At 36.4% G+C, this 45,897-nt stretch carries 27 protein-coding genes (1 of these 27 cut by a window edge); 16 read left to right on the top strand and 11 right to left on the bottom strand.

What is annotated here, in order from left to right:
• Nucleotides 1-37 carry the 5' portion of a hypothetical protein gene (locus ACQKIM_RS05155; protein ID WP_054770203.1) on the bottom strand. 191 nt of this gene lie to the left of the window's left edge, so only the first 37 of its 228 coding nucleotides appear in the window; it begins with the start codon at nt 35-37; the stop codon falls past the left edge of the window.
• Nucleotides 38-205: 168 nt separating this feature from the next.
• On the opposite strand from ACQKIM_RS05155, the gene ACQKIM_RS05160 reads away from it, so the two are divergent.
• A complete protein-coding gene (locus tag ACQKIM_RS05160; RefSeq protein WP_427540061.1) occupies nt 206-1,210 on the top strand; it encodes an acyltransferase family protein in 1,005 nt (334 codons plus the stop codon).
• 158 nt (nt 1,211-1,368) lie between these two features.
• On the opposite strand, the gene ACQKIM_RS05165 is transcribed toward ACQKIM_RS05160, so the two are convergent.
• Both ACQKIM_RS05165 and ACQKIM_RS05170 read right to left on the bottom strand, forming a co-directional pair.
• Complete coding sequence (locus tag ACQKIM_RS05165; RefSeq protein ID WP_427540064.1) at nt 1,369-2,550, bottom strand: DHHW family protein; 1,182 nt, start codon at nt 2,548-2,550, stop codon at nt 1,369-1,371.
• 10 nt (nt 2,551-2,560) lie between these two features.
• On the bottom strand, nt 2,561-3,985 hold the full coding sequence (locus tag ACQKIM_RS05170; protein ID WP_427540067.1) for an MBOAT family O-acyltransferase: 1,425 nt from the start codon (nt 3,983-3,985) through the stop codon (nt 2,561-2,563).
• Nucleotides 3,986-4,484: 499 nt separating this feature from the next.
• Between ACQKIM_RS05170 and ACQKIM_RS05175 the strand changes: the two genes are divergently transcribed.
• Together ACQKIM_RS05175 and ACQKIM_RS05180 are read left to right on the top strand one after the other, a co-directional pair.
• Complete coding sequence (locus tag ACQKIM_RS05175; protein ID WP_427540070.1) at nt 4,485-7,619, top strand: S-layer homology domain-containing protein; 3,135 nt, start codon at nt 4,485-4,487, stop codon at nt 7,617-7,619.
• A gap of 178 nt (nt 7,620-7,797) precedes the next feature.
• Nucleotides 7,798-9,291, top strand: a complete 1,494-nt coding sequence (locus tag ACQKIM_RS05180) for an S-layer homology domain-containing protein (protein WP_427540073.1) — start codon at nt 7,798-7,800, stop codon at nt 9,289-9,291.
• A 195-nt stretch (nt 9,292-9,486) separates the two neighbouring features.
• Here the strand turns inward: ACQKIM_RS05180 and ACQKIM_RS05185 are convergent, their stop codons facing one another.
• Together ACQKIM_RS05185 and ACQKIM_RS05190 are read right to left on the bottom strand one after the other, a co-directional pair.
• Nucleotides 9,487-10,746 carry an HlyD family secretion protein gene (locus tag ACQKIM_RS05185; protein ID WP_427540076.1) on the bottom strand — a complete coding sequence of 420 codons (1,260 nt, stop codon included), beginning with the start codon at nt 10,744-10,746 and terminating at the stop codon, nt 9,487-9,489.
• The gene (locus ACQKIM_RS05190; RefSeq protein ID WP_427540079.1) at nt 10,743-11,420 is read right to left on the bottom strand and encodes a hypothetical protein; all 678 of its coding nucleotides are present in this window, start codon (nt 11,418-11,420) and stop codon (nt 10,743-10,745) included. Before ACQKIM_RS05190 ends, ACQKIM_RS05185 begins: the two co-directional genes overlap by 4 nt.
• A gap of 421 nt (nt 11,421-11,841) precedes the next feature.
• Here ACQKIM_RS05190 and ACQKIM_RS05195 point away from each other — a divergent pair, with 421 nt between their 5' ends.
• From ACQKIM_RS05195 to ACQKIM_RS05220, 6 genes are all read left to right on the top strand, one after another.
• On the top strand, nt 11,842-15,807 hold the full coding sequence (locus ACQKIM_RS05195; protein ID WP_427540082.1) for a cell wall-binding protein: 3,966 nt from the start codon (nt 11,842-11,844) through the stop codon (nt 15,805-15,807).
• 293 nt (nt 15,808-16,100) lie between these two features.
• On the top strand, nt 16,101-16,757 hold the full coding sequence (locus tag ACQKIM_RS05200; RefSeq protein ID WP_427540085.1) for an S-layer homology domain-containing protein: 657 nt from the start codon (nt 16,101-16,103) through the stop codon (nt 16,755-16,757).
• Nucleotides 16,758-16,925: 168 nt separating this feature from the next.
• Entirely contained in the window at nt 16,926-18,008 is a 1,083-nt protein-coding gene (locus ACQKIM_RS05205; RefSeq protein WP_427540088.1) for an S-layer homology domain-containing protein, read from the top strand.
• A 351-nt stretch (nt 18,009-18,359) separates the two neighbouring features.
• Complete coding sequence (locus tag ACQKIM_RS05210; RefSeq protein WP_427540091.1) at nt 18,360-19,292, top strand: NlpC/P60 family protein; 933 nt, start codon at nt 18,360-18,362, stop codon at nt 19,290-19,292.
• Between the two features lie 240 nt (nt 19,293-19,532).
• Nucleotides 19,533-21,434, top strand: a complete 1,902-nt coding sequence (locus ACQKIM_RS05215) for an N-acetylmuramoyl-L-alanine amidase (protein ID WP_427540094.1) — start codon at nt 19,533-19,535, stop codon at nt 21,432-21,434.
• 195 nt (nt 21,435-21,629) lie between these two features.
• Entirely contained in the window at nt 21,630-23,579 is a 1,950-nt protein-coding gene (locus tag ACQKIM_RS05220) for an N-acetylmuramoyl-L-alanine amidase (protein ID WP_427540097.1), read from the top strand.
• Between the two features lie 78 nt (nt 23,580-23,657).
• On the opposite strand, the gene ACQKIM_RS05225 is transcribed toward ACQKIM_RS05220, so the two are convergent.
• On the bottom strand, nt 23,658-25,583 hold the full coding sequence (locus ACQKIM_RS05225) for an S-layer homology domain-containing protein (protein WP_427540100.1): 1,926 nt from the start codon (nt 25,581-25,583) through the stop codon (nt 23,658-23,660).
• A 354-nt stretch (nt 25,584-25,937) separates the two neighbouring features.
• Between ACQKIM_RS05225 and ACQKIM_RS05230 the strand changes: the two genes are divergently transcribed.
• On the top strand, nt 25,938-27,218 hold the full coding sequence (locus tag ACQKIM_RS05230) for an oligosaccharide repeat unit polymerase (RefSeq protein ID WP_427540103.1): 1,281 nt from the start codon (nt 25,938-25,940) through the stop codon (nt 27,216-27,218).
• A 388-nt stretch (nt 27,219-27,606) separates the two neighbouring features.
• On the opposite strand, the gene ACQKIM_RS05235 is transcribed toward ACQKIM_RS05230, so the two are convergent.
• Nucleotides 27,607-29,583 carry an S-layer homology domain-containing protein gene (locus ACQKIM_RS05235; RefSeq protein WP_427540106.1) on the bottom strand — a complete coding sequence of 659 codons (1,977 nt, stop codon included), beginning with the start codon at nt 29,581-29,583 and terminating at the stop codon, nt 27,607-27,609.
• A gap of 235 nt (nt 29,584-29,818) precedes the next feature.
• Here ACQKIM_RS05235 and ACQKIM_RS05240 point away from each other — a divergent pair, with 235 nt between their 5' ends.
• The 4 genes from ACQKIM_RS05240 to murJ all read left to right on the top strand — a co-directional run bounded on the left by ACQKIM_RS05240 (nt 29,819) and on the right by murJ (nt 36,429).
• A complete protein-coding gene (locus tag ACQKIM_RS05240; protein WP_427540109.1) occupies nt 29,819-32,086 on the top strand; it encodes an S-layer homology domain-containing protein in 2,268 nt (755 codons plus the stop codon).
• A gap of 562 nt (nt 32,087-32,648) precedes the next feature.
• Nucleotides 32,649-33,794, top strand: a complete 1,146-nt coding sequence (locus tag ACQKIM_RS05245) for a polysaccharide pyruvyl transferase family protein (RefSeq protein ID WP_427540112.1) — start codon at nt 32,649-32,651, stop codon at nt 33,792-33,794.
• Nucleotides 33,791-34,891 carry a glycosyltransferase gene (locus ACQKIM_RS05250; RefSeq protein WP_427540115.1) on the top strand — a complete coding sequence of 367 codons (1,101 nt, stop codon included), beginning with the start codon at nt 33,791-33,793 and terminating at the stop codon, nt 34,889-34,891. Before ACQKIM_RS05245 ends, ACQKIM_RS05250 begins: the two co-directional genes overlap by 4 nt.
• Nucleotides 34,888-36,429, top strand: a complete 1,542-nt coding sequence (murJ, locus tag ACQKIM_RS05255) for a murein biosynthesis integral membrane protein MurJ (RefSeq protein WP_427540117.1) — start codon at nt 34,888-34,890, stop codon at nt 36,427-36,429. The genes ACQKIM_RS05250 and murJ overlap by 4 nt, the downstream gene beginning before the upstream one ends.
• Before the next feature lie 523 nt (nt 36,430-36,952).
• Here the strand turns inward: murJ and ACQKIM_RS05260 are convergent.
• Complete coding sequence (locus ACQKIM_RS05260; RefSeq protein ID WP_427540120.1) at nt 36,953-38,338, bottom strand: S41 family peptidase; 1,386 nt, start codon at nt 38,336-38,338, stop codon at nt 36,953-36,955.
• A gap of 98 nt (nt 38,339-38,436) precedes the next feature.
• A complete protein-coding gene (gene brnQ, locus ACQKIM_RS05265) occupies nt 38,437-39,756 on the bottom strand; it encodes a branched-chain amino acid transport system II carrier protein (protein WP_427540123.1) in 1,320 nt (439 codons plus the stop codon).
• Nucleotides 39,757-40,005: 249 nt separating this feature from the next.
• On the opposite strand from brnQ, the gene ACQKIM_RS05270 reads away from it, so the two are divergent.
• Nucleotides 40,006-40,926, top strand: a complete 921-nt coding sequence (locus tag ACQKIM_RS05270; protein WP_427540126.1) for a LysM peptidoglycan-binding domain-containing protein — start codon at nt 40,006-40,008, stop codon at nt 40,924-40,926.
• A gap of 59 nt (nt 40,927-40,985) precedes the next feature.
• On the opposite strand, the gene ACQKIM_RS05275 is transcribed toward ACQKIM_RS05270, so the two are convergent.
• Together ACQKIM_RS05275 and secA2 are read right to left on the bottom strand one after the other, a co-directional pair.
• Nucleotides 40,986-41,888: an accessory Sec system S-layer assembly protein gene (locus ACQKIM_RS05275; protein ID WP_427540129.1), complete on the bottom strand. Its 903-nt coding sequence runs from the start codon at nt 41,886-41,888 to the stop codon at nt 40,986-40,988.
• Nucleotides 41,888-44,254 (bottom strand): accessory Sec system translocase SecA2, encoded by a 2,367-nt coding sequence (gene secA2, locus ACQKIM_RS05280; RefSeq protein WP_427540132.1) that lies wholly within the window; start codon nt 44,252-44,254, stop codon nt 41,888-41,890. Before secA2 ends, ACQKIM_RS05275 begins: the two co-directional genes overlap by 1 nt.
• 224 nt (nt 44,255-44,478) lie before the next feature.
• Between secA2 and ACQKIM_RS05285 the strand changes: the two genes are divergently transcribed.
• Nucleotides 44,479-45,558 carry a glycosyltransferase family 4 protein gene (locus ACQKIM_RS05285; protein ID WP_427540135.1) on the top strand — a complete coding sequence of 360 codons (1,080 nt, stop codon included), beginning with the start codon at nt 44,479-44,481 and terminating at the stop codon, nt 45,556-45,558.
• Nucleotides 45,559-45,897 lie beyond the last annotated feature (339 nt).

Genomic DNA, 45,897 nt, shown 5'->3' on the forward strand with positions numbered 1-45,897 from the left:
GATTAATTTTTTTTAGTTCGCTTAAAACTTCCTCCATTCCTTTCACCTCTATTCATTTAAATCTATCTATTTTTTTAATCTCTCTCTATAAAAGTAATCTCTCTAATTATAACATAGAAAACAAGCTTACAAGTATCACCATTGCAATCATCGACAAAATATGACATGCTTAAAAGAGAGAGAAAAGAACTAGGAGAATGTTGTAGTGATTAAAGAGTGGGATTACCTACGTGTGGTGGCGTGTCTGTCTATTTTACTATTACACACATCTTCATGGGTGATTATGGAGGTTGGGGCAGAGCCAGAGCAGACGTTTTATCTTTTTTTAAGGATTGTGTTGTGCTATGCGACACCGACGTTTATTGTATTGTCTATTTTAATATTGGCCAATCGTTATCATGAGAAACTACCAAGGAACTTTTGGTCGAGTAGGATTCAATATATTTTTGTTCCCTTTTTAGTATGGGCTTTTATCGATGCAGTAGTTGTTGAGTCCATTTATCAAAAAGGTTTATTATGGGAAAAGTATTTTGATAATATTGTTTATGGAGAGTTTGTTGGCTGGTTTGTTGTTGTAATTATGCAGCTATATGTAATCTTTACGCTGCTAACACGTTTTAAATGGTCGATAGCATGGTTTTTACCATTTAGTGTGTTGGTTACGCTTATTCATCATACTGTGATTTTATTGCCATATCCTATTTTTCAAGAAAATAGTATTTGGCTACGATTTTTCTTTACTGGCTGGCTTGGTTATTTTGCTATTGCCTATGTATTTGGTATCTATTATTCACAAATTGCAGCATTAGCTCGAAAATATCGGTATGCGACAGTTGTATTAGTTGTACTGTCTGCTGTCTTTTTGTATATTCGTTTGCTTTTAGGTTTCGTAGAGGTGCATTCAAGGCGTCTTGATTTAATACCATTTGTGATTAGTATGGTGCTATTTGTGATTGCCTGGGGACAGTCTTTACCGTATACAAAAGCTGTTAAGGTGCTGAGTCAATATGCGTTTATGATTTATCTTATGCATTGGGAAGTTTTGCGTTTATCAACTGGCTGGTTTGTAGAGCATTTCGATAGTACCCTAGTCCGCGTACCGTTGTTGTTGCTATGGACGTTAGCTGTTTGTCTACTGTTGACCAAATTTATTTCATTACTGCCATTTAGTCAATGGATTGTTGGGAAAATTAAAAGACCTACTACATAGTAAAAGCAGTGATTTCTTTCAAAATAGAAATCACTGCCTTTTTTTGTAGTATCGCCAGTAGCTTCAACAAAATCGCTGCTAAAAGTTGTAATATCGCCAGTAACCTCAACAAGATCGCCGGTAGAAGTAAAAATACCGCCACTAGTTTACAAAGAAAATTATTCTGGCATTAATTTTAAGTTTCGATCATTGTATGCTAGCACGACATAATCTGGATGTAGATTTTGTAAATATGGAATAATATCCTTCTCCAAGTATCGTAAATCTAAAATAGTTAGCTTTTTAAAGTGGCTTGCTACATGAAATTGAATAGCATTAAAATAAGAATCTTTGATAACAACAATATGTTTATCACTGTCATAGTCTTCATTAACTATTGTGAGCTCTGCAAAGTCTCGACTATAGGCATCTGCATAGTTTACGACTGTGTCAGGATTCATTTTTTTTGCACGACCATATACAGCCTCGTATGGAGCAGTAACGCCTCCTTCGATTGTACCGTCATAGATGGTAAATTGTGTTGCAAACGAAGGTGGTTCGTTATAGCAAATTTGATCGTGGTTATTGACGGTCATGTATAAGATTTTATTCCAGGAGCCAGCAAACTTATTGGGTAAGCAATAGGCGTTGTCTTCCTTGTATGGAATCGGCTGAATTGCTTCACCAAGTCGCTCGCTCATTGTTTTTATTAGTGCCTCGTAGCCTGTGTATGCACCGCGCATAGTCCAGTGATGATCTGTTTTAAAGAAGTACTGTTCTGTAGAGAAGTCATTCTTCATTTCATCATAGAGTCGGATATTGTCAACGCCAGCAGCAGTAACAAGCTTATGTAAGCGCTCATTATTGGCTATTCCGGCATCTTCAGGCATATAGCTAGGACTTGGTTCCCGTGAGTAAGTAGCCTTCGCTGGCAGTGAATAAAACGTAAACGGTATTCTTTTTTCGGCTAGTTCTTCGCTGAGTTTTTGCAAATCAGTGGCAAAGGAAGTAAGTTCCTTTTCAGATTTTGCTACGGCTGGCTTTGAAATAATCCAGCCACTAGTATCGTCTACTGCGTATTTATCGTTTAAATAGGTTTTGCCAACCGCTCGCTGGAAGTGCACATAATTGCGCATCCATGTATCACGGGCAGGAAACTGATCGGAAATATAGGATTCCACCTGTTTTGACCATGCGCCAGAGAAGATTTCCTGTAAGCTAGGTGATAGATTGGCAGATTCTAATGGACGATTTTCCATTTCTGACTGTTTACGATCCACAGTTTTGACATGTATGACGAGGCCACCGAAAATGATGCAAAAAAAAGTTATTGGTAATAGATACATTTGAATTTTTCGCATGCTGTCCCACCTAGAATCTAAAGTATATAAATGGATTATGTGTTGCGTTGACTAAAAACATTGTGATAAAGAGTAACAGTGCCCCATAGTAAATGGATTGTCCAACACGCAGGCTCCAGTCAAAAGATAGGGAGCTAGTAGCTCTTTGTTCACTCCAAGTTTGATATAGTCGATAGATTGGCATTGCAAAAATAATGGCAATGACAAAGTATACCCCATAATCCTTTGTTAGTAATATCGTTTCATAATTATAAAGTGCTGCATCGGATAGTCCAAACATGGTTTTAATATAGCTGAAAGCATATGTAAAGTCGTTCGCTCTAAAGAAGACCCAGCCGATCATTACTATAATAAGTATATAAATATGGCGTAGGAAACGAGGTATACGTTCTAGCCATTTTAAAAGCACCCATTTTTCAAGGCAAATTAATATTCCGTAATAAAAGCCCCATGCCATAAATGTCCAGCTTGCTCCGTGCCAAAAGCCCGTTAATGTCCAAACTATTAATAAATTTCGATAAAGCTTCCATTCATGGCTAACGCGGCTGCCCCCAAGTGGGAAGTAAACATAATCTCTAAACCAGCTGCTTAGTGAAATATGCCAGCGACGCCAGAAATCTGTAACTGATTGTGCAATATACGGATAGTTAAAGTTCTCCTCAAATTTGAAGCCAAATATTCGTGCTAACCCGATGGCCATATCACTATAGCCAGAGAAGTCAAAATAAATTTGAAGCGAGTACGCTAGAATTCCTATCCAAGCAGTCCCTGTTGTTAAATCTCCGCCTGATAAACTAAAGACATGATCAGCAATCTCGCCCATTGGATTGGCAATCAATACTTTTTTAGCTAAGCCCTGCACAAAACGACGGATACCAATCATCCAATCCTCCGCTGTGGAGAGGCGTTTTTTTATTTGCTCTGCCACTGTTTGATAGCGAACAATCGGTCCTGCCACAAGCTGTGGAAAAAGTGTAATGAAGAGTGATAAGTCCAAAAAGTTGCGTTGAGCCTTAACATCCTTTCGGTAAACATCAATTACATAGCTGAGAGCTTGGAACGTGTAGAATGAAATGCCGATTGGAAGCGGTACAGCCTGCCATTCAATTGCTTGCTCCAGGTAGTTGTTTAGGATGTCCACAAAAAAGCCAGCATATTTGTAATAGCCAAGGATGGCTAAGTTACTGACAATCACTAGCCAAAGTAGGGCTTTTCGTTTAGACTGCGAAATCGTATTTTCAATGATAATGCCCAAAATATAGTTGAGTAAAATCGAAATCATCATTAAAAGTACATATCTCGGCTCGCCCCATGCATAAAAGAAGAGACTGGCCAACAGTAATATCGTGTTGCGTAACATCTTTGGAGAGATGAAGTACACAATGAGCACTAATGGCAAAAAGACATATAAAAATATAAGGCTACTAAAAACCATTCCTTCAAATCCCCATCTCTTATTTATATATTGCATTTATATGGTCATGCATAGATTGCCATATTCAATGCTTATACCGCAATAAACGGTTTGAAACATCCAAGATAACTGATAATCCGCAAAACTGCTAGAAAATTCTAATATAATCAAGGAAATGCATGAATAAATTACCTACCTTATTGTAACGTAAATTCACGAATTGTTCACCAGTGTATTTTTACTAAATAATGGATAAAAGTCGATTTTTGTCGAAATTTAGTTGGTAAAAATGACATGGGCAATATGGTATATTTTTCGCTTGGCAGTAAGGTTTGTATGTTAATTTTAAGGATGGATGACTACTATCTTTTTAAGTAAATTATGGTTATAAACCCTTTAAAAATCTACTGTTACCACATATTTCATTCCAAATCTTGCCCTTTGAAATTTATTATCTTGTAATCTTATAATAGATTTGTAGTCACCAAAAGTGGCTAATTTATCTAGGAGGTTATTGCACATGAAACAAAAATATAGTAAATGGGTTGTCGGCGCAGCATCAGCAGCCCTAGTAGCATCAGCAATCGTACCAGTAGCAAGCGCAGCAAGCTTTTCTGATATTGAATCAAGTGACCACAAGGAGGCTATCTTAGCATTAGCAGATGCTAAAATTGTAGCAGGTTATACAGATGGAACATTTAAGCCAAATGCGGTTGTTACTCGTGGTAACGTAACAAAATTCTTAGGGAAATGGTTAGTATCTGAAAACTATGAGATTCCTACAGATTATGCTACAGAAGCACGTTTCACTGACCTACCAACAACTGCTCCAGACAAAGAGTTATTACAATATGCAGCACTTGTAAAAGATGCTGGCGTATTCAAAGGCTCAAACAACCAATTAATGCACACAAATAACATGAACCGTGAGCAAATGGCAGTTGTATTAGTACGTGCTATCAAAACGGTTTATAACGTAGATTTAGTGGCAGATTATAAAGAATCTGACTTCAAATCAACAATCACTGATTTAGACAAAGCTACAGCTACTGAAAATCGTGAAGCAATCATCGCGTTAGAATATGCTGGACTTACAAACGTGAAAGCGTTCAATCCGAAAAACACATTAACACGCGGTCAATTTGCATCATTCTTACACCGTACAATTTCAAACATCGGTGAAGAAGCACCTTTAACTGTTAAAGAAGCTAAAGTTGTAGATGCAACTACATTAGAAGTTACACTTTCTGATGACAAAAAACATACAGTAACATTACCAACTCCACTTCCAGAAAATAAAGAAACAAATGTAGAGTTTGTGATTGATGGCAAAACTTATTCAGCTGTAGTTACATATGTAACTGAGTTAAAAGTAAAAACTGTTGATGCAGTCAATGCAAAAACGTTAGCAGTAACATTCAACAAACCAGTTGAAACAGAAAAAGCTAAATTTGAGCTTAAAAAAGATGGCTTCAAATCTAACTTCACTTCTATTACATGGAACGAAGACAAAACAGTTGCAACAATTGAATTAACTAGCAAAATTACAAAAGGTGAATTCACAGTTAGCGTATCTGGCGTTGCTGATCAAGCAGTAACTGGCACTGTTAAAACTGAAGATGAAAAAGTTGCTGGTATTGAAATTCTTGGTGAAGTAGCACCATCTACAAGCAACACAACAGCTACAGTTGGCTTCCAAGTAACAAACCAATACGGCGAAGATATTACAAAGCTAAATGCTTCTGCTTTAACATTAACTGCTGCAGGCGCTGATTCAGCTGTTGCTAATGCAGATGGCTCTATCACGATTACAAAAGCTGCAGGACTTAAAGAAGGCGATAAAGTAGTTGTGACTGCTATCCACGGTGCAACTGCAACAACAACTACTAAAACTGTAACAGTTTCTGCTAAAACTGTAGCATCTGATATTACTATTGGTACTCTTTATAATAAAGATGGCAAAACATTCAGTGAAGATGTAAATTTAGCAAAAGATAAATTCTATCTTCCTGTTACTTTAAAAGATCAATATGGTAAAGAAATTACTGATCTTAACCGTTTAAATGGAGCAAATTCTGAGGTTCTTGTAACAAACACAAACCAAGCTGTTGCGACATTCGGTGTGTTTGAAAAACAAACAATCGACGGAAAAGATGTTATCGTATTACCTGTTGCAAACATCGTAGCAGCTGGTGACACAAACGTAATCGTGATTGCTAAAGCAACTGGTAAAAACGGTCAAATTGCAGTGAAAGTAGCTGAAGGTGTACGTGCTGATTCAGTTACATTAGGAGCACCAGCAAAAGTTGTTACTGCTGGAGCGGATATTTTATTCCCATTATCTGTATTAGATAAACAGGGCAATTCAATTAAAGAAGTTACTGCATTAAACGGCACTAAAGGTATTACAATTACTGGCGGTACTTTATTTGAAAAAGATGGTGAGCTTTATGCAAAAGTAGCAGGCGCTGGGGTAGTAGAAAACGCACCAGTAACAGTTGTTGTTACTTCTTCAACTGGTAAAGTGGCTACACAAACAGTTATTCCTAAAGCTGCAACTGCACCAAAAGTAATTACTGGCTTAGATAGCAAAGTAAGCACATCTATCCGTGAACTTACAGGTGCTAAAGTTGATATTTCTGCAAAAGATATCGTAGTAGAAGATCAATTTGGACAAGTAATTTCTACTGACGAGCTTCTTGCAAAACTTGCAACTGCAGACTACACAATTAAAGCATTTACAGATGCTGATGCACCATTTACTGTATCTGGTGAAATTAAAAATGCTGCTAACAACAAAATTACAGTAGAGTACAAAGCAGGCGCTACTAAAACGACTGCAAACGTTACATTTAAACTTGTAAAAGTTGCAGACAACACTGCTAACGAAGCAAGCTCTTACTCAAAACAATTCTCTGTAGTCAAAGATAGCTCATTTACTTCTTATAAAGTAGAAGATATCAAACCTATCTATGTAACTAATGGTGCTATTCCAGCTGGTTACGGAAAAGATATCGTAGTAAAAGCTGTAACAGCTAATGGTGGAGAAGTTACACTTTCAGCTGGCTCTGATTACACTGTAAAATCAGCAGTTCTTACAAGCGTAGCTGATGGTAATATTACGACTACTGATGCTGCAAATGTAGTATTTGATAAAGATGCAAAAACAGCAACTGCAAAAGTAACAATTACAATCAATGCTACAGGTGAAGAAATCGTTAAAGATGTAACTTTCTCTAACGTTGCACCAAAAGTTGAAAAAGTAGCTGTTGTAGAAAACAACAAAGCTGCTAACTTTATTGCTGGCGAATCTGTAAATCTTGTAACAACTTACTCTTACAATGTAGATACAACATTCGGCTTAGATGCATTCTTCGGTTTAGCTGACGTAGTTGTTACTGACCAATATGGCGTAATGGCACAAGTTGATGAGAATGGTGCTAACAAAGGTAAAGCAACATTCAACGGTGTTGCAACTGCTGCTACAACTTTAACTTTATCTAAAGTTTCTGGTGAAGTAGTATTCAGCAATAACGGTACAGATACTGCAGCTGCTACAGGTAAAGCAAACGATGTATTCAATGCTCGTGTGAACATTGATGGTCAAAGTGCAACACCTGTTAAAGTAACAGCTAAACAAGACTTCAATAAATAAGATAGTTTTTTCTAAACAGTGGAGATTCGAGTAAATCGAACGCTCCACTTTTTTTTTCTGGATAGAAAACTAGAAAAGCTGGGCTATGAATGTTGCATTGGTATATTATGAAACTTTTGGTTTCTCTTACTCGTATTATCATAGTAAAATAGATAAAACATGGTGAGGGGTTGAACTGGTGAAGAAGCATACTTTATTTCAGGGCGCATTAATTGCTGCTCTAACAACAAGTGCTATTGTGGTACCGACTGCACAGGCAGCAGAAAAATTTACGGATGTTGATTATACACAGGAATATGGGGCTGCTGTAAAGGATTTAGCGGAGCGAGGTATTATAAAAGGGTATGCGGATGGTACATTTAAACCATTTGCTGATGTTACACGTGGACAGGCTGCAAAAATTTTAGCCAATGTATTACATTTAGATACAAAGAATGTAGAAGACCCTAAATTTACGGATGTTAAGCCAAGCGACGATTATTATGGAGCTATTGCAGCCTTGGAAAATAAAGGGGCGTTACTAGGCTTGGCTGATGGCAGCTTTGGTGTCAATGAAGCCATTACACGTGAACAATTAGCACAAATGCTAACTGCTGCTTACCAGATAGAAAGCAATGAAGTAGATGCTTTACCCTTTACAGATATAGTGAAATATTCCGAAGCTTATTATGCAGTTATTCCATTGTTTGAAAATCAGATAACGAAGGGAATTACGCCAACTAAGTTTGGATTAAAGGAAACTGTCAATCGTTCACAGCTTGCAGTATTTATTCAGCGCATGGAGGCTATGCAGGCTAAACGAGTTACCAAAACGTTTACAGCAAAAGAGCTTGGATCTAATTTTATTGAGGCATATGCTACAGATAATCAGGCGATAGAAGGAGATCATGAATCTTTCCGAATGCATCAAGCTAATAATGAAGTGAAAATTGAAGCATTACGAGAAGGATCAGGCTATTTTATGCTGATGGGCTACAATATCGATAATGAAGAAAATTATGAAATGATAGAAATGGTGAAATATAAAGTAACTGTCAGCAAAGTCGATGGTAAACTCCAGATGAATTGCCAGCAATCGGACGAGGTAACTCCAGGCATAGCGATGTTATTGGAGGAGGATTTAGGCTTTGATCCAAAAAACATTCAGCTAACAACGGCTGGTGGACATGCTGTAAGTGAAAAAGTATACAGCTATCAGCCAGTGAATTTTGATGGCTGGGAAGAGGAAATGATTCCGAAAGGTGGAAGCTATGAGCTAAAGCTATTGCAAGCGGGTGATTATATTGCAACATTATCAGACGGTAAAGGTCAATCAGTTCGAGTAGGAATTCATGCCGAATCGAGCGGCTATGATATATATACAACGTCCGCAGTTGAAATAAACAGTGCATTTATTTCAATGAGTGATATTGGCTTTACAGTGAAGGATATTAAAGTAGAGCAGTATACAGGTGCAAGATATGATCATCAAATCATCAATGCGGAGCTTTCAACAGAAGGTGTTACGATAAAGGGAGTAGCAAAAGAGGATTCGCTCTTCTCTATTCGTCTAACTGGTACAAATGGTGAGAAGCTTTATGTTCATGGCATGATCTATGAAGTAAGCGGGGTCACAACGATGTACTATGAGTTTGCAACAGAGGAACAAATGGAGAATACACCCTTTTATTAAAAGGTATTAATAGCTAACAAGAAACCTCCCTAGCAAAATACAAGGGCACTGAAAAACTAAAAAAATCACTTTTTTATATTAGAAATTTGTCTTTTGTTAGATTTGAAAACTAAAAAAAGTCGATTTGCATCACAATTTTTGTGGCAAATCGACTTTTTCAGTGCCCTCGCAAAATACAGGGAGGTTTTTAATATATTAAAAGACAATATATTTTACATAGTCTTTCCAACCTATTTCTTTAAACTGTTGCCATTCAATCCTTTTTATTGGCATGGAACGGAAGGTACGAGCTAAAATATTGCGATTTTCTTTATCGATCATCGGTATCCCAGCTTCCATATAGCCTGTAAAGATTGTAGTATCTGCCGTTTTGAAGGCAACGTCTATATCCTCCAAACGAATTTTACCGTCTTCACCAATAATATAAACACTCTGTTGGCCCTTCTTTGTAGACTTTACCCATGTAGAATCAATTTTATAGGCATCGAATGCTTCATTCACGATAATGGAAGCCTGACCAACTGTAGAGAATGGAATATTGTCTAGAACATTGTCCTGCTGCAATATGACCTCATAGCTTGAAGGCTGTGGCAGCTTTATTGATTTAGCTAATTCATTTGCCCAATGCGATTCATTATTAGTAGCTATCAGTTGCTTTTGAAGTACAATACCAGATAAATCATCCTTATAATGCTGCAAGTCAAAATTAACGGTTTGACCATCCTTCACCTTTTGCCATTCATCCTCAGATAAGTAGGCGAGCATAGATTTCTCTAATGAATAAATTTCAAATGTTACTGCGCCAGCCTCTTCTATTATGTTTGAAATAACACCGTCAACAGGACTAATAACACCTTGGCGTGCCTGAATTTGGGCTATTTGTGCTTCCATTAATGCTACTTGTCTAGTTGCCTCTGCAATATGGCGGTTTAAAATTGCCATTGCAGAAGAAGGAGAATTTTGCTGACCTAATTCTAATTTAACCGTGACATTTAGCTTATCACTAATTTGATCCGTATTGATAGAGCTTTTAGGGTCACTTTGCCCACCATATTCCGATTCTATTTGTGCTAAAGCGGATTCTAAATCACTTAATTCCGTTTCATAAGCATCACGCTCAGCTTCAAGCTTTGTTAATTCATCGTCAACTTCTTCTGTTTTATAGCTAGCTAATATATCGCTGACACGAACTTCCTGACCACGTTTAACATCGATCGCAGAAAGGCTTTTTGCATCTGCGGAGATGGAATATGTTTGTGCCGGAGCAACTATTGCATCTTTTTTAATTGTTTCTACACGATCACCGGTAGTAGCTCTTTGGAATTCATCTATAAAATAGGAGCGAGCAACCTTACTGTCATCCTTAAATACAAAATAAGCATTCACGCCGATTAGTATCGCTAGTACAATCATACTCAAACTTGTCCAAGGTCTGGATTTAATAAAGCGCATCATCCTAACCCCCTTGTAATCCATTCTTGTAAAGGCAGTACACTAATCATTCCAACAAACACAGCCATTAGCACATGTAGAATAATTATTTTTGCTAGCAAAACTTTACGATCTGATACTTCCTCCCATTTAGAAAGAAAGGTATATTGCACAATGATTGTGAATAGGGTTGCTATAGTTAATTGATTAATAACAAATAATACTACATCTGTTTCCATAACTTGCTGAGCAAGTGGTGCAAGTGATAGGAAGGAGAAGGTAGTTGTATAGCCTACTAAATAGAACACAGCAAATAATATTGTTTTTTCAATTAATAACAATACCATGACATAAAGTTGTACTTTTTGAATCCATTTATATGGTATGTCAGTTAACAGATGCAACAAATATGTAACACCGTAATAATGAAAGGCATAATAAATGATTCCCCAGGCAATAGTGCCTATCATTGAAAGTAAACGAGCTGTATAGTATTCATCCTGATGATTCATTGCAAATAATGTTGTTAAGCTTTCAGTACCCATGCCCCAAAATTCACGAATGATGAATAGTAGCATGAAAAGTATAAAAACAGTGAAGGATCGTTTTTTATAGCCTCTTATTTCTCCTCCTTCGACGGCTTGGGTAAAGTTATTGGGATGCGTTAAGCTATGCCAAAACTTATAGTGATAAAACATATAGAGCTCCCTTTCTAGTAAATTGAATAGTAGAGATGTAGTATACACCTAATTACTGGTAAATAACATAGGATAAATGCTGATTTTTAAAAGGAATTTTCTCGATAAAGAGAAATTTCAATCGAATTTTTCTGAGTGTTTTTAAAATGAATCGTCAAATGCATTTTTTTCTAGTAAATTCACTGGTTTTCCAAAATTTGTGCAGGATCAATGCACATAATTCGATTATATAGTATCCTTGCAATAACTTCCTATAAAAAGCCTATACAATCTAAAAATAGCAATTATCAATACGTTCGTAAAGGGCATAAGAGACTTTGAGAGAATAGCTTGAAATTGAACGAGAAGTACCGATACTAAAGATAGACAATTTGAAGCCATAAATACATATCCATTTTCCTATATAATGTAAAAAGAAAGGGTGGGCATTTTGAAGAAACCAATAAAAGTTGGTGTGTTGACAAGTTTATTACTATCACCGGCAGCGCTTGTCAATGCTCAAGAAGTACAGCCACATCAAAAAACGGAGCAAGTAGCCTATGTGAATGCAGTAGCAGTGGAGACAAAAGAACAACTGCAAACAATGTATAAAAATTTAACAGATAAATCCTCACTCGATGATATAACGATTGCAGAAAGCCGCTTTAGTGGTTTAAATGCAGCAGGATTTACTGCTGATGAAGTTCAATTTATTAAAGCTAAGGTAGCTTACGTACGAGCGCAGAAAAACCTGTTAACGGATATTAAAAATCTTGGCGGAAGTATTAATAAATTAACTTATACAAGTAGTTCTCTTATTAGAGATGCTGAGGAGACAAATGACAAATATAAAGAATTTATGAATGAAGCCAAAGCTGGCTCCTATGCTAATGTGCAAAAGACCTTTAAAGAAGCTGTGAATGCAGCACCGCAAACGGCAATTTCATCAATGCTAGGGCTTGCAGTTCAGTATGGCTATGATGAAGCAACGCAAAAAAATTACTTTAAAACAAATGGTGCTGATCTAGATAAGCTAACTACAATGGTAAATGCTGTTGCTGCTGTACAGCCCGCTATTGAACTATTGGATGATTTAAAATTAGAGCTTTCAAAATCTGCCCCTGACTATTCAATCGTTAAGGATACTGTGTCTGATATTACAGTAGCCTATAACGCTTTATCAGCAGATCATAAAAAAATAGTTATAGCTTATATTCCTAAAGATGAAACAATTGCTCCTTATAAAACCTACACTGATGCAAAGCAAAATATTGATGCTGCTTTAAAAGTGGAGGATAGTATTACTCAATTAATAGGTAAGGATGCAGCAAGCTTTGATAAGGCAACTACTTTTATTAGCGCAGTTTCTGCCATTGAAGCAGCCCACGGTAAATTAACGAAAGAAGCTCAAAATTATATTACTAACTATAATGCTTTTTTACCTTATAAAGCTGCGGCAGATGTTTCAAAGCAAATCAATACGTTAGTAGTTTCTAATAGTGCAGATTATCGTACAATAGTTAATAATCTAACAACTTCCTACAACGGTTTAGATAAAAAAGCATTTGTCAAAAATGCTACAAATCTAACTGCTGCTGAGAAGGAAATCCAAGAAGCTGAAACAATTGAAGCTCTTATTCAAGCTATCGAAAGTGCAAGTGCAGCAGAACAGTTTACAAAAATTAAGGAGGCACGAGAGGCTTACAATACTCCACCTTCTACTGTGAATGCAGCAAATGTCAAAAAAATTGTCAATAACTTGGCATCATTAATAGACTGGGAAAAGAAATATAGTGCTTCGACAGATGTAGATAAATTAATTGCTGCCATTGATCCTAGCCTCTCTACGTTTGAAAGTAAAACACTATTAGCACAGTCGGCTTTTGATAAACTTAGTACTACAGAGCAGGCGATTGTGCAAAATAAGGCTCAACTAGCTATCTATTTTCCATATGCTGATTTAATGAATAAGGTAAATGCATTAAAGACTACATCGCCAGATTATAGCCAGCAAATTATGACATACCAAACGAAGGTAAATGCTTTAGATCCGACTGGTCATGCACAGGAAGCTGCATTAACCACTATTAAGACAAAGCTAAGCGAAAAATTAACTTTGCTTTCTAATGAGGAAGCGGCATTAGCAGATGTTGTAAGTAAAATTACAGCTTTAAATAGCTCACAAAATCTGATTCAAGATATGCAGGATGCACGAAAACAATATGATGCTCTTTCTACAGAAGCAAAAAAACGTGTCACAAATATTAAAATATTAACCGATTTAGAAAAATCACAAAAAGCTGTTTTAAATGTTATTACACTTGTTGAAAAGCTAGACCCTGCTGCAAAGGATTATACAAAAAAAGCGAAAGCTGCCAATACAGCTTATTTAAAGCTAGATGCTACAAACAAGGTCTATGTGAAAAACTATAAAACGTTGAAAGATCAAGTAGAGGCAATTGGCATTATTACGCGAATCCTGGCCTTAAATACCTCACAAAAAACATACAATGAAACAGTTGAGCTGTTACTAAATGATTATGCAGCACTTTCAGATGCAGCAAAACTACTAGTCACGAATTATCAAGATTTACAAACAGCAAAGGGCTATATGACAACTGCTAAAAGCTTTGATGATCGTGTGATTGCATTAGCCAATGAGTCTGATGCTACATTTGTAACAAAAGTGGCAGCATTGACAGCTGAGTATAAAACAATGGATAAAAATGCAAAAAAATTAGTTACACAATATAAAACGTTAACAGCTTATGAGAAAAATAATGCTAGTGTCGTAAAAGTCATTAATCTTATTACAGCATTAAATCCATCAAGTAAGGATTACTCTAAAAAGGTATTAGCAGCACGAAAAGCTTACAATGCGTTAGACCCTGCTTCTCAAAAACGTGTCACAAATTATGACCAGCTAGCAGCAGTGGAAGATGTGGCAACATTAATAGGCTTAATTGAAACATTAAAACCAACTAGTAAAACGTTTTTAAATGATTTAGATACAGCACGTAAAAATTATGATGCATTACCGCCAGAAAAACAAAGTGCTGTACTGAATTACGAAAAACTTGTCACAGCTGAAACTGAGCTGAAATCTGCGCATACAGTGATTGCTTTGATAGATGCGGCTGTACCTGACGATGAGGAGTTTCTAACAAAGCTAATGAATGCTCGTGTTGCTTATGACAAGCTACAATCAGGACAGAAAAAGCTTGTATCCAACGTGAAGGTATTAACGGACCGTGAGAAACAAGTAAAACCTATTTTAAATACCATGGTACAAATCGATGTTTTAGAACCTGAATCAAGTAAATTTGTTAGTCAAGTAAACGCTGCAAGAAAGGCTTATGATAAGCTAACGAAAGAACAAAAGGCATTCGTCAAAAATATTGCCATTTTACAAGGCTATGAGCCAACAGCTAAAGTAATCGAACTAATTGGTAAGTTAAAGGCATCTAGTAAAACATTCCATACAGATACAACACAGGCACGTGCATTGTATGATGGACTAAGCAAGGAGATGCAGCAATATGTTACGAACTACCATCTTTTACAAGCGGCTGAATCAAGTATTTTAGGTGCAGGCAATGTACAGCGCATGATTGAGGAATTACCTTCAATAGAAGCCAGCCAATATGTTAAACGTATTGAAGAAATACGAGCTACTTATAATGCGCTGCCGAAAGATCAGCAAATGGCTGTTGAAAACTATAAAACATTGCAAGAGCAAGAAAAGTTGATTAAGCCTGTTATAAATGTTGTCAATGAGATTGAAAAGTTGATGACATCTAAAAATATGGATAGCCAATATCAAAAGATTTTAAAAGCATATGACAATCTTAATGCAACGCAGCGAAGATATGTATACAATCAACAGCTTCTTCTTTCATTAGACAGTGTTATTAAAGTGTATCAAAGTATTGCAGACTTAAAGCCAAGTGATCCACTGTATTTTGGTAAGGTTGAATCTGTAAGAAAAGATTATGATAGCTTGAACACGATTGATAAACAAAGAGTTTCCAATTATAATATCCTGCTTGAGGCTGAAAAAAATCTGACTGATGTAAAGAAGGTAGTTGAAATAATAGGTGGTCTGCACCCAACTTCTAGCACCTATATAGAGGATGTGGCAAATGCAGTTGCGGCATACAAAGTATTAGATTCAAAAGTTAGAGGGCAAGTTATCAACTACGATACTTTAAAGAAAGCTGAAAAAGATGTAGCAGCGGTATTAAAAGTAGTGAATGCGATTGGCGAAATAGATCCAGACAATAAACAATTTGAAAAGAAAGTACTTGCCGCACAAAAGCTATACAGCTCACTTAGCCTTGAACAACAGGATTTGGTGTATAATTTCCGTATTTTGCAGGATCATTTAAGAACATTAGGATTAGAGTAAGGAGGGAGGGCAAGTGTCCCTCTTTCTTTATCTTGATTCAGCAGAATACTCCCACCTCTATAGGTAGCGAGATGAATGCGATTTTATTCATATTCAGTGGGCATACAAACGCCCGCTGAATCAAGATAAAGCCTCTGGCGGATGTCACGGATTTTGAAGAGGAGCTTTTCGAGCGAGCTCGAAAAAAATCTGGACGCAATTACGCTGGAGCGTAATTGATTTAAGCTGGCAGTTCATGAAAATATGTAAATCCTCTCAAGTCATCTATTCGAGCAGGAAAGGAAGAATTTATTTTGTCAAAAAAATTATTTCAAGCAAGCTGTTTGTCTGCAGCAATAATAGTAGCTCCATTTGCTATGGCAATCCCAACAGAAGCAGCATCTATGCCATTTACTGATATTAAAAATGATGGTAATGAGAGAGAATTATATAAGGCAGTCCAAGAATTATATAGTAAGGGTATTGTATTTGGAACAACAGATACTATGTTTAGCCCCTATCAAAATTTAACGCGTGGGGAAGCAGCTTCTTTTTTAGCAAAAGCTTTAAATTTGGAGACAAAGGAAGTGGGGAATCCTGGCTTTATTGATGTTCCAACCTCTCATCCATACTATGGTCCAATAGCAGCAATAGCCGCAAAGGGCATTATTCAAAAAGGAACAAATTATTACCCAGATCAATTTATTAAACGCAGTCAAATGGCGAAAGTTTTGACACTTGGCTTTGAATTACAAAAATCCACAAAATTATCGGCATCTTTTTCAGATTTTACAAAAGATAATGAAACCAATCAGTATATTCAAACGTTATTAGATTATGGGATTACACAAGGAACTAGCTCGACTACATTTTCACCTTATACAGATGTTCGTAGAGGACAGATGGTACTATTCCTATATCGAGTACTAGAAAAAAATGACAGCTCCTTTTATGTGATTGGTGTTGAATAAACATAAAGACTCACTCTTAGGCAATCCGCCCATAGAGTGTTTTTTTAAAAAATGATTAGGAAAAAATCGGTAATACTGGTATGTTTGTATATGGTTGAAAGGGGTAAAAATGATTAAGTACATAATGGTAACACTGTTTTACATATTTGAATGAAGGAGGCGGTAGCTATGTTCAAAAAAATATCAAGTGTTGTTGGCATTTCTCTTACCTTGTTAGCAACATCATACGCTGTGCCTCTAAATATCACTTCTGAAGAAGTTTTAGCAGCTGCTATTGCAAAGGATGTCTCACAATCACATTGGGCTAGCAGCTCCATAGCACATATGCTTGACAAGCATTATATGACAAATGATCAGAATGGCTATTTTAGACCAGAGCAGCCAATTACAAGGGCAGAGGCGGCTGCGGCAATAGCACGTTCCATGCAATTGAAATTCGACTCTACATTTTCACCTAATTTTACTGATTTATCAACTAACCACCCGTATTACAAAGAAATTTGTGCCTTAGTTGAACGAGGTATTTTACAAAATGGTGATTGTTTCTATCCCGAGACTCCTTTAAAGCGAATGCATATTACTAAGATGTTAACGCTGGCCTATAACATCGAAGTTGATTCCCAAAATGCTAGTAAATTTAAGGATGTTACTGAGGGTCACTGGGCGAAGGATTATATTGAATCACTTGCAGATGTGGGCGTAATTAAAGGTATTAATGCACAGCAATTTAGTCCGAATCAATTAGTAACGCGTGCCCAATTTGCCTCATTAGTAGAGCGTAGCCTCGACTTTTCAACTAAAGTAACAAATTATGAGGTAGCCTATGATTATTTATCAAAGTCATATATGTCGACAAAAAATTATTCATCGTCCATGTCTAATGATGTAATCCAATTAATCAACAATGAACGACAAAAGAAAAAACTACAACCTCTTAGCTTTGATGCAGCATTAACACAGGTAGCAGTTATAAAGGCGCAAGATATGGTAAATCGCCATTATTTTGAGCATGAATCACCCTACTATGGAATGCCGTGGGATTTAGCAACCCTATTCGATTATCCTTATACAAGCTTAGGAGAAAATATAGGAAGAAATATTCCAACACCCGAAGCAGCTGTGAAAGCATGGATGGCTTCACCAGCACATCGTGACAATATTTTACGGGAAAATTACACAAATACAGGAGTTGCTATTGCTATAGACAGCAAAGGAAATTACTATTGGGTGCAATTGTTTTCTAGTCAATAATTCATGTGCAGGAGTTAGCAGCGGGGGGAAGATGTCAGTGGAGGTAAGGTGAATAACTGTATATACCGGTGTGGTAAAAATTTCATGATTAAAATGTGTTTCTACTAGTCTTAATGATTCAATATGGCAATCTATTATGACAAAATGTCGCTAATATTACAGGAATGTTACAAAACTCCGGAATACCCATTATTTAATACCCATATTTTAGCGTTGATAAACCAGCAAACGTTGGTATATCAGCGTTTTTTTTGTATTCAAAAACCGTTACACAATTGAAAAATTAAAAGAGCATCTTTTATGATAGTCTATGTATAGGCAAAAAAGTTCTGAGAGGGGTATACCGAAACTATGAAAAAGAAATGGTTATTACCGATTTTTGCATCTTTCATGTTATTTACAACAACTCAAATAGATAACGCTGAAGCAGCATCTGCAACTGATGTTACTGATACAGCGACAAAATATATAGGCATTCCTTATGCTTATGGAGGTACAACTACTAGTGGGCTAGATTGTTCTGGTTTCACATCCAAGGTCTTTTCAGATTTAGGGATTAAATTAAATCGTACATCAGGCTCTCAATATCAACAAGGGACTGCAGTAGCAAAAAATGATCTTCAAGTAGGAGATTTATTATTCTTCAACACTAGTGGTAGTGGTATCTCCCATGTAGCGATATACATAGGTGACGGAAAAATGATCCACTCTCAAACTGATAAAGGCGTTAGTTATTCAAATGTTAACGATCCATATTATTGGAATTCTCGTTACGTTGGTGCGAAACGTGTAGCAACATTTGATAGTGAACAAGCAGAAGCTGTAAAAGAAGAAGTAAAGGAAGCTGCTATCGATTTCACTGTATACGCTTCTCGTGCAGAAGTGGCAGAGCAAATCGCGAAAGCACTTAACTTGGATACATCCGATAAAAACACGAAATTTACTGATGTTAAGCCAACATATGCACATGCTGGTGCAATTGCTGCTGTATCGAAGTTAGGTATTTTTGATGGCGATAGTAATGGTAAATTTAACCCTTCTTCACCAATTACTCGTGCACAAATTGCGAAAGTATTAGTACATGCTTTCGGTCTAGAGCAAAAAGGTGAATTAATCGCATTTACTGATGTACCTGCTAGTCATTGGGCGAATGAATTTATTTCAATTTTAGCTTCTAACGGTATTACAGAAGGTAAAGGTAACGGTAATTTCGGTTATGATGAAATGTTAAAAATTTCTCACCTTCAAGCATTTATTGAGCGCGCAAATCAAGTACAGAAATAATTAAATTCCGTTTCGCTTTAAACAAGGGCTACGTTTAAAGTGACACATTGCAAGGAAGTTCTTTAAAATAATGTATAAATTGAGGAGAGTTTGCACTTGCAGGCTCTCTTCTTTTTATGAAGTAAGTCGCAATGATGGAGGTGATGCCGAAAACAGTAGAAAAGTTACATTCGTATGATAGTTTTGTCTGTGAAATTTTGCTAAAATGAACACGAGAACAGGAAGGGAGGAAATAAGACATTGTACCTCAGAAAAATCAGTCTTATATTATGCGTCTTATTCATTTCAGCTTCTATGTTTACTATACATAGCGCACAAGCGAGTGGCGGTTTTGTAGATGTTCCGAAAGATCATGAAGCGTATGAAGAGATCAATTATTTAATTAGTTTAGGAGTTATTAAAGGATATACGGAAAACGGTAAAACGTATTACAAACCCTATAACACAGTAACACGTGGACAAGTTGCCAAAATGGCTGTTGTTGCTTCAGGCAATAAACCACTAGTTGTCAATAAATCAAACTTTTCAGATGTAACAACTGGAACAGAGCTTTCTGGCTATGTAGAACGTGCTGTACAACTTGGTTTCTTTAGAACCAATACAAAGGGACAATTCTTACCGAACAAGCCTTTAACTCGTGATGAAATGAGTTATGTCCTAACTAAAGCGTTTAAGTTAGATACAAGTGAATATGAAAATATTGATTCTCCATTTGTGGATGTAGGTATTACACACGACTACGTTCAATATGTGAATACAATTTACTATAATGGTATTACAAAGGGTAGCGGTCAAAATTATAATCCAAATAGTCAAGTGACACGTGCACAGTTTGCGTTATTTATCGCGCGGGCAAAAAGTGAAAAATATCGATTAGAGCCTCCTGTTAAAGGCATAGCAGTTCCTGATACATCACAAGTTATTGGATTGATTGCTAGTACATCTGATGGTTTAAATATTCGTAAATCAAAGGACTCCTCATCTTCTACTAATATTGTAGGTACAGTAAATAAAGGTGGTAAACTATCAGTCTATGCAGTAGAGGGAGACTGGTTAAAGGTTACCTATAAAGGCGCTTTTGCCTATGCTTATAAAACGTATGCACAATTTTTAGATGCTGATGGAAATGCACTAGGAAATGTTCAAAAACAGGTGACAACAACGCAAGGTATTAATCTTTATGTTAAGCCATCGTCTTCCTCGAAAATCATTTCCTCAGTGAAGAGTGATGTGAAATTACCAGTTTATAAGACTGCAGGTGGCTATTATTTAACTGTAGTAAACGGATTACCAGGTTATATTGTTGCAAATAGTACAGTGGATGTTGAGGTTGAGCAGCCTACAACACCAGATCCAGATCCAACTCCTCCTACAGTGACAGGTGACTTACTTGGTCGCGTGACAGTAGATAATTTAAATATGCGCAAAGAGGCGAATTCTACTTCTACGGTTCTAGGTAAGCTTACTAAAGGTGAGTATGTCCAAGTGAACAGTATTAACGGCTATTGGGCGCTGGTTACGTATGAAGGTCAAAAAGGGTATGTCCATAAATCATATTTAAAACTATTAAATCAGAAGGACAATGCTTTAAAAAATCGTATTATCATTATTGATCCAGGTCACGGTGGTAAGGACCCAGGAACTGTAGTAGGTTCTAATTCTGAGAAAGCTATTACATTAAAGGTTAGCACACTTGTGAAGCAAAAGCTTGAAGCTGCAGGTGCAAAAGTATTGATGACTCGTACTAATGACACGTATCCATCTTTACAGGACCGAGTAGACTTTACAAATGCAAACTATGGTGAAATCTTTGTAAGTATCCATGTAAACTCAGCGGCGAATACTTCTGCACAAGGCACTGAAACATATTATGCTATTACAACAGGTGATATGCATCAGGAAGATATTGATCTAGCATCATTTGTTAATAATCAAATTGTTAATAATTTGAAAATGAAAAATCGTGGTGTTAAAGAAGAACAATACTACGTCATTCGCAATACGATTATACCAGCCATTCTAGTCGAACTAGGCTTCCTAACAAATAGTGAAGATCGTGGGAAAATGACAGATGATCAGTATATAGAGTTATTTGCTGACTCAATCTACAAAGGAATCTCACAATATTACGCAAAACAATAACAATAAAGCTACATTGTTCATAAGTGGAACAATGTAGCTTTTTTTTATATGGTTTTTCTTATATAATAAGAAATAAATTTTGCTAAAATTACGAAATTATGTAACAAAAGGTAGAGATATATCGTTCTAATAAAAGGAGGTTTTAAACTCTTAGTTTTAAAAAAGGAGAGGCAAATAAAAAGGAGGGAATACGGAGTGTATTTTAAAAAAATTAGTCTTATGGTATGTATTTTATTTATATCAACTTTTTTTACCATACATAGTGTAAGTGCTAGCGGCAAATTTGAAGATATTTCTTCCAAGCACGAAGCTTATGAAGAAATCAATTATTTAATTAAATTAGGTGTTATCAAAGGGTATACGGAGAAAGGTAAAACCTATTATAAGCCTAATAATAAGGTAACTCGTGGACAAGTTGCCAAAATGGTTGTGATTGCTTCAGGTAATAAACCACTAACTGTAAAAAAATCTAGCTTTTCTGATGTAACTGTTGGTACGGAACTTTCGGGTTATGTAGAACGTGCTATCCAACTTGGTTACTTTGCAACAAATACGAAGGATCAATTCTCACCAAATAAACCTCTAACTCGTGATGAAATGAGTTATGTATTATCAAAAGCATTTAAGTTGGATTCAAGTCAATATGAAAAAAATGATTCTCCTTTTATTGATGTAAAAACGACACACCCTTACAATCAGTATATTAATACTATTTATTATAACGGTATTACAAAGGGAAGTAATCAGAAATATAATCCTAATGACCAAGTGTCACGCGTACAATTTGCCTTATTTGTAGCCCGTGCACAAAATGATAAATATCGTTTAGAATTGCCAATAAAAGCAGTGGTTGTACCTGATATTTTAGATATTATAGGGACTATCCAAGTTACAACTGACGGATTAAATATTCGTAAGTCAAAGGATTCTTCATCTATAGACAACATTGTCGGGAAGGTGAATAAAGGTAGTAAATTAGCAGTCTATGCAATAGAAGGAGACTGGCTAAAAGTTTCATCTAATGATGGCTATGCTTTTATTTATAAAACATATGCTCAGTTTTTAGATGTAGATGGTAATGCATTAGGTAATGCTAAAAAGCAGGTTACTACAACACAAAATATAAATCTTTATTTAGAACCAACGTCCACATCAAATGTTATTTCAACTATTAATAGTAAAGTTAAATTACCTGTTTATAACACTGTAAGCGGCTACTATTTAACGGTAGTAAACGGATTACCAGGCTATATCGTGGCGGGTAGTACAGAGGAAGTTGTAGTAGAAAAGCCTTCTACTCCAGATACAACACCGAGCCCAGATACAACACCAACTCCTGATTCACCAACACCGGAACCGACCCAGCCATCAGTTTCAGGTGATCTATTAGGTAGGGTGACAGTTGATAATTTAAATATCCGAAAAGAGGCAAACTCTACTTCCACAGTAGTAGATAAGGTGAAAAAGGGTGAATATGTTCAAGTAAATAGTGTGAATGGTTATTGGGCGCAGGTAACCTATAAAGGTCAAAATGGGTATGTCCATAAATCCTATTTAAAGCTATTAAATCAAAATGGTGATCCGTTAAAAAATCGAATTATCATAATTGATCCAGGTCATGGTGGCAAGGACCCTGGCACTCAATACGGTACTAATATTCTAGAAAAGAACATTACATTAAAGGTTGGTACTCTTGTCAAGGATAAACTGGAGGCTGCAGGTGCAAAGGTACTGATGCCTCGGACAGGGGATACATTTCCTACACCACAAGATCGTGTTGACTTTACACATGCTAATTATGGTGAAATCTTCGTAAGTATCCATGTTAACTCAGCAAAGAATAATACTGATGCACAAGGTACCGAAACATACTATGCTAAAACACCAGGTGATATGTATGAAGAAGACATCGATCTTGCGACATTTGTAAACAATCAAATTGTTAAAAACGTAAATATGAAAGATCGTAAAGTCAAAGAAGCAAAATACATTGTAATTGCTAATACGGATATCCCAGCCATCTTAGTTGAACTAGGCTTCCTAACAAATAGTGAAGATCGTGCTAAATTGACAGATGATCAATATATTGAGCTATTTGCTGAATCTATCTACAAGGGTATTGTGGAATATTACTCAAAACAATGATAAGAAAAAGCTACAACGTGCTAGGGTAAACGTTGTAGCTTTTATTCTTATTATTTAAAAAAACTCACTCTTCCTATTTTATTTTGAATTTGCATGAAGTGTTCTATTGACGAATTGAGCAAAGTTTTGGCGTGTCACTGTACCATTTGGTTTAAATGTATGATCCGCATAGCCAGTTGTGATGCCGAGTGCATAAAGTGCTTGTATCTCTTTATAATAGGAATGTGATTTAGGCACATCTGAGAAGGTAATTTCTGCAATCCCCTGTAGCTTGAAGCCGTTAACAAGTGCTCTTGCCATAGCAGCTCGAGTCATTGGCTGATGAGCATTCATTTTGCCATCCTCTAAAGCAATAATTCCGTATCGTGCGCCTGTTGCTAATACGGCATAGCCATAATCACCTGCTTTAATGTCTTGAGCATTTAATGTAGCCGAACTTGAAGCTGGAATATTTAGTGCTCGTAGTATCATTTCTGTTGCTTGTAAGCGTGTCAAGGTACCTTGTGGATTGAATTTTCCATTACTTCCCTTGACAATCCCTAATGCTTGTAAATTTTTAATATCATAGTAAGCTCCATTAGATTTCGCTACATCCTGGAAGAATGGTGCAGACGAAATTGTTGCTTTGCTGGAACCTTTTGCGCGTGTGAGCGTTTTAATTTCTGCAATCGTAGCAAATTTTTCATCAGCATTTTTACGATCATCACGCCCTTCTATAAAGGATGTACGTATTGTATATGTTCCAGCAGCTAAATTACCAGGCATAAAAATTTGATATTTTTCGGTGTGAGTACTGATGTCTTTTTGATCGGCATTATTTGTTGTAGCATCTGCAGCAAGACCAGGTATGTAACGTTCATGCCCTTTGCCTACAACCTTATCATTTGCATCTAAAATTTCTACTTGCAAGGTACCGCGTGCAGGCACATTGCCATTATTTTTAATCGTGACAGTAGAGTAGAAAACAAATTTCCCAGATGGAGCTACATAACCTTGAACACTATCGGAGTAAAGTGACAAATTATAACGACGTGGAACAAAAACATTGTGATTTTCGGTTACCCAATTTAAAGCATGCTTCATAAATACTTGGGCATCTTTGTCACCACGTGTTGTTGAAAAGGCAGCTCCATTTTCATTATCCTGCCAATCTGCTTTTGTATCTAAATCGATATAATCATAGATTTTAAAGCCGATTTGTACGATTCGACCTTTACCATATTCGATAGCATGTGCTGCACCATATTCATTTTTTTTCATAGTCTTTGGTTTATCTGTACTATTATAATCTGAGAAATATAATATAGGTGTTGCAGACCCGCCTTGCCAAGGTTTTATGATTTCTACCCAATCTTGATCTGTTTTTGTAAGACTAAGCTTACTTTTGCCAAGCTCTTTTGTTGTATTTTGAATAATGGGATGAACGGTATTAAGATTACTTATTGTTGAATTTCCAAGCATAATATCGTCAATAAAACGTGAATGGAAGACCTCCGTTAAATTATCCCACTCCATAACCCATGAATTTACATCATAGATTAAAGGTGAGAGATCCATTTGACCTGACTTAGGAAATTTAGCAGATTCGTTACGTGCTGTTTGGAATGCAAGGATGGCACCGCCACCATTTCTTATGTACATTTTTACATTTTCACGTTGCTGATGATTCATCATAACTGTGTAAGCGAAGACGATTGCGTCATATTGACTTAAATTTTCTAAATTATTTAGGTCCTTCTCATAAATTTTTTCGACCTGAAAGCCCTGTTGCTGATAGAGAAGAAAAGCCTTTAATTCTTTATTATAAGTAGAGCTATAATCTACTTTGGGTGAAACAGCTTGTCCTTTATATGTTCCGCCTGGGTGTGTTGTATTCGCATATTTTTCACTGCTTTCTGAAAAAACAACACCGATTTTTTGTGCTGCTTGTGCTTCCGTAGGTGATAAAGTAGCAATCACTAGAAACGCACAAAGTAAGAAGAATGAAACGCATAATTTCTTCATTAAATCCACATCCTTTATTTGTATATTACATCAAACATGCCTTACTATTACTCATCATACATCTAAATAATGGATGAATCATTAATATTTGGCTCTTTTCTAAAATTTTCATCTGATATTTTTTTAAATTAAAGAAAGTGGGGATAAGAAAATTACGAAATGGGTTTGTAGTCCTCTTTTTGGACAAATAGGGAAATCGTGCTCGATTTCATATAAAATACATTCATTCCTTTCTATAAGTCTATCTGTATTTATGATATAATTACCTTTGTTTTGTATAGAAAATGAAAGAATTACACAACGATGATTCACGATAGAGGAGGGCAATCACATCTACTGAGATGTATAACATTTATGAATAAACTGAAACAAACTTTTGCAAAGGTCAACAAGATTGATACATTTTCACCGTACTTCTTTTTACCTTTTATATTAGTACTCTATTTCTTTACAAGTCTTTTTGATTTCCATCGATTTGAACTATTTAATTTACGCGTATCAATTTGGCCTGCGGTACTTTTAGCGATTGCATGCTATTACATCGGAGTCTTTATTATTGATAAATTGCAGTGGACAATCCCATCATTTGGTTTATCATTCTTTGGCAAATATGTTGTTCATTTCATTGTATTTTTAACATTACTTGGTCTAGCATCATACTTTTTAATGATTTTTGGTGGGGGATTAGGGATTGCTGATGAATCCAACCGTCGTAACCTCAATCCAAAATTAAACTTCTTTGCCCAATTATTATGGTTTGGTGTGTTATTGTTATTATCCTATAAAATGATATTAGAAAAGCACATGTCATGGAAGAAAGTCTTAATATATGGTTCCATTTACGCTGGTGTTATGTTCTTATTCTTATTAATGGGATATCGTACACCATTAATTATCATGTTATTTACAGGTATTATTATTTTCCACTATGTTGTAAAGCGTGTGAAACTGACATGGTTCCTGACAGCACTGCTAGTGATTGGTGTAGCATTTTCAATGTTCGGCTTCCTGCGTGTATTAACTGAGGATACAACGAAGGAATTTAACAGCCGTGAACAGCCAGATGTAGAATTAACTGAATCGGAAAAAGAAAAACTGTTAACCGTGGAGCAAAAGGTTAATTTAACACCTAAGTGGATTCGTTCATTAAATGGTGAGAGTGTGACTGGTCATATTGTTTTAAGTAAAATTATCGAGTATACACAGGAGGAAGGTTACCTGAATGGAGAAATTCATGGGGGTATCTTCAGTACGATTTTACCGGGTGAGCAAGTGTCACCGCGTATGAGAGTAACAGAGGTTGTAAATTCTTTAAGCGTAGAGGAAGGTAAATATATTACACGTCCAACAAGAACAACTACACCAACATTTATCGGTCAATTATTCTTAGATGGTGGATATCTTCTTGTAGCAATTGGCTTTTTCCTCTATGGCGTACTAATTTCACTTATTTATAATAAAGTGAAGCAAGGTGGTATTCGTAGCTTCCACTCGGTAGCCTATGCTTTTGTTATTACTTTATTTACAGTATCAATGCACACAGGCTTACTGGATTTAATCTTTATTTTAATGCTTGGCTTTGTAATAATTGCCTCTGCGATTATAAATGTGGATAACAAGAAACTTCGGTATTAGCAATTTAGAGGTGTCTCAAATTTTTTGAGGCATCTTTTTTTATTGAGAGATTATTTATACGGATGAATAAAAATTATTACCCAAGCAATATTTTTGAGTTCTATGAAAAGTATTGGTTTTATGTCGAATACGTAAGGAAATCTCTGTTTTTGGGGGAGGATTGCTGAATTGATAAGGAAATGTGTTTGATTTACTAGGATTTGTGCTAGATAGAAGGCTACTTGTGCTAAATAGAATCACCATCTTCGTTCCAATAGTTATTATATATGTCTTTCCTGTGCTCCGTTTTTGCCACAGAGCAATACACGAATAGAATAACTTATTTTCATCGACCTAATAGTTTTTCAACAAAACAAAAGTCGCCCTTGCATGAAGGACGACTTTTCTTTTATTTTACAGTGTTAATCACTTGCACATAGTCTTTACTAATAAAAGCTGTTTCTGAATGAAGCTTATCAGAAAGAACTTCATACCAGCCATTTGTAGCAGAGCTTGTAATGATAACAGGCATACCACTTCTTGCATAAGTGAATAGTGGGCCATTGCTTGTCGATGCATCTGTACGAACATTTAAACCAGTAGTCGTTGTAATACCAACTGTATATGGATTATTGGCATCCTTAAAGCCTAATGCCTTTTCAGCACGGTAGTAATGACCAGCAATTTTCGCTCCCCAGAATGGGTCAGAAGCATATTTTACATTAAAGCCAACAGCCTTTGAACCAACTACTGCACCATTTGCATAGTTTCTACCAGGAGACCCCCCTGGAGTAATATAGTTTGGCTGAAGGAATTTTTCAACAAGCTCACTGATATTAGCAGCAACACTTTCAAATTTTTTGTTTAGTGGGTTTGTATCATATTCATATAAACCAAATAAATTATTTAATTTTTGGGCTTTCTCACTCATACCATAAGCACTTTCATGCTGAGCAAGTGATAAAATAAGCAGCGCATTAATTTGTGAATTTTCTTCTACCTCTTTTAATGTTTGCCCTAAGCCGATAAGCTTACTTTTCGTTGTAGCATCTTTATAGAGGGCGATTCCTGTGCTTTCCACTTCCGCCAGCTTGTTCATAATATACGTATCAAGTTCCTCTGCTGTATATTGTGTTTTAGCACGAGCTGGTAAAAATTGATAGTAGTTATAGGCTTCACCTTTAGAGGAGCCATTTCCATTTGTAAAATTGATACCATCCCAACTATAGTATTTTTCGCCTGGCTTCATAAAAGAAGGCGCTTTTCCGAAGACATAGCTAGAGGAATACTTATTTGTTTTATAATCGTAAAGCGTGTGTTTAATTTCACCATTGTCATTTGTATAGTAAGAACGGCCTTTGCTCATTGAAAATGGAATTAATGTCACATCTGCGTGCTTTAAATAGCCTACTTGTCCTGCTAGTCGAACCTTCACCTGTGTAGCATCACTGCTAAGGTATTCCATTTCAGTATTCCCAGCAACACCAATTTGATCTTTAATCGTTTCAGAATTTAAGACAACATAATCATTTGTCACAACATAGCCTGAGGACATTTTCATAATTTTATCATTTTGAACAATTACCTGTGTATTGTTTGTTACAGCCTTTTCGGCAGCATCAAAGGTAGTGAATTCTTGATTACCAACCAGTGTGCCATTGGAGATTTCCTTCACAGCAAACTTAGTGGTATTTGATTCGCCAGGGTTTGGATTACCACCGTTAGGGTCACCGCCATTAGGATTACCAGGGTTTGATTCTCCACCATCTTCATTACCAGTATTTGCATCAGCAAGTGTCATTAGTCGATGGATAAATGAAGCTGCTTGACCGATTGTTGCATTTTTTTCTGGCATAAAGTAACCATCCGAGCCCTTAATGATTTCTAATTGAGCACCTATAGCAACTGCCTGGCGATATTCTTTAATAATCGCTGCATTATCCTTAAAGGTAATAGAAGAAGTACCTTTTGGAATTTCTAAATAGTTTATAGCTCTTTCCAGCATAATCGCCATATGCTGTCTTGAAATAGCTGCATTCGGTTTAAATGAGCCATCTTTGTAGCCTGTAATAATCCCAGCCGTGGCAGCGAGCTGAATATCTGCCGCATACAAATATGTACTTCGGACATCGGTAAATACTATGTTGTTCGCTTCTTCAAGATCCATAGATTTTGCTAAATAAGAAGCGAATTCGCCACGTGTTACATTCGCATTTGGACAGTAGCTTCCTTTGGCATCTGTGACTAATGCATTTTTGGAAATTAAATAACGAAGACCCGGTTCATGGGAATGCCCTGAAAGTTCATCGGCTGATGCTAGCTGTGGTTGCATAAAAAGTAAGCCAACTACAGTCATGAGCAATGCTATGATTGATAGTTTTTTCATATTTTTACCCTCCTAAACTTCTACACCATTTTAACAAAGTTATAGTGTCGCGATAAGGGTCAAATGTTAGAAAAATCATAAAATGAGACTATATAAACAGTTTTCTTTACAATTATATGAAACTGGAAAATAGCATAAATGTTCCATAGCTATTTTGGCATATTTTTGATAATGTTATAGAGGTAAAATATGTGAGGGGAGAGTGAGGGCTCTAAATTATTTGGGAGCGCAAAAAATGAAAAGAATAGCAAAAAATTTACTAATTTTAGTTGTGATATTGTCAATGGTGATGGGTCCGTTGAATGCTTATGCATCTCAAACGGTCAAAAAGGATTATCCGCTCTCGAAAGGTGTGCAGTATAAACAATATACATACAGCAATACCTATACAAATTCCATTAATCATATAGCGATTGATGTAGGTGAGACAACAGAAGTACAATTAGGTATGCCTGCAGCAGTCAATGGAAAAGAATCGACTGTAGCAAATGCTAATCGACTTTCACGTGAAGACAATCGGGTAGTGGGTGCTATTAATGCAAGCTTTTTTAATATGTCTGAAGGTTACCCATTATTTTTATTGGCAAAAAATAATGTGATTTTAAACGGCGGGGCTGTGTCAAATGGCTCTGATCAATATATGAATGTACCTACTGCATTTGGGATGGCAGCAGATGGGCGCGGTGTTATTGATTATTTTGACTTTGATGTCACACTGTCTCATAACGGTACAAATTATGAAATGACAGGTATGAATCGTGATCGCAATATCTATGAATCAATTATTTATACGCCACAATTTTATAGTAAAACAACAAATACAAATGAATATGGTTTTGAAATTGTCGTAGATACAGGTGAGCCAGTAACTGAAAATAAATTTGGTCAAACGTTAACTGGAAAAGTAACTCAAATTACACCTTATGGATCTAAGGAAAAAGTATCCATTCCTTCAACTGGGTTTGTCGTGTCTTTACAAGGTGGCGATTGGCACAGTAAATTAGGTCAAGTAGCAATTGGAGACGAGCTAAGTGTTAACTTTTCTATTGATAAGCTTTGGCAGGATGCTCAATTTATCTTAGCAAGTGGTCCGTATTTAGTTAAGGATAATAAGCCTTATATTATGATGAGCACATCTAGTAGTCGTGCAAAAGCGGTTGTACCTCGCACTGTAGTAGCGACAAGTAATAATGGAAAAACAGTACACTTTATTACAGTTGATGGAGGTCAGAAGCATAGTAAGGGTATGAATTTGGTTCAACTTGCGAACTATTTAGTAACTCTTGGTGTAGATCAAGCAATTAACTTAGATGGTGGCGGATCAACAACAATGGGGATTCGTAACTACGGTAGCAATAATGTTGTATTAGCAAACCTACCTTCTAATTCAGGTAACACACAGCGTCTTGTATCTGCAACACTATTAGCAGTTAGTACAGCACCAACCGGTAAAGCAACTCATCTTAAATATACAAATAGTACAAACTATGCAACTCTTTTAGCAGGTGCATCGTCTAGTATAGCAGTACAATATGTTTTAGATGATAATTATACGACACTTCCACTAGATGGTCGTTTATCACTTACTTCAGAGAATAATACTTTAAACATTAATGGTTTAAATTATACATCAACGACAGCTGGTGATGATCGTCTTTACATCAACTATGATGGTTCAGCTGTCCAATCATTCCAAGTGAAGGTAGTCGATGCACCAGCTACACTGAATATCTCGCCAACTTCAAAAACTGTAGGCGCTGGTGAAACGACTAAGTTTACAGTGGATGCAAAAGATGATAGTGGTAAACCAATTGTCTATGATGCATCACAGGTGAAATGGTCAGTGGAAGGCAATATTGGTACTATTACTAGTGATGGCAAGTTTACAGCACAAAACCCAGGTACAACAGGAAAGGTCATAGCAACTTTAGGAACAAAAACAATAGCTGCTGCTGTAACGGTAGCAAAACCTGCTTTGTTTAAAGACATTCCAAATAACTATACGTACTATAAAGAAATTGAATATTTAACGAAAAATAATATTATTACAGGGCAAGCAGATGGCACATTTAGACCGAATGATAAACTGACAAGAGCACATGCGGCAGTCATTATTAGCCGAGCATTAGGTTTAAATACGTCAAATGTAAAAAATCCAGGTTTGAAAGATATTCCTGCGAATCATGTATACTATAAACAGATTGCAGCAGTTGTAGAGGCAGGTATTATGAGTGGGAAAGGTGATAATACCTTCGATCCTAATGGCACCTTGACTCGTGCACAAATGGCAAAAGTAGTAGCATTAGCTTATAAATTAAACGGGACAAGCAACATTAACTTTAAAGATGTACCAAAGAATCATTGGGCTTACTCATATGTTCAACAATTGGCGGCAAATAAAATTACAACAGGCTATAACGATAATACGTATAAGCCAAATGAATCAATTAGTCGCGCTCACTTCGGATTATTCTTATATAGAGCTATTCAGCCAGGAAAATAGTCTTTAAAGAAGGGCATTGTATGTGAAAAATAGCAAACTAGTCATTATATCTAGTTTGCTATTTTTGTTTATCTTCATTCAGCAGACGACTCCCACGTATACAGGTGGTGAGATGAATGCGGTATTGGTTCCTTTTCAGTGGGTGTCCAAACACCTACTGAAATAGAGGAACTCAGGCTAAGATCTTCACATCCTGTGAAAACGCCTGAGTGACCAACATCGTGTTGGTCTAAAGCCTCTGGCGGATGTCACGGATTTTCAAAGGAATGAATAAAAGGATGTTAGCCTAAAATCTTCGCATCCTGCGAAAACGGCTAACTGACCTGCATCGTGCAGGCCTGGGCACAATTCAAAATCTGGACGCAATTACGCCAAGGCGAAATTGATAAAGACTAGTGGATTCATCACTAGAAGAAGGTTCAGATGACTACTATATTAACCTCATATTAAAGGGAGGAATTAACTAGTAAAAAGCTCCTCTTTTTTTTACTATTTTTAAAAAGAACGATGATGAACAATTGTGGTATAATCTCAGTATTAAAAAGTAAAAGGATGTTTTTTAATGAAAATAGGCATTGTGGGGAATTACGGCAATGATAATAATGGTGATGAATCAATATTATACGGCATTCTTCAACAAGTAAAACAAACATTTTCGGTAACTAGTGATGACATTACCGTTTTTAGTAATAACACACAACAAACATCCGAGCGTTATGGGGTACATAGCTATCCATTGTATTACAGAAAGAGTAACTTATTTAAAACGTTTATCCATACTTATAAAAATAATAAGCCATATGTAGCAAATTTTGACCTCCTCATCATTGGTGGAGGTGGTATTTTAATGGATTTCTATAAACGTGAGGCTCACCTGTATGGAGCGTATGCAATGATGGCCAAACAAAGTAATATTCCCTACATTATTTACGGATGTGGTGCTGGACCACTGGATACATTTTCTGGAAAAATTAGCATTCGTGCTATGTGTCGTTATGCAGCAAGTATTTCTGTACGGGATCCTCAGTCTAAAAAGCTATTACAAAGTATTGGCGTAAAAAAGCCAATCGAAATTATTGGTGATCCTGCCTTTACATTAAAAGGGGATCGCCATAATTATGCTGAAAAACCAGTTAAAATAGGGGTGTCAGCAGTTCCTTACTATAATGCAAATTATTGGCCAGAAGGAAATGTTGAAAAATACGATGCATACGTGACAAGCATGGCCAAAAATTTAGATCATGTAATTTCTGAGCACAATATCCACATTACTTTTTTTGCTACGAAGTTCCCGCAGGACGTTACTGTGACCAAGGATATTCAGAAAAAAATGCAGCAACGTGCACATACAGAAATTATTGAGGAAAATTTGGTGCCAGAGCGATTACTTGAAGTAACAGAGGAGCAGGATATTATTATCGGTACCCGTTTGCATTCTCTTATTTTGGCAACGAATTCAGAAACACCGATTATTGCAATATCCTACCATACAAAAGTTCAGGATTTTATGTCCTTTGTGGGCGCATCAGATCGTTGCATACAAATGCAGGATTTAGAGGATGATGAGAAGGCCCTATCCACATTGGTTGGCAAACTAAGTAGCGATTGGAAGCAGTCAATTGCAGAGACGAAACAAATTGCTACACAAATTCATAAAGAGGCCATGCATGGTCAGGAATTAATGAAAAAGGCAGTGACACGTCTATGAAAAAAATACTCGTCATTAGTAATATGTATCCAACATCTGATCATTTATCATTCGGTATTTTTGTGAAAAACCAAGTCACAGCACTTGAAAAAGCAGGGCTAGATGTAGAAATATCTGTGAATACTAACCCAGCAACAGGCAAGAAAAACACTATTATGAAATATGCAAAATGGGGTTTTTCAACATTGATGAAGGGCTTCAAATATAGAAAATCCATTGATGTCACACATGCCCATTATGTGTTTCCTTCTGGTATGCTGTCTTTATTATTGAAGAAAATGTTTGGTATACCGTTTATTGTCACAGCACATGGTGGCGATATAGAACGCATGGCTAAAAAGAATGCAAGAATTCGCAATTGGACTGCAAGTATTTTGCGTGAAAGTGAGCACGTTATTGCAGTGGGTCCTGTCCTGGCACAACAAATAGAACAAGATTTTGGCATTGAGCAGAACAAAATTTCTGTTGTTAGCATGGGGGTCAATCGAGAGGTATTCACCAAAGAAAGCCAAGCTGCTATACGTACAGAATTGCAATTAGCTACGGAGCCCTTCCGATTTTTATTTGTTGGAAATGTTATTAAACAAAAGGGTGTGGAGGAGCTATTACAGGCTTTCCAAATGCTTAAAACAAAGGTATCGCGACCTGTAGAGTTAACGATTGTAGGCTCTAGAAGAGATCAGGCATTTTACCAATCCTTGCAACCATTAATTAGTGAAGACGTCAAATTTGTAGATCCACTAAAACAACAAGAACTAGTGAAGTGGTTCCAAGCAAGTGATGTCTTTGTATTACCATCCCATTTAGAAGGATTTGGCTTAGTGGCATTAGAGGCATTAGCGACAGACACACCTGTTATTGCTTCAAATGTAGGTGGACTTGTATCTTTGCTTGGGGAAGGCGCAGGGCATTTAGTGGAGCCCGAAAACGCTATGGTTTTATCTGAGGAGATGCTGCGTGCCGTGAACACGCCAAAAGAACAATATATGAATCGTGAAGCAATTGACAAAGTATTAGCCATTCACGATGAAAAAAATATAACAGCTCGCTGTATAGAGATTTATAAGTCGGCCATTGAAGGTGGGGATGACTTATGAATAATTTCTTAAAAATAATCGGGGCAGTTACGATTATTAATATTGTATCTCGTGTTTTTGGATTCTTACGCGAAGTAATTATTAGTTATCAATATGGCAGTAGCCATGTTGCTGATAGTATTTTTACAGCTTATACAATTCCAAATTTTTTATATCTAGTTGTAGGTGGTGCATTTACTACTGCTGTTATCACTATTTATAATCGGGAAACAACGGACCGTGCCCTATTTGTTAAACAGTCCTTTACAATTGTATTGTTAACTGTCTCCATAATGACCATTGTAATGTTAGCATTTACTAATCCGATTATGGATATGTTTAATCAAGCTAAAGACGAAGATGGGAAATTAAGTCAAAGCGATTTAGAGTTAGCTAAAAATCTGTATTATTGGATGATGCCTTCATCAATCTTACTCGTATTATCCTCATGGTATAGTGGGTTGCTAAACGCAAATCACAAATTCCATTTGTCTAGTTTTGCCATTTTAATTTATAATGCAGTTTTTTTATTAATTGCTGTAGTTTTATCTAATATTGAAGCTATTGATGCAGTGGGATATGGGATTAGTGCATTAGTAAGTGCGATAATAATGATATACTTCTTAATTGTCGGTTATCGTAAAATGGGTTCATATAAGGTTGGTTTTTCATTTGAACGTAATATGGCATCAAAGCAATTGTGGGTAATAATTTTACCGATGATGCTCGGTGGCGCTACAATTCAACTTTATACATTATTACAGCGTGTTTTTGCAGGGATGTTATCTGAAGGGGCAGTAGCTGCTGTAAACTATGCCTCAAGACTTATGCAATTTCCGCAAGCAATTTTAATTACAGCTGTAACGACTGTTATCTTTCCAATTTTGAGTAAAAAAGAGGCAGAGAATGACCATGCTTCTATTAAAAGCTTATACTCCAAAGGCTTACATTATCTATTGTTGTTGCTTTATCCTGTAACAATCTACTCATATTTTTACGCAGAGAATCTTATACAGGTTGTTTATCAGCGTGGTAATTTTGATGAAGTTTCAACTGCAATTACTACACCAGTAATGGCAATCTTCTGTTTATCGATGTATTTTTTAGCTGCAAACATGTATATAACGCGCTTTTATTATGCAAAGGGTGACTCAATAGCACCGGTTATCTTCAGCTTAATAAATGTATTCGTTGTTAACATTGCCGTTATTATGCTGCTTGTCGATAAATATGGAGCAGAGGCAATTGCATGGGGTACTTTAGTGAGTTCAGTAACAAACTTTATTATGCTGATTGTTTATGCAGCCTATAAGTATGATTTGAAAATGGGTATTTTTAGCAAAGAGCTTCAATTTTTCAGAGCAGTTCCGCCAATGATCATTATCACAATTGTTTTGTATTTTTCAAGTAAGTTTTTAATATTTGACAACAGATATATAACGTTCATTGCAAGCCTTGTTATTTTTAGCGCAGTGGTTGTTGGCTCGTACTTATTATTTGGAGTGAAGGAAGTCAAAGAATTTAGTGATAAGTTAAAAAGAAAATTTTTAAAGCAATAAAGATAGTGGGTATCCGAGAATTCGTTCAAGGATATCCATTTTTTATAATAGTCCTGCCTTTAACATTGTAAGTTGATGTACTGATGGGTTCTATATTACTCAGGGTCAGGGATGTTTTGTGAACAAGCAAGGAATTTCGCATTAGTTTGTATTTAAAGTAGGGTATATATTTTGGTAATGCCTAAGGAATATATCTACTTCGAACAAAGATAAGGTGGACAGCATGGCAAGAGGTAGAAAGATTAATTCGAATGGTGAAAGTAAACAATTATTGCTTAAAAAAGGGATGGAGCTATTTTCTATCAATTTCGCCCTAGCGTAATTACGTCCGAATTTTGAATTGTGCCTCGGCCTGCAGATGTTTTTTGCACGAAAGTGAAGCGGCAGCGACACGAGGCAGGTCAGTTAGCCATTTTCGCAGGATACGAGTGTTTTAGGCTAACATTTTTTATATTTCTTGAGAGATTATTCTGGAAACATATAGAAAAAACCCCCTCATCTATAGAAAGATGAGCGGGATTTTTTAGTTTTTCACTGAAATATGCAAATAACTACCTTTTTGAAGCTTATTGCCTGTTTGTTGTTGAACAGATGGATGTACAAGAAGCATATATTCTTGTCCGCTGTTTAGTGGCTGGGATGGCGTAACAAGTAATGAATGGCCCTCAACTTTTGTAGTGATTGGTACCTCAGTACCACCTAAAGCAACAAGCTGTACACTGCCATCAGCAATTTTAGAAGAGAGCGCTTGTGAAAATTTCACAGTAAATGTTTTAGTATTTGATACATTTTTTAAGCTTGTAAGCTCCTTATAATTTATATATTGTTCCTTTAGTGCATCATAATGTGCCTGGAAAATAGGTGCTGTCTTTGTTGTGATGTTCGGTTTGACACCTACTTCATTAATTGTTTGACCTAAAGGACCTGTAAATTTCCCAACAGTCAGCTTTAAATAGCTTCCATCGTGTAGTTCAAAAAAGCCCTGCATAGCTCCTTTGCCATACGTTGTTTCCCCGTATAAAATAGCAGCTTGTTGATCTTGTAAAGTAGCAGCTAGCATCTCAGAGGCACTAGCACTATAGCGATTAACTAGAATACGGGTATTAGCAGGGAACTTTTCATTTTGGCGGACTGCTCGAACTTCATATGAGGCATGTGCTTCCTCAAGTAAATAGGCGATTTTTGCCTTTGAGAAAAGTCCCGTAATTTCCTCTGCCGTTTCTACATAGCCACCACCATTGTTTTGTAAATCTAAAATAAAGGAAGTCGCACCACGTTGCTTTAATTGAATAAGTGCATCTTTTACAAGTTTCGCCCCGTCCTCTGAAAAAGAAGACATGGCAATATAACCAACATCTCCGAATAATAATTCCGACTCCACATTCGGTAGGGTGAACTTTTTTCGTGTAATAGATTTTGTAGAAGTCTTGCCATCTGCATTTTGCAATGTGATATCGACCTTAGTACCTTCATCGCCAACTAATAGGGATGAGGCTTCTTGGGTTGAGCGTCCTACGATAGATTGACCGTTAATTTCGGTAATGATGTCGCCAGCTATGATACCAGCATCAGAAGCACCGCTATTGTCAATTATCTGTAATATATGAATACCATCCTCATGTTCCTCAATGATAACACCAATACCAATTGTTGCTAGGTTAATGCTATTCATAAATTCTTCAAATTCCTGCTTCGTAAAATACGTGGAATAAGGGTCTAACATATCAATCATTTCAGGAATTGTTTTTGCGTTTTGCAACTCACCTTTAATCGTACCAACATAATTTTCTTTAATAATCTCCTTGATTTCCTTTACAAGCGGTTGTTCATTGCTGGCTGCTTGCGTGTTGGTAAATGGAATGATGAAGAAGCTTAACATAAATACGAAAGACCACACTATTTTTTTCATAGGACACCTCTTTTCTAATATCTATAAGTATACATGAATTTCCATATAACAGCGAATAGGAAAGAGGTAGTTTAGTAGAACCTCATACGAAGAAGATTCTAGTTTTTTAGAATTTTATAAATAATCAAGCCAATAAGAGCACCAATTAATGCGGGTACAAGCCATCCAAGATTTTGCTCATAAAAAGGTAGAACTTTTAAAATTCTCTCATATAGTAATATTTTTATATCCATTTCCTTGAAACCATCATACAAGCTAACAAAAAATGTTGGAATTAAAGCTAGAATGTAAACAATTTGTCCACCTTTAAAGAAGTTATCGAAAAGTGATAAAACCATTAACACCATTGCCAATGGATAGATAATTAATAATACTGGCGTAGATGCACTAATAATTGTGGAAAGACCGACGTTTGTAATTGCCATACTCAAAATAGTGAAAACGATTAGAAATGATTTATATGAGATTTTGGGAAATAGCTTGTTAAAATATTGAGCATTAGCAGTAAGTAAACCTACTGCTGTCGAGATACAAGCTAGTAAAATAGTAATAGATAAAATAACATTTCCTAGTCTACCAAATAGGGCTTCTGCTGATTTTGCAATAATATTTCCGCCATTATCTAAGGCACCAATTGCTTCAATACTTGTGTTTCCAATTTGACCAAGTGAGATATAAACAAATGATAAACCAAGAGCAGCTACAACGCCTGCAAATATTGTTGTATTGACCTGCTTTCTTGTATCAGACATACCCATGCCTTGCAATGCTTGTAAGATAACGATACCGAATACAAGCGCGCTTAGTACATCCATTGTTAAATAGCCTTGTACAAAACCTTCAGCAAAAGGGGATATTGTGTATTTTCCTACAGCATTGCCTGCTTCACCCATTGGTGAAATAAAGCTTTTAACTGCTAATAATAAAATAACTGCCAAGAGTGCTGGAGTTAATATTTTACCTACGCGATCAACAAGCTTTGAAGGATTGATGGCTAAATAGAGTATTAAGGCAAAAAATAAGACAGAGGTAATGAATAGTGGTGCCCAATGCTCTATTGCTGTCTCTGGAAGAAAAGGGGCTATCCCTATTTCATACGATACGGATCCTGTACGGGGAACAGCGAAAAATGGACCAATTGCTAAATATACAATGGACGTAAAGATAACGCCGAATGTAGGGCTCACACGGTTAGCGAGCAATTGTAAGTCACCACCAGCTTTTGCTACAGCAACTATTGCTAGTAGTGGTAAACCAACACCTGTTATTAAAAATCCAATCATTGCTGATAGAATATGCTCACCAGCCTGTTGACCTAATAACGGTGGAAAGATTATATTTCCAGCTCCTAAGAACAAGGCAAATAGAAGTAAACCTACTGCTAAATTTTCTTTGATGAAAAGCATGATGTTTTTCATAAAAATTAAAACTCCTTTAATATTGAATAAATAAAACTTTCTAAAAATTTTAAATACAGAAGTGTATGTTACCATATGAAGTCTAATCTTGCAATATAATACTATTGTAATATAGTCGGAATCTGTCGTTTCCTATAGGTTTGATAGATTGTTTGAAAAATAGTCAGTATTTCCGATTTCTGAACAATTAAATATCTAGTATGATAGACACACAAGGAAATATTTTAGCATGAACGGAGGCAATTGGGTATGCAAAAATCAAAAAGGTGGAGAATCCTTGCTTTAAGTACTATCGCTACTTCATTTTTCGCATTACAGACTGCAGAAGCAGCAACATCAACGTATACTGTACAAAAGGGGGATACTCTATCTAGAATCGCCCAAAATCATCAAGTAACGATACAGGATATCAAAAAATGGAATAATCTAACGAAGGATACGATTTATGTAGCTCAAAAGCTAGAGATTACAAAGGAACCTTCGAAACAAGAGGTGAAACCATCAAATCCATCGACATCGACAACAAAGCCAGTAACACCATCAAAGCCTATTAGTACTTCCTACACAGTCGTGAAAGGTGACACATTATCTAAGATTGCTAAGCAATATAATGTGACTTTAAAAGAGCTTAAGGATTGGAACGAATTAACAACAGATGCTATTTACATTGGACAAGTGTTAAAGGTGTCTCCTGTTGCATCCATCCCTGAGGGTGAAACAATACATAATAATGTGACTTCAAATACGGGAGCGCCTTCAAAGGTAACGACAAAGGATCCAACATTGAGTGGACAAGCTGTCTATAAGAAAACAATTGAGCTAGCCAATCTGTTGGTGGGAACACCATATCTTTACGGTGGTAACACTCCTGATGGGCTTGACTGTAGTGGTTTAATTTTCTATGCCTTTAATCAAAGCGGGTTAAAAATTGGAAGAGATAGTAGTGAGGGATATTTTTATGGAAATACATCGCATGTTAATAACCCTGTAGCTGGAGATTTGGTATTTTTCGAGAACACATATAAAGAAGGAATATCCCATATGGGTATTTATCTTGGGAGTAATAAATTTATCCATGCGGGAACAGATGGTGTTGAAATTTCTGATGTGACATATTCTTATTGGTCCAGCAGATTAGTCGCGTATAAACGATTTGATCTATTAAAGTAAAAAAAAAAAAAAAAAAATCCTCTTATTCTTTGGTGAAAGAATAAGAGGATTTTTGTCTTTTATTGCGTTACGCGTGCTGTCCAGCGAGAAAGATCTGCACCTTTTGGATTAACCAGCTGTGGCGGGAAAATGAACGTCCACGGCTTCGTTGAATTAGGCTGAACAGTTAGAACAGGTTCCATATTAAAGGAGCCTTTAGCAATTTGTTTTCCTCTGGCATCAATTATTTCTAAAGGAAGCTGTTCAAGATTAATAGCTTTACTATGACCATTACGAATAAAGATGGAAACATTTAAACTTCCATTGTTAGCGAACTTAGCTTGGAGTCCAGTAAAATTGACTTCTGTTTCGCCTAACTTAGGCAATGTTTTGACGATTTTAGCAAGCTCTTCTTTTTGTGCATCTGGCAATTGTTTTTCCCATGTTGGGTCCAACTCTAACTGATGTTCACGTAATGATACTAGATTAAAAGCTAGTTTCCAGCCTTCTTCAGGTATTTTATCGACCTTGATTGTTGATTGTTCAAATTCAAATACCCATGGGCGAGCACTTTCAGCAGGGATCGTACCTAGTGCCTTAAAGTCGAACCTTTTCGTTGCTATTAGCTCATCATTTTTATCCATGATGAATAGCTCAATTTCACCTAGTTCAATTTCTTCAGCTAATGAAGAGCGGAAAAATGCACGTACTAACCATTTTCCAGTACGAAGCTCTGGATCAATACTAATAGAAGAAAGTGATAATTGGTTAGGCTTTAACGGCTCTAGTTCATTTGCAAGGAAATTAAAGATATATTTCTGCTCTTGCGGAACATCCCAATCTGGATGAAAAGATAATTTCGTCTCAACATCTCGATCATCGTCTGTATTTTCTACCTTGATATTTTCTAGTAAATCTTTGGAATCAATTGTATTTTCTTGTCCAAGTTTATCGGATTTTTTAAAGAATGAGAATAGACCCATTATTGTTGTGCCTCCTGTTCAGATTCAATCATTTTCATAAAGCCTGTGATTTCAATAATTATAGAACGACGTAATTCCTGGAAGTTTTTAGCGAATAGCTCTAAACCTTCACGCTGATAGATACGCATAGGATCTTCTTGTTGGTAATGACGTAGCCCAATACCTTCTTTTAAGTGTGCCATCGCCTCTAAATGTTTTACCCAGCCACTATCTAAATAACTCAGCATTACTTGAGGAATGATTGCAATAACTCGATCGTTTTCTGCGAATTTTTCCATTTTTGCTGTTAACTCATCTACAGGTTTTTGCAGGGAATCTAAAATTGGGATTACCTTTCCAACTTCTCTATCGATTGTGATAGGTGTAAGGAATAGACTGTTTAATGCTTTTTCCATACCATCATAATCCCATTCAGTTGAAGGTAATTCCTCTGGTGAAGCATCACGTACTGCGAAATCTACTGTTTCGTAGAACATTTGCTGCAACTGCTCTAATAAATCCTCACCAGCTAATATTTTGTCACGAAGACCGTAAATAACTGTACGCTGATCATTAATAACATCATCCAATTTTAAATTGTATTCACGCATACCGTATTGGGAGCCTTCAACAATTCGCTGTGTGCGGTTTATAAGCTCTTGTACATCTTTGTTTTGGATAATGCCTTTTTCATCAACAATCATTTTTGCAGAGAATTTTTCAACTTCTTCTTTTGCGTAACGTCGGAACATATCATCTTCAATAGAGAGAATGAAGCGGCTTTCACCAACATCACCTTGACGACCTGAACGACCACGGAGCTGATTATCTACACGACGGCTTTCATGCTTTTCAGTACCGATAACATATAAGCCTCCAAGCTCAGGTACTTCTTCACCAAGCATAATATCTGTACCACGTCCAGCCATATTTGTCGCTACTGTAATACGTCCTTTTTGACCTGCCTGTGAAATGAGTTCAACCTCCTGCTCAACTGTTTTTGCGTTCAGCAATTGGAATGATAAGCCTTCTTTTTTCAAGTAATCAGCAACTGTTTCAGACTGTAAAATAGATGTTGTACCAATTAAAACAGGTTGCCCTTTCGCATGGCGTTCCTTTGCTTCAGTTGCCACGCACTTATATTTCGCTTCTTGTGTGCTAAATATAATATCAGGCTGATCGACACGTTGACGTGGACGGTTTGTTGGAATTTGAATAACTTCCATGGAGTACACTTCTCGTATTTCTTTTTCCTGTGTTTTCGCCGTACCCGTCATCCCAGAAAGCTTCGGATACATGCGGAAATAGTTTTGAATTGTTATTTGAGCTTGTGCTTTGTTTTCTTCGGTAATTGTCACACCTTCTTTAGCTTCAATGGCTTGATGTAAGCCATCAGAAAGTGAGCGACCTTCTAAAATACGGCCAGTGAACATATCCACAAGCTCGATTTTGTCATCCTTAACGATGTAATCAACATCTCGCTGGAACATGACATGAGCACGCACAGCTTGGATAACATAATGGTAAAGTGTTTGGTGTTCAAGATCATATAAATTATCAACATTGAAGGCAGCCTCTACCTTTTCAATGCCTTTGTCTGTTAATGAAGTAGCCTTTGTTTCATCATCAAAGTCATAATCAACCTCAGCTTTGAAACGTTTAGCAAGCATAGAGGCAATGCGATGTAGTTCATCATTCGCAGCCATTTTTCCAGCAATAATCAGTGGTGTTTTTGCCTCATCAATTAGTACACTATCTACTTCATCAATAATGGCAAAGTGATAAGGACGTTGAACTTTTTCTGCCAAGCTATGGGCCATATTGTCACGTAAGTAATCAAAGCCAAATTCAGTTCCAACACCATAAGTAATATCTGCATCATAAGCTTCTTTTTTTGCATCTGGCTCCATCATTGGTATGTTTAGACCAACTGTTAAGCCAAGGAATCGATGGATTTGCCCAACTAATTCATAGTCACGCTTCGCCAAATAATCATTGACCGTGATGACATGAACACCTTTTCCTTCTAATGCACGTACATAGGATGGAAGGGAGGCTACAAGCGTCTTACCTTCACCTGTAGGCATTTCTGCAATATTGCCTTCCGTTAAAACAAGGCCACCAATAAGCTGTACATCGAAATGACGCATACCTAATACACGTTTTGAGGCTTCGCGTACAACAGCAAATGCGTCTGGGATGATTGATGTAATTGGTTCACCTTGTTCTAAACGATTCTTGAAAACAAAAGTCATTTCTTTTAATTCTGCATCTGACTTGTTGACATATTTTTCTTCAAGATTATTAATTTGATCTACTATTTTATAGTAGCGTTTTAATTGACGAGCACTAGTTTGCTCATCGTTACGTTTAAAAATTGAGAACATGAAATTTACGCTCCTTTTAGGTTGTCTAAATGCTAGACACTTCATTATTCTATCAAATTTTACGAATGGTGACTACATTTGACATACAGCAATCTGCCATACTAAAAGTGAGGAATAACTTTTGTGAATTGGTGGAAAATAAATAGAAAAAGTATATTTCGTTGCCGGTTCGTGCTATAATCAATTTGGATTCCAATGTAGATTATTTTTTGAGGAGGAGAGACATGATTTACGTGTCTTTAATAGCAGCATTTGTTGCTTCCATATTGTTAACTCCACTAGTTAAACGATTAGCGTTCAGAATAGGTGCTGTTGATGCACCAAACTATCGAAAAGTCCATGCGCGAATTATGCCAAGACTTGGCGGATTGGCAATTTTCCTTGCTTTTTTAATAGGTGTTGCCATACTCTATCCATATTTAACTTCAAAAGGTGTACTACCAGGGAATGTTAGTAACTATAGTTTATTGGCAATCATAATTGGTGCTTGTATTATTGTTGCAACAGGTGTTATAGATGATATGCGTGAGATTTCTGCAAAGGCAAAAATGCTTGGCCAGCTTGCAGCAGCACTAATCATTATTTTTGTGGGCGGAATTCAAATTGACACAATTAACTTACCATTCTTCGGTGAATTAGATTTTGGATTACTAAGTATTCCTTTAACAATTTTATGGATTGTCGGCATTACAAATGCTATTAATCTAATTGATGGCTTAGACGGTCTAGCTGCAGGTGTTTCAACGATTGCCCTTATAACATTAGCGATTATGGCCTTTATTATGAGCAATATGTTTGTTTTAGTCCTTGCCGCTATATTAGCAGTAGCATCATTCGGCTTTTTATTTTATAATTTCCACCCTGCCAAAATCTTTATGGGTGACACAGGGGCGCTGTTCCTTGGATTTATGATTTCTGTACTGGCATTACTTGGATTTAAAAATGTCACATTCGTGGCTTTAATTATTCCAGTAATTATATTAGGTGTACCAATTTCTGATACCTTCTTTGCCATTGTTCGCCGTGTACGTATGAAGAAGAAATGGTCTGATCCAGATAAATCACACTTACATCATCGATTACTGGATATGGGCTTCACACATCGCCAAACAGTGCTTATTATTTATGGTATTGCAATGATGTTTGGTTTGGCAGCCATTATTTTCTCCATGGCAAAAGTATGGGGAGCTATTTTACTAGTCGCTGTAATTTTAACGGCTATTGAAATCTTTGTCGAAGTCATTGGACTAGCAGGTAAAAACTATAAACCATTACTGAACTTTGTTCGGATATTTAATAAATAAAAAAATATTAAGCAATCATACATTTTTATGTGTGGTTGTTTTTTTGTTTGAAATTATATTTTTAGGGGATAATTGTAGCTAACGGTGGGATTCTGGATGTGGAATCGGCCAGAGAGTAGTCTAGGAGAAGAGTGGGAAGTGCTCAGTTTCAAGTGAAAATACTCGGGTAACGACTCAAAAAGCTCGGATGTGGCAAGAAACTGGTCTTATGTCAATAAAATGGACACAAAAAATCGAGCGTTTCTTTACTACCGCCCTTTGGTTGGTCTGCTCTTTTTATCGACGCCCTCCAAAATGGAGCCCGTCGATAAAAAGACCTTTAAGCGGATTTTGAACGGT

The organism is Lysinibacillus sp. NPDC047702 (genome assembly GCF_050272555.1).
Taxonomy (GTDB): domain Bacteria; phylum Bacillota; class Bacilli; order Bacillales_A; family Planococcaceae; genus Lysinibacillus.

Coding starts and splice junctions, on each gene's coding strand:
- ACQKIM_RS05260 (WP_427540120.1), bottom strand. CDS start 38,338: ATGAAAAAAATAGTGTGGTCTTTCGTATTTATGTTAAGCTTCTTCATC.
- ACQKIM_RS05185 (WP_427540076.1), bottom strand. CDS start 10,746: ATGATGCGCTTTATTAAATCCAGACCTTGGACAAGTTTGAGTATGATT.
- ACQKIM_RS05235 (WP_427540106.1), bottom strand. CDS start 29,583: ATGAAAAAACTATCAATCATAGCATTGCTCATGACTGTAGTTGGCTTA.
- ACQKIM_RS05245 (WP_427540112.1), top strand. CDS start 32,649: ATGAAAATAGGCATTGTGGGGAATTACGGCAATGATAATAATGGTGAT.
- ACQKIM_RS05270 (WP_427540126.1), top strand. CDS start 40,006: ATGCAAAAATCAAAAAGGTGGAGAATCCTTGCTTTAAGTACTATCGCT.
- ACQKIM_RS05285 (WP_427540135.1), top strand. CDS start 44,479: ATGATTTACGTGTCTTTAATAGCAGCATTTGTTGCTTCCATATTGTTA.
- ACQKIM_RS05175 (WP_427540070.1), top strand. CDS start 4,485: ATGAAACAAAAATATAGTAAATGGGTTGTCGGCGCAGCATCAGCAGCC.
- murJ (WP_427540117.1), top strand. CDS start 34,888: ATGAATAATTTCTTAAAAATAATCGGGGCAGTTACGATTATTAATATT.
- ACQKIM_RS05240 (WP_427540109.1), top strand. CDS start 29,819: ATGAAAAGAATAGCAAAAAATTTACTAATTTTAGTTGTGATATTGTCA.
- ACQKIM_RS05210 (WP_427540091.1), top strand. CDS start 18,360: ATGAAAAAGAAATGGTTATTACCGATTTTTGCATCTTTCATGTTATTT.
- ACQKIM_RS05250 (WP_427540115.1), top strand. CDS start 33,791: ATGAAAAAAATACTCGTCATTAGTAATATGTATCCAACATCTGATCAT.
- ACQKIM_RS05165 (WP_427540064.1), bottom strand. CDS start 2,550: ATGCGAAAAATTCAAATGTATCTATTACCAATAACTTTTTTTTGCATC.
- ACQKIM_RS05225 (WP_427540100.1), bottom strand. CDS start 25,583: ATGAAGAAATTATGCGTTTCATTCTTCTTACTTTGTGCGTTTCTAGTG.
- brnQ (WP_427540123.1), bottom strand. CDS start 39,756: ATGAAAAACATCATGCTTTTCATCAAAGAAAATTTAGCAGTAGGTTTA.
- secA2 (WP_427540132.1), bottom strand. CDS start 44,254: ATGTTCTCAATTTTTAAACGTAACGATGAGCAAACTAGTGCTCGTCAA.
- ACQKIM_RS05170 (WP_427540067.1), bottom strand. CDS start 3,985: ATGGTTTTTAGTAGCCTTATATTTTTATATGTCTTTTTGCCATTAGTG.
- ACQKIM_RS05190 (WP_427540079.1), bottom strand. CDS start 11,420: ATGTTTTATCACTATAAGTTTTGGCATAGCTTAACGCATCCCAATAAC.
- ACQKIM_RS05205 (WP_427540088.1), top strand. CDS start 16,926: ATGTTCAAAAAAATATCAAGTGTTGTTGGCATTTCTCTTACCTTGTTA.
- ACQKIM_RS05230 (WP_427540103.1), top strand. CDS start 25,938: ATGAATAAACTGAAACAAACTTTTGCAAAGGTCAACAAGATTGATACA.
- ACQKIM_RS05275 (WP_427540129.1), bottom strand. CDS start 41,888: ATGGGTCTATTCTCATTCTTTAAAAAATCCGATAAACTTGGACAAGAA.